The sequence below is a fragment of the Glutamicibacter sp. genome (genome assembly GCF_035257265.1).
Taxonomy (GTDB): domain Bacteria; phylum Actinomycetota; class Actinomycetes; order Actinomycetales; family Micrococcaceae; genus Glutamicibacter.
The window spans coordinates 115344-173014 of record NZ_DATEXC010000012.1; the positions used below are offsets into that span (position 1 = coordinate 115344).

The 57671-nt window shown below is 54.7% G+C and carries 55 protein-coding genes, 2 tRNA genes and 3 riboswitches (2 of these 60 cut by a window edge); of the genes, 23 read left to right on the forward strand and 34 right to left on the reverse strand.

What is annotated here, in order from left to right:
* The 4 genes from VJ369_RS01335 to VJ369_RS01350 form a co-directional block, all read right to left on the reverse strand.
* Window positions 1–614 carry the 5' end (the start) of an ABC transporter permease gene (locus tag VJ369_RS01335; protein WP_324090360.1) on the reverse strand. 1873 nt of this gene lie to the left of the window's left edge, so 614 of the gene's 2487 nt are visible here — the first part of the coding sequence; it begins with the start codon at window positions 612–614; its stop codon lies beyond the left edge, outside the window.
* 4 nt (window positions 615–618) lie between these two features.
* Complete coding sequence (locus VJ369_RS01340) at window positions 619–1368, reverse strand: ABC transporter ATP-binding protein (protein WP_324090361.1); 750 nt, start codon at window positions 1366–1368, stop codon at window positions 619–621.
* Between the two features lie 124 nt (window positions 1369–1492).
* The gene (locus VJ369_RS01345) at window positions 1493–2425 is read right to left on the reverse strand and encodes a cation diffusion facilitator family transporter (RefSeq protein WP_324090362.1); all 933 of its coding nucleotides are present in this window, start codon (window positions 2423–2425) and stop codon (window positions 1493–1495) included.
* Between the two features lie 2 nt (window positions 2426–2427).
* The gene (locus tag VJ369_RS01350; RefSeq protein ID WP_324090418.1) at window positions 2428–2799 is read right to left on the reverse strand and encodes a metalloregulator ArsR/SmtB family transcription factor; all 372 of its coding nucleotides are present in this window, start codon (window positions 2797–2799) and stop codon (window positions 2428–2430) included.
* An 82-nt stretch (window positions 2800–2881) separates the two neighbouring features.
* On the opposite strand from VJ369_RS01350, the gene VJ369_RS01355 reads away from it, so the two are divergent.
* Window positions 2882–3478, forward strand: a complete 597-nt coding sequence (locus VJ369_RS01355) for a DNA-3-methyladenine glycosylase I (protein WP_324090363.1) — start codon at window positions 2882–2884, stop codon at window positions 3476–3478.
* The gene (locus VJ369_RS01360; protein WP_324090364.1) at window positions 3479–4324 is read left to right on the forward strand and encodes a hypothetical protein; all 846 of its coding nucleotides are present in this window, start codon (window positions 3479–3481) and stop codon (window positions 4322–4324) included.
* Between the two features lie 310 nt (window positions 4325–4634).
* On the opposite strand, the gene VJ369_RS01365 is transcribed toward VJ369_RS01360, so the two are convergent.
* The 3 genes from VJ369_RS01365 to VJ369_RS01375 all read right to left on the reverse strand — a co-directional run bounded on the left by VJ369_RS01365 (window position 4635) and on the right by VJ369_RS01375 (window position 7099).
* On the reverse strand, window positions 4635–5486 hold the full coding sequence (locus tag VJ369_RS01365) for a siderophore-interacting protein (protein ID WP_324090365.1): 852 nt from the start codon (window positions 5484–5486) through the stop codon (window positions 4635–4637).
* Between the two features lie 63 nt (window positions 5487–5549).
* On the reverse strand, window positions 5550–6017 hold the full coding sequence (locus VJ369_RS01370) for an acyl-CoA thioesterase (RefSeq protein ID WP_324090366.1): 468 nt from the start codon (window positions 6015–6017) through the stop codon (window positions 5550–5552).
* Complete coding sequence (locus VJ369_RS01375; RefSeq protein ID WP_324090367.1) at window positions 6017–7099, reverse strand: App1 family protein; 1083 nt, start codon at window positions 7097–7099, stop codon at window positions 6017–6019. Before VJ369_RS01375 ends, VJ369_RS01370 begins: the two co-directional genes overlap by 1 nt.
* A gap of 96 nt (window positions 7100–7195) precedes the next feature.
* Between VJ369_RS01375 and VJ369_RS01380 the strand changes: the two genes are divergently transcribed.
* Complete coding sequence (locus tag VJ369_RS01380; protein ID WP_324090368.1) at window positions 7196–7627, forward strand: pyridoxamine 5'-phosphate oxidase family protein; 432 nt, start codon at window positions 7196–7198, stop codon at window positions 7625–7627.
* 74 nt (window positions 7628–7701) lie between these two features.
* On the opposite strand, the gene VJ369_RS01385 is transcribed toward VJ369_RS01380, so the two are convergent.
* From VJ369_RS01385 to VJ369_RS01405, 5 genes are all read right to left on the reverse strand, one after another.
* Window positions 7702–8568: a 3-hydroxyacyl-CoA dehydrogenase family protein gene (locus VJ369_RS01385; protein WP_324090369.1), complete on the reverse strand. Its 867-nt coding sequence runs from the start codon at window positions 8566–8568 to the stop codon at window positions 7702–7704.
* A 12-nt stretch (window positions 8569–8580) separates the two neighbouring features.
* Window positions 8581–10035, reverse strand: a complete 1455-nt coding sequence (locus VJ369_RS01390) for an aldehyde dehydrogenase family protein (RefSeq protein ID WP_324090370.1) — start codon at window positions 10033–10035, stop codon at window positions 8581–8583.
* 30 nt (window positions 10036–10065) lie between these two features.
* Window positions 10066–11250, reverse strand: coding sequence for an acyl-CoA dehydrogenase family protein (locus VJ369_RS01395; RefSeq protein WP_324090371.1), 1185 nt, complete (start codon window positions 11248–11250; stop codon window positions 10066–10068).
* 13 nt (window positions 11251–11263) lie between these two features.
* On the reverse strand, window positions 11264–12409 hold the full coding sequence (locus VJ369_RS01400) for a CoA transferase (RefSeq protein WP_324090372.1): 1146 nt from the start codon (window positions 12407–12409) through the stop codon (window positions 11264–11266).
* 99 nt (window positions 12410–12508) lie between these two features.
* Window positions 12509–13228 (reverse strand): GntR family transcriptional regulator, encoded by a 720-nt coding sequence (locus tag VJ369_RS01405; RefSeq protein WP_324090373.1) that lies wholly within the window; start codon window positions 13226–13228, stop codon window positions 12509–12511.
* Window positions 13229–13304: 76 nt separating this feature from the next.
* Between VJ369_RS01405 and VJ369_RS01410 the strand changes: the two genes are divergently transcribed.
* Complete coding sequence (locus VJ369_RS01410; protein WP_324090374.1) at window positions 13305–14180, forward strand: inositol monophosphatase family protein; 876 nt, start codon at window positions 13305–13307, stop codon at window positions 14178–14180.
* A gap of 61 nt (window positions 14181–14241) precedes the next feature.
* A complete protein-coding gene (locus VJ369_RS01415; protein WP_324090375.1) occupies window positions 14242–14454 on the forward strand; it encodes a hypothetical protein in 213 nt (70 codons plus the stop codon).
* 45 nt (window positions 14455–14499) lie between these two features.
* Here VJ369_RS01415 and VJ369_RS01420 read toward each other — a convergent pair whose 3' ends face one another.
* The 5 genes from VJ369_RS01420 to VJ369_RS01440 all read right to left on the reverse strand — a co-directional run bounded on the left by VJ369_RS01420 (window position 14500) and on the right by VJ369_RS01440 (window position 19623).
* Window positions 14500–16173 carry a thiamine pyrophosphate-binding protein gene (locus VJ369_RS01420; protein ID WP_324090376.1) on the reverse strand — a complete coding sequence of 558 codons (1674 nt, stop codon included), beginning with the start codon at window positions 16171–16173 and terminating at the stop codon, window positions 14500–14502.
* Window positions 16173–17159: an agmatinase gene (speB, locus tag VJ369_RS01425; protein ID WP_324090377.1), complete on the reverse strand. Its 987-nt coding sequence runs from the start codon at window positions 17157–17159 to the stop codon at window positions 16173–16175. The genes VJ369_RS01420 and speB overlap by 1 nt, the downstream gene beginning before the upstream one ends.
* Window positions 17160–17517: 358 nt before the next feature.
* On the reverse strand, window positions 17518–18474 hold the full coding sequence (locus VJ369_RS01430; RefSeq protein ID WP_324090378.1) for an ROK family protein: 957 nt from the start codon (window positions 18472–18474) through the stop codon (window positions 17518–17520).
* Window positions 18475–18508: 34 nt separating this feature from the next.
* A complete protein-coding gene (locus VJ369_RS01435) occupies window positions 18509–18922 on the reverse strand; it encodes a hypothetical protein (RefSeq protein ID WP_324090379.1) in 414 nt (137 codons plus the stop codon).
* Between the two features lie 137 nt (window positions 18923–19059).
* Entirely contained in the window at window positions 19060–19623 is a 564-nt protein-coding gene (locus tag VJ369_RS01440; protein WP_324090380.1) for a helix-turn-helix domain-containing protein, read from the reverse strand.
* 211 nt (window positions 19624–19834) lie between these two features.
* On the opposite strand from VJ369_RS01440, the gene VJ369_RS01445 reads away from it, so the two are divergent.
* From VJ369_RS01445 to VJ369_RS01455, 3 genes are all read left to right on the forward strand, one after another.
* Complete coding sequence (locus tag VJ369_RS01445) at window positions 19835–20434, forward strand: DinB family protein (RefSeq protein WP_324090381.1); 600 nt, start codon at window positions 19835–19837, stop codon at window positions 20432–20434.
* A 101-nt stretch (window positions 20435–20535) separates the two neighbouring features.
* Window positions 20536–20648, forward strand: a riboswitch (SAM riboswitch).
* 17 nt (window positions 20649–20665) lie between these two features.
* Entirely contained in the window at window positions 20666–20932 is a 267-nt protein-coding gene (locus VJ369_RS01450; RefSeq protein ID WP_324090382.1) for a hypothetical protein, read from the forward strand.
* 63 nt (window positions 20933–20995) lie between these two features.
* Window positions 20996–22099 (forward strand): VIT1/CCC1 family protein, encoded by a 1104-nt coding sequence (locus VJ369_RS01455; protein ID WP_324090419.1) that lies wholly within the window; start codon window positions 20996–20998, stop codon window positions 22097–22099.
* Between the two features lie 51 nt (window positions 22100–22150).
* Here the strand turns inward: VJ369_RS01455 and VJ369_RS01460 are convergent, their stop codons facing one another.
* The gene (locus tag VJ369_RS01460; protein WP_324090383.1) at window positions 22151–23329 is read right to left on the reverse strand and encodes an LOG family protein; all 1179 of its coding nucleotides are present in this window, start codon (window positions 23327–23329) and stop codon (window positions 22151–22153) included.
* 87 nt (window positions 23330–23416) lie between these two features.
* On the opposite strand from VJ369_RS01460, the gene VJ369_RS01465 reads away from it, so the two are divergent.
* The 3 genes from VJ369_RS01465 (at window position 23417) to VJ369_RS01475 (ending at window position 29488) form a co-directional block, all read left to right on the forward strand.
* Window positions 23417–26767, forward strand: a complete 3351-nt coding sequence (locus VJ369_RS01465; protein WP_324090384.1) for a DEAD/DEAH box helicase — start codon at window positions 23417–23419, stop codon at window positions 26765–26767.
* Window positions 26768–26928: 161 nt separating this feature from the next.
* Window positions 26929–27213, forward strand: a complete 285-nt coding sequence (locus tag VJ369_RS01470; protein WP_324090385.1) for a hypothetical protein — start codon at window positions 26929–26931, stop codon at window positions 27211–27213.
* A 787-nt stretch (window positions 27214–28000) separates the two neighbouring features.
* On the forward strand, window positions 28001–29488 hold the full coding sequence (locus VJ369_RS01475; RefSeq protein WP_324090386.1) for an MFS transporter: 1488 nt from the start codon (window positions 28001–28003) through the stop codon (window positions 29486–29488).
* Window positions 29489–29677: 189 nt separating this feature from the next.
* Here VJ369_RS01475 and sucD read toward each other — a convergent pair whose 3' ends face one another.
* The 3 genes from sucD to pcrA all read right to left on the reverse strand — a co-directional run bounded on the left by sucD (window position 29678) and on the right by pcrA (window position 34383).
* A complete protein-coding gene (gene sucD / locus VJ369_RS01480) occupies window positions 29678–30580 on the reverse strand; it encodes a succinate--CoA ligase subunit alpha (protein WP_105678083.1) in 903 nt (300 codons plus the stop codon).
* Between the two features lie 16 nt (window positions 30581–30596).
* Window positions 30597–31769 (reverse strand): ADP-forming succinate--CoA ligase subunit beta, encoded by a 1173-nt coding sequence (gene sucC / locus VJ369_RS01485; RefSeq protein ID WP_324090387.1) that lies wholly within the window; start codon window positions 31767–31769, stop codon window positions 30597–30599.
* Between the two features lie 238 nt (window positions 31770–32007).
* On the reverse strand, window positions 32008–34383 hold the full coding sequence (pcrA, locus tag VJ369_RS01490; protein ID WP_324090388.1) for a DNA helicase PcrA: 2376 nt from the start codon (window positions 34381–34383) through the stop codon (window positions 32008–32010).
* 54 nt (window positions 34384–34437) lie between these two features.
* Here pcrA and VJ369_RS01495 point away from each other — a divergent pair, with 54 nt between their 5' ends.
* Window positions 34438–35088: a hypothetical protein gene (locus tag VJ369_RS01495; protein WP_324090389.1), complete on the forward strand. Its 651-nt coding sequence runs from the start codon at window positions 34438–34440 to the stop codon at window positions 35086–35088.
* A 56-nt stretch (window positions 35089–35144) separates the two neighbouring features.
* Window positions 35145–35218: transfer RNA gene (locus VJ369_RS01500), tRNA-Arg, on the forward strand.
* A 244-nt stretch (window positions 35219–35462) separates the two neighbouring features.
* Here the strand turns inward: VJ369_RS01500 and VJ369_RS01505 are convergent.
* A complete protein-coding gene (locus tag VJ369_RS01505) occupies window positions 35463–36692 on the reverse strand; it encodes an ROK family transcriptional regulator (RefSeq protein ID WP_324090390.1) in 1230 nt (409 codons plus the stop codon).
* Window positions 36693–36877: 185 nt separating this feature from the next.
* Between VJ369_RS01505 and VJ369_RS01510 the strand changes: the two genes are divergently transcribed.
* Window positions 36878–37309 carry an NUDIX domain-containing protein gene (locus tag VJ369_RS01510; protein WP_324090391.1) on the forward strand — a complete coding sequence of 144 codons (432 nt, stop codon included), beginning with the start codon at window positions 36878–36880 and terminating at the stop codon, window positions 37307–37309.
* Between the two features lie 65 nt (window positions 37310–37374).
* Here the strand turns inward: VJ369_RS01510 and VJ369_RS01515 are convergent, their stop codons facing one another.
* The 5 genes from VJ369_RS01515 to VJ369_RS01535 form a co-directional block, all read right to left on the reverse strand.
* Window positions 37375–39252, reverse strand: a complete 1878-nt coding sequence (locus tag VJ369_RS01515; protein ID WP_324090392.1) for an ABC transporter ATP-binding protein — start codon at window positions 39250–39252, stop codon at window positions 37375–37377.
* Window positions 39253–39318: 66 nt separating this feature from the next.
* Window positions 39319–39813: an HNH endonuclease gene (locus VJ369_RS01520; protein WP_324090393.1), complete on the reverse strand. Its 495-nt coding sequence runs from the start codon at window positions 39811–39813 to the stop codon at window positions 39319–39321.
* A gap of 225 nt (window positions 39814–40038) precedes the next feature.
* Complete coding sequence (locus VJ369_RS01525; RefSeq protein WP_324090394.1) at window positions 40039–40890, reverse strand: C40 family peptidase; 852 nt, start codon at window positions 40888–40890, stop codon at window positions 40039–40041.
* A 3-nt stretch (window positions 40891–40893) separates the two neighbouring features.
* Window positions 40894–41063, reverse strand: a riboswitch (cyclic di-AMP (ydaO/yuaA leader).
* Window positions 41064–41187: 124 nt separating this feature from the next.
* Window positions 41188–42219, reverse strand: a complete 1032-nt coding sequence (locus VJ369_RS01530; RefSeq protein WP_324090395.1) for a M23 family metallopeptidase — start codon at window positions 42217–42219, stop codon at window positions 41188–41190.
* A gap of 4 nt (window positions 42220–42223) precedes the next feature.
* Window positions 42224–42372, reverse strand: a riboswitch (cyclic di-AMP (ydaO/yuaA leader).
* Window positions 42373–42480: 108 nt separating this feature from the next.
* A complete protein-coding gene (locus VJ369_RS01535; RefSeq protein ID WP_324090396.1) occupies window positions 42481–43179 on the reverse strand; it encodes a metal-dependent transcriptional regulator in 699 nt (232 codons plus the stop codon).
* A gap of 259 nt (window positions 43180–43438) precedes the next feature.
* On the opposite strand from VJ369_RS01535, the gene serC reads away from it, so the two are divergent.
* On the forward strand, window positions 43439–44560 hold the full coding sequence (gene serC / locus VJ369_RS01540; protein WP_324090397.1) for a phosphoserine transaminase: 1122 nt from the start codon (window positions 43439–43441) through the stop codon (window positions 44558–44560).
* A gap of 91 nt (window positions 44561–44651) precedes the next feature.
* On the opposite strand, the gene VJ369_RS01545 is transcribed toward serC, so the two are convergent.
* Together VJ369_RS01545 and VJ369_RS01550 are read right to left on the reverse strand one after the other, a co-directional pair.
* Window positions 44652–45272 (reverse strand): DUF3027 domain-containing protein, encoded by a 621-nt coding sequence (locus VJ369_RS01545; protein WP_324090398.1) that lies wholly within the window; start codon window positions 45270–45272, stop codon window positions 44652–44654.
* Window positions 45273–45275: 3 nt separating this feature from the next.
* Window positions 45276–45659, reverse strand: coding sequence for a cold-shock protein (locus VJ369_RS01550; protein WP_324090399.1), 384 nt, complete (start codon window positions 45657–45659; stop codon window positions 45276–45278).
* Between the two features lie 240 nt (window positions 45660–45899).
* On the opposite strand from VJ369_RS01550, the gene VJ369_RS01555 reads away from it, so the two are divergent.
* The 5 genes from VJ369_RS01555 (at window position 45900) to VJ369_RS01575 (ending at window position 49781) form a co-directional block, all read left to right on the forward strand.
* Entirely contained in the window at window positions 45900–46118 is a 219-nt protein-coding gene (locus VJ369_RS01555; protein WP_324090400.1) for a hypothetical protein, read from the forward strand.
* A gap of 58 nt (window positions 46119–46176) precedes the next feature.
* Window positions 46177–46884 (forward strand): response regulator transcription factor, encoded by a 708-nt coding sequence (locus tag VJ369_RS01560; protein ID WP_096256078.1) that lies wholly within the window; start codon window positions 46177–46179, stop codon window positions 46882–46884.
* 172 nt (window positions 46885–47056) lie between these two features.
* The gene (locus VJ369_RS01565) at window positions 47057–48457 is read left to right on the forward strand and encodes a HAMP domain-containing sensor histidine kinase (RefSeq protein WP_324090401.1); all 1401 of its coding nucleotides are present in this window, start codon (window positions 47057–47059) and stop codon (window positions 48455–48457) included.
* Window positions 48458–48566: 109 nt separating this feature from the next.
* Window positions 48567–48857 carry a WXG100 family type VII secretion target gene (locus VJ369_RS01570; protein ID WP_096256074.1) on the forward strand — a complete coding sequence of 97 codons (291 nt, stop codon included), beginning with the start codon at window positions 48567–48569 and terminating at the stop codon, window positions 48855–48857.
* A 33-nt stretch (window positions 48858–48890) separates the two neighbouring features.
* Window positions 48891–49781 (forward strand): DUF4031 domain-containing protein, encoded by an 891-nt coding sequence (locus VJ369_RS01575; protein WP_324090402.1) that lies wholly within the window; start codon window positions 48891–48893, stop codon window positions 49779–49781.
* A gap of 113 nt (window positions 49782–49894) precedes the next feature.
* Here the strand turns inward: VJ369_RS01575 and groL are convergent, their stop codons facing one another.
* From groL to VJ369_RS01590, 3 genes are all read right to left on the reverse strand, one after another.
* Window positions 49895–51532, reverse strand: a complete 1638-nt coding sequence (gene groL / locus VJ369_RS01580) for a chaperonin GroEL (RefSeq protein ID WP_324090403.1) — start codon at window positions 51530–51532, stop codon at window positions 49895–49897.
* Between the two features lie 289 nt (window positions 51533–51821).
* Window positions 51822–52424 (reverse strand): LytR C-terminal domain-containing protein, encoded by a 603-nt coding sequence (locus VJ369_RS01585; RefSeq protein WP_324090404.1) that lies wholly within the window; start codon window positions 52422–52424, stop codon window positions 51822–51824.
* Window positions 52425–52469: 45 nt separating this feature from the next.
* Complete coding sequence (locus VJ369_RS01590; protein ID WP_096256066.1) at window positions 52470–52760, reverse strand: DUF3263 domain-containing protein; 291 nt, start codon at window positions 52758–52760, stop codon at window positions 52470–52472.
* 154 nt (window positions 52761–52914) lie between these two features.
* Here VJ369_RS01590 and VJ369_RS01595 point away from each other — a divergent pair, with 154 nt between their 5' ends.
* On the forward strand, window positions 52915–53688 hold the full coding sequence (locus tag VJ369_RS01595) for a uracil-DNA glycosylase (RefSeq protein ID WP_324090405.1): 774 nt from the start codon (window positions 52915–52917) through the stop codon (window positions 53686–53688).
* Here VJ369_RS01595 and VJ369_RS01600 read toward each other — a convergent pair.
* Complete coding sequence (locus VJ369_RS01600; RefSeq protein WP_324090406.1) at window positions 53685–55355, reverse strand: threonine/serine exporter family protein; 1671 nt, start codon at window positions 55353–55355, stop codon at window positions 53685–53687. The two genes, VJ369_RS01595 and VJ369_RS01600, sit on opposite strands and share 4 nt — an antisense overlap.
* A gap of 199 nt (window positions 55356–55554) precedes the next feature.
* Between VJ369_RS01600 and VJ369_RS01605 the strand changes: the two genes are divergently transcribed.
* Window positions 55555–56610, forward strand: coding sequence for an Atu2307/SP_0267 family LLM class monooxygenase (locus VJ369_RS01605; RefSeq protein WP_324090407.1), 1056 nt, complete (start codon window positions 55555–55557; stop codon window positions 56608–56610).
* A 73-nt stretch (window positions 56611–56683) separates the two neighbouring features.
* Here VJ369_RS01605 and VJ369_RS01610 read toward each other — a convergent pair.
* Window positions 56684–56760: transfer RNA gene (locus tag VJ369_RS01610), tRNA-Val, on the reverse strand.
* Between the two features lie 405 nt (window positions 56761–57165).
* Here VJ369_RS01610 and VJ369_RS01615 point away from each other — a divergent pair.
* Window positions 57166–57671, forward strand: the 5' portion of a protein-coding gene (locus VJ369_RS01615) for a GNAT family N-acetyltransferase (protein ID WP_324090408.1). 67 nt of this gene lie beyond the right edge of the window; 506 of the gene's 573 nt are visible here — the first part of the coding sequence; it begins with the start codon at window positions 57166–57168; its stop codon lies off the right edge, out of view.

The following is a 57671-nucleotide window of genomic DNA, read 5'->3' on the forward strand; positions in this document are numbered from 1 at the left end:
TCTTTGCCTGCTAGTCGCTCCCAGGCGCTTTCTTCCATGGCGAGTTGCGCATAGGAAGAGAACATTGGGTCGGTGGTGGTCTCAACGATCCCGACCACCTTCAGTTCACGCGTCTTGTTCGACTCGTCCATTGCGTTGACCGCTACGGTATCGGAGATCGAGACACCCATTTGCTCTGCATGTTTCTCGTCGAGAACTACTTCCTCCGCTCCCAGCGGAGCGCGGCCTTCAAGCATAGTCATACCAGAAAGTTTGTGCTCGGCAGAGATTGGCTGCATCATCACGCTGTAGCTGTTTTCTCCGGTATGGAGGTTCGCGCCGAAGAAACCGTTGCCATAGACCCCGGAGGTATCCGGAAGTTTACGCACCTCACGAATCACGTCCATGGTCAGGCTGGTCGTCTCAGCATCCGCAGGCGTCAATTCCCAATCGACGGAGGCGATTAAATCGGCGTTTTTGTAGGCGTCGCCGACGCTGTTTTTAAGTGTTGCGCGAGTGGAGGAATCTACCGCGAGCGTAGCGCCGAGGAAGGCGGTACCAATGGCGACTGCGAGAAGCACAGCGATATATCGCCGAGCATAAGTTTTGATGTTGGCTAAGGCTACCTGAAGCATAGTCCTACTCCGCTAGGGAGGCGAGTGCCTCGGTGACGCTGGCGACGGTGGGATTCTCTAGAGAACCGACGAGGATTCCGTCCTTCATGAGTAACACGGTGTCGGCGTAAGATGCTGCTGCCGGGTCGTGGGTCACCATAATGATGGTTTGTCCCATTTCACGGGTCGAGGTGCGCATCAGGGAGAGCACTTCCGCGCCGGTACGGGAATCCAGATTTCCTGTAGGCTCATCGCCAAAGACTACCTCTGGGCGGGTGAGGAGGGCACGGGCCACCGCTACACGTTGCTGCTGACCGCCGGAAAGCTCATGAGGTTTGTGCGTGAGACGGTCTCGTAAGCCCAGCGCATCGATGACCACATTGAACCATGAGCGGTCGTGCTTTTTGCCGGCTAGAGACAACGGAAGCAGGATGTTGTCTCTGGCATTAAGCGTGGGAACCAGGTTGAAGGACTGAAAAACGAAGCCGATCTGTTCACGGCGCATAGTGGTTAATTGATCATCGTTTAGCTCGGTGAGGTTCTTGCCGCCAATGATGATTTCTCCAGCGTCGGCGTTGTCCAAACCCGCCAGACAATGCATCAAGGTCGACTTACCGGAGCCTGAAGGCCCCATGATGGCAGTAAAACGCGAGCGAGCAAATGCCACGTCGACTCCGCGCAGTGCCTCTACTCGGGTGCTGTCGTGCCCGTAGGTTTTCGTGAGTCCTCGCGCTTGAACTGCGTAGTCGGTTACTTGGTGCGTTTCTGTTGTCATGCCTCAATTATATAAATCCCCTAGCCAATTAGGGATCGGCCGGAAGGTCTGTATCTTCGGTAGGCAAATCATACCCAGGGATGAGAACGCGTGCCCTGAGCTCAATATCTATGGTTTACCGATGCTAACATTGCGAGTGATACGACGAGTCTCGATGGCTTTTCGGTTCAATTTGGAACGTTGAATGCTCAATACTGACCTCAAAATGGTCGGCAACGCATTGCTGTAGATCGCGCAAGAGCTGGCCCGTAGCGCCTGCGGTAAACATCCGGTCTTCGGCAACGATATGCGCGGTCAGTACCGGTAGGTTTGAAGCAATCTGGCTTGCATGGAGATCGTGGACCGCGAGCACTCCGCCAAGTTGTTCCAAGTGCACCCGAACAGCTTCCAGATCCAGCCCCCGTGGAGTCGATTCAAGCAAAATATGTGTGGTCTCGCCCAGTAGTTTGACCGCCCGTGGCACGATCAACGCTGCGATGACTATCGCAGCGACCGAGTCGGCACTTGTCCACCCAGTAAAATGGATAACTAGCGCGGCAACAATGACTGCAACCGAACCCAATGCATCATTGAGTACTTCAAGAAACGCAGCACGCATATTCAGGTTAGCTTCGCGTCCACCTGAGATAATCCACATGGCAATCAGGTTTCCGACCAACCCGATAATGCCGAAGATGAGCAACCCGTCAGCGTGCACTTGTGTTGGGATAAAGAGCCGGCGCACCGCGTCGACCGCTGCGTAGATTCCTACAGCGAGTAACAGTGCGGACTGCACGGTCGCAGAGAGCACCTCGGCTCGACGGAACCCCCAAGTGCGTTTGAGAGTAGGCTTTCGCAAGATAAGATTTGCCGCGGTCAGGGCAAGCAAGAGTCCAAATGAGTCAGTCAGCATATGGGCCGCATCAACTAGCAACGCCAACGAATTTGTCAGCAATGCGCCAACCACTTCGGCGACCAGAATGCTTGCGGTAATGACGAAGGCCCAGGTAAGTCTGGTGCGGTTCACCGTGGAGTGGTCATGGTTATGCCCGTGCCCAGAACCGTGATCGTGTCCCATGGTTAGACCTCCTCAGGCTGGTTCGGGTGCTCTTCATGCCAATGATGTTCACTGCCACAGACGCTTGCCAACTCCGCCGCTTGGGTGAGAATTAAGGAAAGTTGCGTGCTTTCTGTTCGTGAATAAAGGCTGGCCCTGCCTTGAGCACGTACCGAGACTAAATCACTTTCGCGCAGACAGGCTAAATGTGCGCTGACGGTGCTTTGGGCCAGCCCCAGGTGTTCGGTGAGTTCTTTGACTTTGTGCTCACCGGTTAAAAGGTGTTCCAGGATGAGCAGCCGAGTAGGGTCGGCCAGCGCATGAAACAGCGCAGCCATTTTTTTAAGCTGCGTTACCTGATCCACTGCATCGTCAACTGACATTATCATCGCCATCTTACGATGATATCTTGGAAGGCCAGCTTTAGCGATCTTCACGACGCCATCCCCGAGAGCCCGAAAGTGGCATGATGAAAAGATGAGTGAAGATCTAGTCATTGGCACAGATGGTCTCGCACGCCCACTTTGGGCTTCGACCAATGCAATGCTCCGCGATTATTACGACTCCGAGTGGGGCATGCCCGTCACCGAGGAACAGGCACTCTTCGAACGGCTGTGCTTAGAAGGGTTTCAGTCCGGTTTGTCTTGGTCGACAATTCTGGCTAAACGAGAAAATTTTCGTGCCGCTTTTTGCGGCTTCGACCCGCAACTGGTTGCCAGTTTTACCGAACCCGATTATCAGCGGCTCATGAGCGATCCTGGCATCGTGCGCAATAAACTCAAGATCCGTGCAATCATCAACAACGCCCAGGCAACACTCGATTTACGTGCCTCTGGGGGGCTGTCCGCATTCATCTGGTCTTTTAAACCCGAGTTCACCCCCGAGCCGAAAACCTATACCGAAATCCCGACTCAAAGCATTGAGTCAAAAGCACTGGCCAACGCATTAAAGAAGCATGGCTTTAAGTTTGTCGGTCCCACAACCATGTATGCACTGATGGAAGCAGTAGGCATAGTGGACACCCATCTAGTCGGCTCACATCGGCGCGGATCCTCTGGAATATGGACGGAATAGATGATTTTCACGTTGCCCGCGTCAGGGGTACTGGATATCGCGCAGACACTCTCGGTTCTCAAGGTACATTCGCTGGCAAATCAAGAGATCTTAGATTTTCATGAGGCGAGCATCAAACGCGTGCTAAGCCTTGGCGGTGAATACTACGCAACGAAGCTATGGCTCAGCCCCACCGAGGTAACCATTGAGACTCAAACCCCGCAGAGGTTACAAAGTGAGCTTGTAGAAATTATCAACAGTTGGTTGGGATTACCTCAGGACCAGCTGCAAGGCTACGCGAAACTGGAAAGTCTCGACATACTGAAGCCTGCGGTGCAACGATTCCCGAACCTACGACTCATCGGTTATCCAGATCTTTTTGAGGCTTTGATGACCACTATTCTGGGACAGCAAATATCCACTAGCGCAGCCCGCACCCTGGCAACTCGTTATGTCCAAGAGCTCGGTCAACTTCATGAGTGTGGCCTTCACGTATTTCCTGATGCGCTGAGCACCTCCCAAAATACTGCCGAGGAACTGCAACATATAATCCGCTGCCCATTATCTCGCGCACAAACCGTGCAACGTGTTGCTCATTGGTATGTCCACACTGGGCAGCATTTGGTCGAGAGCCAGGAGAATTTTCTCGACTCATTACAGGCTTTGAAAGGCGTAGGCCCTTGGACCCGCAATTACGTAGCGTTGCGCGGTCTGAGGCAGCAATCCATATTTCTCCGGACGGATCTAGTGGTAAAACGGGCGTTGGCCACGCTAGGGGTCAAGCAATCAGACACGCTCGAAATCCCGGATGGCGCCGGATCACTAGCTACCGTTTTACTTTGGGCTCTGGATGCAAAGAAAAGCTGAGGCATGCCGCGAAGAACGTATCGGCATGCCTCAGCATTAGGTTCGCCTGAATGAGCGCTTCAGCCGTTCCGTATTTTTCGCTTTTTCGGTGTACTAGGTACCGCGACGGTGAGCAATCCGCGCTAGTAATTCCAAACAACCGATTCAAGCATTATGTTCGCCTTCTTCGACCACACACGAAGAAGGCGTTGATCTCAGCTTACCTGAAAAACTCCGGATTAGACTATGAATCAGTCGCCTAATTCATTAAAATAATATTTAGGCCAGCCTAACGACACTAGGTCTTGATTCCCTGCGTCGCGTCATGCGTTCATTTAGAGGCCGGCGGCTCGTCAAAAATCTGTCCGACTGGCGATCGCTTTTCTGCTTGGAAAGCATCCTCGGCGCGTCCATAGGCCCAATACGCTGACAACGACATGTCTCGCCTGTCCACGCCGCGTTCATCATAAAAGTAGGAACGCAAGGCTTTCACCACTTCTCGTTCACCATGTGCAAACACCTGCACTCGGCCTGAAGGCCAAGGAAACTGGCGTACTTCAGCTTCTATGATCGATGATTCTGGAGTGAACTCGCTGCCTCGGTGAATCCAACGAATTCCCACGCCGCTTGGTGCTGAAAGTTCAATTTCATCCCCCGCATCCTCAACTTCTATAAGCACCTGTCCAGCCATGTCATCTTCCATGGCCTCAAGAGATGCCGCAATCGCAGGGATTGCAGTTTCGTCGCCAGCAAATAGGTGGAAATCGAAGTCACTTTGCGGCGCGAACATACCGCCCGGCCCGGAGAAGCAGACCGAATCGCCAATCTTGGCATCGCGAGCCCAAGGTCCAGCCAAACCCTCGCTTCCGTGCACTACAAAGTCAACCTCTATGGTGCGTGATTCCGCGTCCGAACGGCGCACCGTGTAGGTTCTCCGCACCGGGAGATCTTCGCCCGGCAAGCGTTCACGTAACGCATCCAAGTCGTAGGGAGGTGTTAAGCCAAGTTCGGGCTTCGCAAAAAGTATCTTTATATAACGGTCAGTTGCCGACTTATCAACAAAATTTTCATATCCAGGACCGCCAAAGGTGAGGCGCACCAGATGATCGGAAATTTGTTGACGCTTAACAACCTGCAAAACTACCTGTGGACGCACTGGGCGCCCACCTTCTGGTCGTGCCACAAAACCACTCCCCCATCGAATAAGGCTAGATGGTTCTATCCTATTTGATTAGTCGCCGAATGTTTACCGCACAAATGTCGAAACGCCTTCCATCGTGGCCAGCGAGCTACGCTCGTCGCTACTGAGTCGCTGCACGCGACCAACCGCTGGATCGAAGTAGGCAAGCGTCGTTAATGCTTTAACGCAGACTTGATCGCTCACCGGATCTCGAAATTCGTAACAGATATCGAAGCTCGCAGGTTTGATATTAGCAACCCACAAATCCACGTTGACCGGAACATTTCGGTATTCTAAGGGTTTGGAATACCGCACGCGATGCTCCACGACAAGAATTTGCACACCTTCGGGAACCGCAGAAAAAATATTTACCTTCGGCATAATACCCGGCGCACCGGTGCCCCCTGGTACCCCAAATCCAGCGATTCTCGCTTCCTCCATAAGCCTGATCAAATTTACGTTGTTGACGTGGCCGTACGCATCCATATCGCCCCAGCGCATGGGAATCTCTACACGTAAAACTGAGCCGGCCATCAGTTCGCCTCCGGCATGCGTTCTTCAGGACTTATCAATTTGTACTCAGATAGCTGTTCAAGAATTTGCGATCCATCTGGTTCATAAGTCCAGCGGATACCAGGTGTGGTGCGCCGCAGATCCGTGGAACGGCCACCCGCAAGCACTGCTTCTGAAGGAGTCAGCTGACGAATGACGATGGTACGCACGTGCTCCGGATAGCGACGCGCAAACTCAGCATAGATTGTCGGGTCATGCTGCCCATCATCACCAATGAGCATCCACTCGATGTTGGGAAACTCCTCGGCGAGCCTGCGCAATTGATCAACCTTATGTTGCATACCGCTACGGAACCACGCGCGATCCGTGGGCCCCCAGTCCGTTAGCAACAACGGTCCTCTCGGGTACAAATTGCGCGATATGAATCTTTCTAAAGTCTGCGCGACATTCCAGGCACCGGTGGACAGATAAATCGTGGGACTTGTAGGATGCTCAGCCAGTACACGCTGCATCATTACCGCCATGCCAGGTGTCGCAACGCGGGCATGTTCGGAAAGCACAAATGAATTCCATGCCGCGAGAAGAGGCCTGGGCAATGCGGTGACCACAACAGTGTCGTCAACGTCGCTAATAATGCCAAAGCGCTGTTTCTCGTCGATCACAAGTACCTGCGCAGTGGCCGATTGCCCATTATGCGCGATCAGTTGAATATCATTCCACCCAACTGGCAAATCGACCGCGAGCTTAACATCGAGTACCCCACCGCGATCTGCATGAACTTCGAAGTGCTTGCCGGCGGCTAAAACTGTGACCTTGCCGAAAGGTAGAACCGCGGAAGTGAAGTTTCGAAATCCACGGATACCATCTTCGACAACTTTGGCTTTATGCTTTCCGCCTTCAAAGGCACCGGGTTTAGCCATTACGACTCGGGCCAGGACACGCACCCACCCACCGTCTTGCGCGGCATAGCCATATCCGTTATAGGGAAGGATTACTGGGTCGAGACCTTTGTCTATGGCACGACGCGCCCGAAATTGCAGAAACTGATCTTCAATTCGCGACGCGACGTGGCGCGCGACCCCATCATTTGCAGCATGGCTCATATTCCTAGTCTTTCACGTTCAACGGCTTCGGTGTGGCTCAAAACAAAAGCCACTACGCCTCTTGCCTTTTTCTACATAACGTAGAAAACTTAGGCTATGAGATTCGAACACGAAAACGGCGCACCCGTATTGGTGCTCAACGATGAACAGTCCTGGGAATTACTCACCCACACAGCACATGGACGAGTAGCCACGACTGTTGGTGGGATGATCGATATCGTCCCGGTAAACTACGCAGTTCACAAGGGAAATATCTACCTACGGACTTCACCTGGCAACAAGCTTGCCTCGATGGTGGTTAATTCTTCTATCGCGTTCGAGGCGGATGGAATCCTATCTAATGAGGCCTGGTCCGTCGTAGTCCACGGAAGCGCGGAAGTGCTAGAACACGAAGCCGACATCACTGAGGCACGCGAAAGTGGTGTCACCCCGTGGGTGCAGACGATTAAAGATTTCTGGATCCGAGTTACCGTCGACTCAATTTCGGGGAGACACTTTATTCTGGGTGAACAGCCAGAAATCGTCTAGCGTTTGGCTCACTGCCGGCAGGTAAGAGTTGTGATGGCCGCTCTAGGCACCGGCCATCACAACCAGTACGCAAGCTATTTCTCTTGGTCGTAGCGGTAAAATCCCTGACCGCTCTTACGTCCGAGCTTTCCCGCAGCGACCTTCTCGGTGATCATCGGGTGCGGTTGATCACTCGGCTCACCAGTTTCCGCGTAGGTCGCCTGCGCGATGAAATCAATAACGTCCAACCCCACCAGGTCCATGAGTTCAAAGGGACCCATCGGGTGCCCCAGTGCCGTACGTGCGGTGGTATCGATATCCTCGATACTCGCTACCCCTTTCGAAGCCAGGTTCAGGGCTTCTTGCTGAATAGCGCCCATCATACGGTTAGCAATGAACCCTGGAACCTCCTTATTCACCAGCACTGGCTGCTTGCCCAATGCTCGGGCCACCTCTGTGACCGAAGCAATCGTCGCGTCGCTAGTCTGCGCATTTCGCACAATCTCCACACACTTCATCACCAAGGCCGGGTTGAAGAAGTGCATGTTGCAAACTTGGGTCGCCCGCCCACTAGCTTCAGCTACGTGTGATGATGCCAAGGTCGACGAGTTTGTTGCAAGAATCGCGTGGACTGGCGCGTGTTGGCCCAACTCGGCGAAGATGGCTCGTTTGATTTCCAGGCGCTCGGTGGCAGCCTCGATCACCAGATCTGATTGCGCAGCACTGGTAGCTAATTCGGTGGATTGAGTCAGTCGAGCCAGGGCCAGCTCAACGTCTTCGGCGCGCAATTTACCCTTGGAGATTCTCCCGGCCGCCCAATTTTCCAATTCCGCGCGAGCCGCTTGCAAGGCCGCGCCTGAGATATCCTGCAGGATGGTCGTGAAGCCGCTCAGCGCGCAGCTCATGGCAATCTGACGCCCCATGGTCCCGGCGCCAATGACGAGAATATTACTGATACGCACCTTTGCTTCTTCCTAACCTCGTAAATAAACAGTCGTGGTGTGAGTATAGAACTCTCTCGCAGCTGCTCCTTGCTCTTTCGGGCCATAGGCCGAAGCTTTGGCGCCGCCAAATGGTACATGCGGATCGGCTCCGGCAGATTCAGAATTCACATGGAGAATGCCGACATCTAGTCGTTGCTGCGCATCGATAGCCGTGGCTAAGTCCCGGGTGAACAAGGCTAGGCTCAGCCCAAATTCTGAGTCCTCAGCAGCGGCAAAAGCCTCTTCATTTCCCGAGACTCGCAACAAGGTGAGTACCGGAGCGAAAAATTCGTCTCGCCACGCCGGATTGGCTCGGCCTGGGGCATCATTGCTGATCCCCAAAATTGTGGGCGCGATATAGGTTGCGCCCTTAGGAGCCTGACCTTCAAAGACGACCTCGGCGCCCTTGGACTTCGCCTTGATAATCCCATTCCGGACGGAGTTAGCTGATTTAATATCAACGACAGGCCCCATATGTACGGCTGGGTCCAGTGGATCACCGGTAACCCATTGGGACAACCGTAGGATGAGTTTTTTCAGAAATTCATCGGCAATAGACTCGTCAAGGATGAGTCTGCTGGTGGCGGTGCATTTTTGCCCGCTAGACCGAAAAGCACCAAACAGTACCTGTTCGCTGGCAAGGTCCAGATCCGCATCAGCAAGTACTACCGAGGCATTTTTACCGCCCATTTCGGCTTGCACCGGTATTCCGCGCGCCGCTCCCAGCGCACAGAGTTTACGTCCAACTCCCGTAGACCCAGTGAATGACAATCCTGAAAGCTGCGGCTGATCCATAATTGAGTCCCCCAGCGAGCCAGGACCGATGATCAGGTTAAGCACTCCCTCCGGCAGGCCCGCATGTTCAAACGCCTGGACCAACCGCGTCGCCAACAACGGGACGAGACTTGCAGGTTTGAACACCACGGTGTTCCCAAAAATCAGTGCCGGCGCAATTTTCCATGCGGGGATGGCTATCGGGAAGTTGAACGGCGTTACGATCCCCACCACACCCAAAGGCTTATGGGACACCAGGATCTGTTCTCCGGCGCGAGGAGAGTGGAAGATACTTCCACTGCTTCGTTCAGACTCCGCGGCGTAATAGGACAGAATTTGTCCGGCCCTACGTACCTCGCCGATTCCTTCGGAGAGAGTCTTACCCTCTTCGGTGGACAGCTCGGTTCCAAATTGCTGCGCATGCTCGTTAAGATAAGCCGAGGCTCTCAGGAGATACCCTGCGCGTTCGGCCATAGGCGTGGCGGACCAGCTAGCCCTGGCACCTTCGGCTGCCGTGAAAGCCTCGCTGACCTGTGCGGTATTTGCGGCTTTTCCAGAGGCCACGAGAATCTCAGAGTCGGCTGCACTCGTCGAGACGATCTCGTCGGCTTTGCCGGGGATCCACTGGCCATTTATATATTGGCGGAGAGTTGCTGCGGTCTGCTGTGTCATATTTTTCGGCTTTTCTAGTACAGAAGATCTTTAACGGAAGGCCGGAATGCCGGTGAGCTTATTGCCAAGTATCAGCGTGTGCACTTCATCGGTTCCTTCGTAGGTACGCACCGACTCGAGGTTGTTGGCATGGCGCAATGGCGAGTAGTCCAGAGTAATGCCGTTACCGCCCAAAATCGTTCGAGCTTCGCGACAGATTGCGATGGCCTCACGGCAGTTATTGAGTTTGCCTACTGAAATCTGGTGCAGATCCAGAGTTCCGGCGTCCTTCTGACGACCAATATGTAGAGCAAGCAGGAAGCCCTTGTTGATCTCCAAGGCCATGTCGACCAGTTTCTGCTGTGTCATTTGGTAGCCGGCCAGCGGCTTATCAAACTGCAGTCGTTCTTGCGAATATTTCAACGCTACTTCAAAGGAGTCGCGTGCAGCGCCCATAGCGCCCCAGATAATTCCGTAGCGAGCTTCATTCAGACAAGAAAATGGGCCCTTGAGACCAACCACGTTGGGAAGCACTGCGGTTGCTGGCAGACGAACGTCGGTCATTTCAATTTCGCATTGAATAGAGGCACGCATTGAGAGTTTAGGTTCAATGGGTGTGGCTTTGAACCCGGCGGTCTTGGTGGGAACCACAAATCCGCGGATACCTTCGTCGGTTTGTGCCCAGATGACCGCTACCTGGGCGACGTTGGCCAAGCCGATCCAACGCTTCAGTCCGTTTAGTACCCAGTCATCACCATCCCGGCGGGCGAAAGTTGTCATGCTAGAGGGGTCCGAACCCGCGGTCGGCTCAGTCAAACCAAAACAACCAATTGCTTGGCCCGCTGCCATCTGTGGCAACCATTCTTGTTTTTGCTCCTCCGAACCGTGCTTGTAAATGGCGCTCATGGCCAGTGATCCTTGAACCGAGACGAAGGTGCGTAATCCGGAATCTCCGGCCTCCAATTCGGCACCGGCTAGACCATATTCAACTGCTGATCGTCCTGCACAGCCGTAGCCTTCAAGGTGCATGCCAAGCAGGCCGAGCTTCGCCATCTCCGGTACGATTTCCAAAGGGAAAATGGCTTTTTCATACCAGTTCGCAATATTCGGTTTGATATTTTCGTTAACAAATGAGCGCACGTTGTTACGTAAGGCGAGTTCTTCGCCGCTGAGTAACGCATCAAAGTTGATCAGATCCGCCGGCTCTAAGGCTGCAGATGACAGTGAATTATTCATGGAATTATCTCCTTTAGAGTTTGGTGGTGCTGAGAAAAGATTGCTGGTGTTCGCCCAGGTCCGGGGGCACAAGACGGTATTCTGCTTTACTTCGTGAAAGGTTAATAGGACTTGCCACCTGTGTTGAATGCCGTCCGGTAGCTGAGTCCTCGATACTCACCAGAGGTTCCAGTCCGAGCGTTGCCGCGAGCTCTAAGGCTTCACCGACAGAGTTGACTTTGCCGGCTGGAACTCCAGCCTGCATTAGACGACTTGTCCATCGGCTTGCGCTGTCCTGAACCGTGATTTCTTCAATGAGCTCCTTGAGCTCCCGTCGATTTTTTACACGCTCCAGGTTGTCAACAAAACGTTTGTCGCTGGCGAACTCAGGCGTTCCTAGTTCTGCGACCAGAGCTGAGAATTGACGATTATTTCCGACAGCGATCACCATCACCCCGTCCGCTGTTGCGAAGGTTTCATAAGGCGCGATACTCGGATGCGCATTGCCCAAGCGCGGCGGTGATTCACCAGTGGCCACGGTACTGCTGGCTTGATTCGTGAGTCCTGCCAGCATTGATGTCATCAGCGAAATATCTACCTTTTGGCCCAGACCACTTTGTTCGCGTTCGCGCAGGGCAAGCAGGATTCCGGTTGTCGCATTCTGGGCCGCAAGTACATCGACCAAAGCCACACCTACCTTGCTTGGTGTCCCCTCAGGTTCTCCGGTGATGCTCATCAATCCGCCGACCGCCTGAACCAGAAGATCAAACCCTGGAAGACTGGCACCGCCCCGGTCACCGAATCCGGAAATTGAGCAATACACCAGGCCGGGATTCGTTTCCTTGACAGATTCGTAGTCGAGTCCAAATTGGGTGAGCACACCAGGACGAAAGTTTTGTACAAGCACATCTGCATCGTCAATAATTTTGCACAATTCGCGCAGTTCGTCGGAGTTTTTGAAATCGACGACAATTGCCTGCTTATTACGGTTCACTGCCGAGTAGTACGTGCTCACACCATCGCTGGTGACAGGTGGCAACCACCCTCGTGTTTCGTCTCCTGCGCGACTTTCGACTTTGAGCACCTCAGCCCCGAAGTCGCCCAGCGTCATGGTACATAACGGACCGGCAAGGATCCGCGACAGGTCGACAACCTTAACGCCTTGCATTGGTTGAGTCATGGGCCACCTACGATCTGATCCTAAAAAATACAGTTACATGTTGCATGCAACTGTATGTCAATTAGTTCTACTGTTCAATAGGACAGGGAATAATCGAGGTTAAAAGATAAGCTCTTCCAAACGAGACAAGTACTGCTCATCATTCAGCCCTGACGTGCGCGCACACACCGCTCGCACGAGCATCTGTGCGGTACGCAAGACGTGATTTTGCATGGCGAGCTGCGCGCCGGACGGATCACGGTTCAAGATTGCATTCATGAGCTCGTCACGGTCACCCGCTAGATCTTGGCTAGTTCGCGCCTGTGGAATCGTGACCTGTCCATGGGCTAAGACTAAATTGCGCAGCTCACCGACAATGCCGTCAAGTTTCGCGTTACGCGCCAACCCGAGCAAGTAAAGATGGAATTTCTTATCCGCCTCTAAGGTGGCGCGCCCATCTCCGGTTTGCCCCACTTGGATCATCTCATGGTGCAGTTCGCGTAAAATCTCGAGATCGGCTTCGCTGGCGTTAAGTACCGCACGGGCTGCGGCTGGCGGCTCCACAACCAAGCGAATTTGGAAAACCTCGACTATATCGTCCAAGGAAATCTGATTCACGCGCACACCACGATTTTTCGCGACCGTCACAATGCCTTCTTTTTCGAGCAACTGCAACGCTTCCCGTACCGGAGTACGCGAAACTCCAAGCTTCTCGGAAATAGCAATCGCCGAGTAGTGATTGCCCGGCGTCATTTCACCGGAAACTATCGCCGCGCGAATCTTGTTGGTGACTTGATCCGTTAATGACTCTTTAGGCACAATCGGTTGCATGCTACTCATACTGGAAGTCTAACTGTCCGGTCTTCAATAACCCCGCAAAACTGACCGACGACCGCGCACCGAGTAGGGTTAAACCGTGACTTCACACAAAATAGCTTCCTTGCCGGAACTGGCTGAGACTCTTCGACTCACGGCGCTGAACGCCGCGCTTCAGGCTGCTCCCGTAATTCAAGGAGCATTTCGAAACAACATCACCGCTGAAGAGAAAACTAACAGTCATGATCTAGTCACCGCCGTGGACAAGCAAAGCCAGGAGATCATCACAAGCTCGCTGCGTACCGCTTTTCCGGACTCTTGGGTTCTCGGTGAAGAAAATATTGATATGGATTCGGGAACTCCGGAGGCCGGCCAAGTGCAATGGATAGTTGATCCGATCGATGGGACCAGCAACTTCGTGCACGGCATTGCGTTTTTTTGCGTCTCTATCGCTGCGGCCATCGACAATCAGTTAGTTGCCGCGGTAATCGTTGACCCGATCTCTGGCGATCAATTTAGTGCTAACGCCGAGGCTGCATTCCTCAACAACCAGCGTCTTAGCCCGGGTCCACGTCCCGAGCAGGCACGCGCGAATCTGATGACCGACTACCCCGGCGCTGAATCCCTAATTAAAGACGGACCTCTGGCTTTGGAACTATTCGGAGCATGGATTCAAGACTTTGCCACGGTACGTCGCAAAGTGTCAGCCGCACTGGGGCTCGCGCATGTGGCGGCCGGATGGTGCGACGCTAGTATCGGTTTTGATACCAAAGCCTGGGACATCGCAGCCGGCGCACACCTAATTCGGATGACTGGAGGGACTTATCGGGGTTTGGCTTTCGGCAAACAAGTCGCTGCCGATCACCTCTGCGAAGGGTTTATCGCCCAAGGCCCCGGAGCTAATTACGAATCACTCAACAATGCAGCGCTGCGAGTACATCAACTGCGCACTCAGACGCGCACCAATCAAATCTGACAATATCGAATTTTTTACCAAGGCAGGGCAATTTTGCCGGCTTCGGTCGTACCATGAGGGCATGGCACCACATATCCAAAGGACTGCACATTCCGCCGTGCAGCATCATGGTGGCGGAGGGGTGATCATCGGAGGAATTGGGGCAATATTGCTCTTCACGACCTTCGCATTGATGTTGGCGATCCAGTTTCTGGACTGGGAACCACTGCTCATCGGTATAAGCATGGGCGTTTCCACATTGCTATTCGGAGTGGTTTACCACTTCACGCATTAGCACAGGCACCTCGGCGCCCCCTTTCGAGGGCGCCGAAACTATGTGCTATTGCCCTAGGTGGGTCGGCGCAAACATGCGTAGTAGCGTCTGCACAACGATCACATTAGGTCCTTCGCCCGTAAATGATTCACGGAGCGCATCACCAATCTGATCTGCTTCCACCAGCCGTGCTGGAACTCCGAACGATTGAGCTAGCGCCACAAAATCGGGCCTGGTTAGCTCGGTAGCTGTGGCCTTGCCAAAGGCCCCTTCCATATATTCACGCAAAATTCCGTAGCCGCCATCATCAACGATTAGCCATGTCACAGGAACGTTGTGTTGCTTCGCGGTGGCCAGTTCAGCGATTGAATACATGGACGAACCATCGCCCGATACCGCTAGAACTCTCGCCTGTGCGGCCGAAGCACCCTTGATTTGCAGGCCGATGGAACCGCCAATGGCCGACGGGAATCCAAAGCCTAATCCACCGGCACCTTGCGCCGAGTGGAATTCACCATCGCGAGAATCCCAGCAGCTCCAGCCCCAGTAAGCCGCAATCGTCATATCCCAGAAGGTCTGCATATCCGCGGGCACCGCTTCACGGATATCGGCCATGAACTTCTGCTCGAGGTCCAGCCCTTGTCCTCGCAGCCGGTCCTGCACCTTGCCCAGAGTTTGAGCAACCAATTGCGCCGGACTTTGTCCGTGCCAGTCTGGGCTACTAGACAATTCAGTGGTGTTGAGTTTCGAGACTAGAAATTCCAAAGCAGTCTTGGCATCCGCGCGGATTCCAAGGGCCGGGGTGTTTGATTCAAGCACCCGTGGCTCGGCATCGATTTGAATCATGTGTCCGCGAGGAGCCAGGGTGAAATAATTACTGGACACTTCGCCCAGCGACGAGCCCACAACTACCAAGACATCTGCGTCCTCTAAGACCTCAGTGACGTATCGGTCCTCTACCCACGACTGCAAAGAAAGCTCGTGTTCCCAAGGGAACGCACCATTGCCGCCAGGGGTGCAAAGCACTGGAGCATTAAGCTTCTCGGCGACCTGCAGCAGTTCGCTTGCTGCTGAGGCCCGTCGCACTCCCCCGCCGGCAACAATGACTGGTCGTTTAGCATCTGAAAGCCAGCGAACTGCCTCATCAATCAGCTCGACCCGAGGTGGATGCTCATAAGCCTCAGCCAGAGCATCGTGCACGGGTGGAACAAAGACCGGTGCCAGTAAGACGTCCTGGGGCACTTCAACCCACACCGGACCCATCGGTACGGTTACCGCCTGTGCCCAAGCATCTTGGATCGCCGAAGGTATGCCGGAGGCGTGATGCACCGTTTGCTGGAACTTGGTGACGTTTGCGGCCGAAGCCTTCTGGTCATCAAGTTGGTGCAACATGCCTTTACGTCGTGCACCCAAGCCATCCAGTGGGATCTGGCTTGCAATAACCACCATTGGTACGCCGGTGGCGTAGGCTTCCTGCAACCCGGCCAGAGACGTCAGCGCTCCGGGGCCGGTGGAAAGGAAGAGTACTCCTACCTCACCGGTGGCGCGGCTATAACCATCCGCGGCGAACGCAGAGTTGTTTTCCACCCGCGAAGAAATGAATTGCAGATTGGAGCGGGACAACGCGTCAAAAAGACCCAACGCATGTTGCCCGGGAATCCCGAAGACTGTTTTAGCACCGAGAGCACTGAGCGTTTCAACAACGAGATCACCACCGTTACGCTGCGTTTCGTTGCTCATTAGTTGTTCTGTCCATTCAGCTGACGGTATTCACTGATCAAGCTGATCAAGTCATAGGTGACGTGCGAGGCTGCAACTCCCGTGAGCTCAGCATGATCATAGGCAGGCGCCACCTCAACAATATCGGCACCCACAATTTTCAATCCACGCAGCCCGCGCAAAATCTCCAACAGTTCACGGCTAGTAATACCGCCGGCTTCTGGCGTGCCAGTGCCAGGCGCATGTGCTGGGTCAAGAACGTCGATATCTACCGAGATGTAGAGCGGACGGTTGCCGATACGATCCCGCAGTTTGGCAACAATTTCTTTAACACCCTGATAGTAGACATCTGAGCTGGTAACGATGCCAAACCCGAAACGCTTGTCATCTTCCAGGTCCTTCTTGCCGTAGAGGGGACCACGGGTTCCCACATGGCAGATCGCTTCCGTATCGAGGATGCCTTCTTCAACAGCACGACGGAATGGTGTGCCGTGGGTATATTCAGCGCCGAAGTAGGTATCCCAAGTGTCCAGGTGCGCATCGAAGTGCAACATAGCTACCGGTGCTCCTGCGCGCTGCGAGGCGGCACGCAGTAAAGGCAGCGCAATGGTGTGGTCACCGCCGATAGTCACCAACGTTGCGCCATCCTCGGTCAGCTCCAGCGCGTTGTGTTCGATGGTCTCAATGGCTTCATTGATATTGAACGGGTTGACTGCCATATCCCCGGCGTCGGAGACCTGGCTCAAGGCGAAAGGTGAAACGTCGACGGCCGGATTATAAGGACGGATCAATCGCGACGATTCACGCACGTGGTTTGCGCCGAAGCGGGCCCCGGGGCGGTAAGAAACACCGCTATCAAACGGAACGCCAACAATTTTGATATCCGACTTTGATACCTGATCTAGGCGTGGCAACCGTGCGTAGGTGCCACCGCCTGCGTAACGGGGAATGACGGCGGCATTGATGGGGCCGATGTTCCCATTTTCTTCGATCCGTACTTCTTTCATGAACGCTTCCTCCCGGCACACCTACTCAGGGGTTGCCTAATATGAAACATGAGTTTCCTCCCATGCTATTTATTGGCGCGCCTACCGTCAAGGTGTATTCGTCCATAATGGGGGCAAGTTTGTATACATTGAGAGCCCCATTCTCCCGCGTTAACGGAAAAGTAAGGCTCTCAAACGATCACTTAGGTAAATTTTTCGCCGTGTTCATGAGGTCCTGCTCTGGCACTTTCAACTCGTCACGTAGTCGATGCCCGGCTTCTCCTTTCAGGAGAATGGCGTAGACCTCTCCGGAGAGACCGAAACATTACCTTGGATATCGACTCTGGGACACAGTCCGCTCTACGCACTTTCAGGTTAGTTAGCGGCCATGCCGTGCTAAATCCGCGGCACCGATCAACCCGGCATCCGCACCGAGCTGCGCACGGACGATGCGCGCATAGGGTCTATATCCACGTCCTGGAAGGAGTTTTCGGTACGTTGCCTCGGCCGTTGCAATCAGGGAGGTAGAAGCAGATCCCAGTCCCCCACCAATCACCACGACGCCAGGATCCAGAACTGCAGCAAGGTTTGAGATTCCCATTCCCAACCAACGCCCCATCTCTTCAATGAGTTCCATACAGGCTAGGTCACCATCAGCTGCCAAAGATGTCACCATCGCGCCGGTGACCAACGCAGGGTCCGAAGAGCAGGCGTCACGAAGATTGTGCGCTCGGGGAGAGTTGAGCCGGACAAGCTCTGCGGCTTCGCGTCCCAGCGCGTTACCTGAGGCATATTGCTCCCAACACCCGCGGTTGCCGCAGGGGCAGCGATGCCCCTCTACTACTAAGGTCTGATGGCCGAACTCGCCCGCAACGCCAAAGCTGCCCCGTAAAATTCGATTATCAAAAATGATTGCGCCGCCAATGCCGGTGCCAAGCGTTAGGCAAACGCTGAGTTTTTCGCCGCGTGCGGCACCAAAATGGTGTTCCGCCCATCCAGCAGCATCCGCATCATTGTTTAAGCTGACCTGGCGGTTCATTTTAGCTTCGAGACGTTCCAACACCGGCTCATCGCGCCAAGCAAGATGAGGCGAAAACAGGACGTGAGAGCCACTTCGATTGATCCACCCGGCAGCACCGATACCTACTGGTAGGTGCTGGTTACTATCGCTCAGCTCATTAACTACGGCGGCGATAGCGTCTTCGGTCAAAGCTGCATTCTGACCCGGAGTGGGACGGAAACTTCGGCGCAGGATCTGGCCATTACCATCTACAACACCCCCGGAAATCTTAGTTCCCCCGATGTCGATTCCGATCGCGAGGTTCTCGGCGGGCATCGCTTCCTCCCTCTGAATGAGCGCACTCTGGCATTTAAGCTTTAAAGGACTTCTTGCTGCTATCGACTATGGCCCGGTCCACTTCATGGAACCCGAGAGCGAAACCTAACGAGAGAACAAACGATTTGATGGCAATCTCATCAAGTTCGTCTGCCACGTATATGAGTTGTACCGGGCCAGCAAGCACCAGCAACAGCACGGCCCAAAGCCCATAAACCCATGAAGTTTTAGCCTGAGCCATCTGTGGGTAGCGTGAGCGCCGGTAAATAGTGCGAAGCCCCAACACTAAGATTACGCCGGCAAGAATCCCTGCACCTAGAATGAAAAAATTACGTTGAGTGCGAATCAACGTCATGGTTACACCAATGAGGACACCGAGAATTGCAGACATCCACCAATTGGCAGAGCGTAGTTCCGACTGTTCAGCCCGTGGCTCACTTTCCGTCACGGAGCTCCCTTCGGTTATTTAGCGGTGTCGATTAAAGTTGTTAACAGTATTTCAAGGATACGCTTTGGAATTTATCTAGCTAAAACGGTCTGTTGAGCGTGATGAAAATTTTCCCCGAACAAACCGTTCAACGTCGCTCAAAGTAACAGAGTCCAGGTGACTACGGCCGTCTGATCAGTCGTATTCTCCCAGCTGTGAGGTTCACGGCCCGGAAAAGTCACGGTATCGCCGGCCTGCAATTCGATACGATCCTCGGGCAGCACCAAGGTGAAACCCCCGGAAATCACGTGAAGCACTTCCACCTTGCAGTCCACCGAATAAAGTTCGGCTTCACCCGCACCCTGTGGCGCGACCTCGGCCCTAATCATTTGCACACGTGTTTCGGTGCGCGGAGTGACAAGCTGTTCGGTGATTCCCTCACCGCCGAGGGCAATGCGTGGTGCTTCTTGAAGCCTAACCAGTTTTGTTTCGGGCACAGAGAATAGTTGACCAATTTCTAGTCCCAACACGTCGCAGAGCTTGAGCAATGTCGACACCGACGGGCTCGTCAGGTCTCGTTCGACCCGAGACAAGAAACCTTTAGTCAGCCCCGACATCTCGGCAACTTGGTCGATTGTTAGCCGGCGCGTTTGTCGTACGCCCCGCAAACGGGCGCCAATATTGATCGCTGCGCCGGTGGGTTCTACGGGCAGTGTTTTCATGCGCTCCCACCATTCTGGTTGCCAAGACTCCACGGATTGGTGGTCCCAGGTCTCAGATGCGGCCAGACCATTCTGATCAGACCCTTACATTGGGTCAGTTTACCAATAGGAAACCCGGACCAGCCTTAAGCAGCCGCTGTCCTACCAGCCGCACCGTCCTAATGTCGTTTCAGCACTGTCCAATGAACGCAACAGAAATTAGACTCAGCGCATGGATACCAAAAATGATCCGTCCGCCCAAAGGCTCCGCGCGTATTTAAATGAGGCGCGTGGCACCGTGCTGTGGAAGTGCGAGGCTCTGAGCGAAGAACTGGCCCGACGTCCGATGACGCCTACTGGCACCCACTTGCTTGGCATCGTGCACCACCTGGCAGTGACCGAATACGGTTATTTCGGTGAATGCCTGGGACTGGTCCCTAACGATGATCACGTACTCCAATTACTGCAAAGTGAGGATTCACAAATTGATTTCTTGCCTCCGGCAGATTATTCGGTTCAAGACGTAGTAGACCTGTACCGAAAATCCATCGCCTTCGCCGAGGCGGCGCTGGATAATTTAGAGTTAGTTTCACCGGCGCTCATCCCCTGGTGGACCGTTCATCGCCACAGCACCGTAGAACATCTCATCGTGCATATGATCGCAGAGACCTCTCGGCACGCGGGACAGCTTGATATCGTTCGTGAGTTGCTCGACGGTCAGGTTGGCCTTCGTGAACAAGCTCTAAATCTCCCGGGCTACAGTTCAGCTCAATGGCAAGAACAATATCGGCATCTGCAACAGCTTTCGCAAGAGGCTGCCCAGCGTAAGTAGGCTTTGAGTGGTTGTGTCCTCGGCGAGCGCCAGTCCGGTAAACCTAGTATTACGTAGCACTACGCGGGCGCAGCTGGCATCGGTGTAGCATCGTAATGTTGCTTCACGAGATGCGGCGCCAAGCTCCGACTGGCCGCACACCAACCCCAGGTTCATGGGTGGTTCGGATGAAGAAGCGGTCCGTACGCCGTCCGGCTGCGGGCAAGAGCTCTCTTGAGGGTACGTGCCGCCATGAGTATCAATGTTCTTCCGATTATCGATCTGCAAACCGGTCAAGTGCAGTTTCCACTGCATGGGGTCTGGGTCAGTTATTTTGTCACTAATCCTCGGCATCTCGCCGAATCACTGACGCGGACCGTACAAACCCCTAGTTTTGATGTGTCCCGCGAAGAACTCTCTGTTTTCATCGCATACGCCGGGCATAATCGCGGTATTGCCCGCGTATTTAGCCTTGCCAAATTCCCAGCTCTCGCTTCGCTCACTAAACTGAACAGTTGAACCTACCTCGGATCGTTAGCCTGCCTACTAGATCCACTCTGTCTCAGGAGACTCATCCCCGTGATGACCCAAAGCTCAACACCCCAACCCACAAAGGTACAAGTACGTCGCTGGCGTAAATATATGGCCGACGAAGTCGCCGAGGGTGCGATCTACCGCGAACTAGCGGTTAAACGCACCGGGCAAGAACGCCAGATTTTGCGCGGACTGGCCGAAGCCGAAGAACGCCATGAAAACTACTGGCGCGCAAAACTAGGCGAACACGCCCGACCGGTCCGCCCCTCACTGCGACGGACCATATTGCGTTTTATGGCCCGGCATTTTGGTTCCGTCTTTGTTTTGGCGTTAGCCCAGCGCGCCGAAGGAAATTCTCCCTACGCCACCGATCAAGATGCCGCCCCGCAAATGGCTGCGGATGAACAGGTGCATGAGGAGGTTGTCCGTGCCTTGGCGACCGCGGGCCGAACCCGTCTATCTGGCAACTTCCGCGCAGCGGTCTTCGGAGCCAACGATGGCCTAGTTTCAAATTTGGCGTTGGTCATGGGTATTGGCGCAACAGGGGTGGCGTCCTCATTAGTGCTCTTCTCCGGTATTGCCGGTTTGCTGGCAGGTGCGCTGTCCATGGCAGCCGGCGAGTTCGTCTCGGTACGTTCCCAACGTGAACTGCTCTCCGCTTCACGTCCCACGCAGGTCACGCTCTCTGCGGCTCAGAACCTAGATTTGGACGCGAACGAATTGGTCCTGATTTATAAGGCCCGAGGGATGAACGATGAGGATGCAGAGCACCGTGCCGCCGAACGGATGGGTCTGTTCACTTGCGATTGCAACCCCTCGTTCTCGCTTCACCCGGAAGTGCGCTCGGCTGAACTTGAACGCGAACATGAGGAACTTGGCTCGGCCCCTGGAGCGGCCATGTCATCCTTTATGTTCTTTGCCTCTGGCGCGGTCATCCCTATTCTTCCCTATATCTTTGGGCTCTCTGGTCTTGCCGCGGTGATTGTAGCCGTGGTCTTAGTCGGCATTGCGTTGCTTCTCACCGGAGGTATTGTCGGCTTGCTCTCCGGGGCTTCCCCAATCAAACGCGGTATGCGTCAGCTCGCCATTGGTTTGGGTGCGGCTGCGGTTACGTACTGTCTGGGGCTGCTCTTCGGAACCTCTGTAGCGTAGCGCTCGCTGCCTTTCTGGCCGCGGCCCTTTGGGGCCGCGGCCAGAAGTTTTTTAAAACCGTGTGCGGCGACGCAACGGAGTCATGGTATCAATGAATGCGACCGCTTCGTCCACGGTGTCTACCAACGCAATTCTGTCTTCCATGGCCCGGCCTACGGCCAGCGCTTGCAACAGGGGCCAGACCGGGAGCTCTTCGCGCCAATGTTTTTCTCCGACCAGGACGATAGGGGTGACGCGCGCACCGGTCGCATAGTAGTTTTCGCAGGCATCTTGGAAAATTTCTTGGACGGTCCCGGCGGCACCTGGCAACACTATGATTCCGCCGTTTGATTGTTCAAGCAAGATCGCTTCACGAATTGAATTCGTGAAGAACTTGGCAATATGCGTGGCAAAGAGATTCGGTGGCTCATGCCCATAAAACCAGGTGGGAACGCCCAACGAATGATTTTTGCTAGGAAATTGCTCACGCACTCGTATCGCCGTGCGCGCCCACAAAGTTCGATGGCGGATGGCGTCAGGCGCCTGCGCCAAAATATCCAAGGCAGCAACGATGTCTTGGGGCTCATAGTCTGCAAGCCAAGCACCAGCATTGGCGGCTTCCATCGCACCAGGTCCGCCGCCGGTCACAATCGAGTAGCCCTTACGGGTGAGGGTGGCCCCCAGCTTAACTGCATCGGCAAATTCTTGGGTTCCGCGTTGGACCGCATGCCCGCCCATGACTCCAATCATCGGCGTGTTGGCGAAAACTCCGTCGTACACCGCGTTTAACATTGCCTGCCCAATATGGTGGTCATGCAAGGTGCTAGCCATCGCGGTGTCGTCGGTAGCAAATTTCTGCGGTGATTTAGTTTGTGAATAGGTATATATCTGCGCATCAGGTACCTGCGCATATGGCACTTCTTTGATCCCTGAATACAGTTCATACGGTGTATACAAATCTCGTTCGAAAGTGTCAAAAGGCAGTTGTGCTCCGCTACTCATGCAAAGTCCGCCGGTAGCTTCCACCAGAGCACGCCCATGGGAGGAAAAGGCACAATCGATAAAAAGACAGTCTGCCAGATCCAGGGCACCCAGAACGGAGTCTCGTGTCTGCAAATCCACCCGGTGTACACGCCAGTTCCTGGCACGTGCCAGCTGGGTTTCGAGAGCTTCGGCGGCTAGCCTGTCGAATTCTCCCAACGTGGTGATATTGACTGCACGGGAGGGGACATACGGCCACACTTGAGACATGTAACTAAGCTACCGCGAATACGGGTGATTATTCACAGTTAGGGTTCTCAACTTCCTCCAGCGCGCGGAACGTGAAACGATGAGAGGATGACTGATTCTGTGCCACCACTCATCGACGCAAGGCACCTACTGGCGTACTTGGGCGACGTTCCATTCTTCTTCGGGCAGCAGCTCGCTAAAAAAGACGAATCGGTAGTTGACGTCGCTTTTGATGAAAGCAGTAGCGTCATCTCCGGCACTATCGTGGATGATGAGCAGCAGTTTGCCTCCACTATCACGGTGGTTCGAAGTGCCACTGGCTGGACCGTGGAAAGCACCGATTGCAGTTGTAACAAAGGATCGGTCTGCCCTCACGTCGCGGCTCTCGCGCTGACTGCGAATAAGATTGCGAACCAACCCCGCCCTTCAATGGCCGAGGCTAAAAGAACCGTTTCTGCTTGGTCAACTCAGGTAAATACCTGGTTTGAGGAACCAGAGCCAGGTCCATCCGAGGGACTTCTAGGTTCCCCCAACGACCCTGTCGTGGCTATGGCCCTGCAGTTCATGGTTTTCGACTCTAAAAATACTTCTCAGCAACAACAGTGGATGCCCTCCGGTTCGGTGCCACACCCCACTCGGAACAAGCGATTCCGCTTAGGCGTTCGCCCCATGGTGCGTAATTCCGAGGGCCGCTGGGTTCGCGGCCAGCTTCGGTGGACCACCATCGCCTTTAAGACTTACGGCTGGAACTTGCTTCGCGGCCAGCACCATTGGTTTACTCGCTTTGCAGCCCTGGCACGGGGCAATACACAGCTGCAGTTCAAGGTCGATGAAGATTGGCTGTTTTTAGACGAGTACGCTTCCAACTTGCTATGGCCAATGCTCGACGAGGCGCAAGAGCTTGGAATCGAGCTCATTGCCACCCGTCACGAGACCACTGTAAATGTTGATCGTCAGTCTCGTTTTGAGCTTCTGGCCAGCCTGACAGAAGACCAGTCTCTCAACGTTGCGGGCCAGCTGCACATTGCTGGACAAAGCTTAAGCCTTAACTCAGAGTCCCCCGCGGGAACCGTCGCTGATCATGGTTTTTACGTCGAACTTGATGCTCCAGACCAAATATGGCTGGCGCCTAGCGACGAAATAATTCCTGCTCAACACCGCCGTTGGTACCAGAATCGTGAACCTCTACAGATCCCTGCGGACCAAATGCAGGACTTCTTTAATGAGTCGTACGCTCGACTAGCGCGCCGTTTTAGCTTGCGCAGCATCAGTGAAGGACTGGTGCTGCCCTCGCTGGCGCCACCTGAGGTTCATGCCACGGTGAATTTCAGCCGTGAAGAACAAGCCGACGGCACGGTCAAAGATTCGGCGGCCATTTACTTCCAGATCCGGTACCCAGGGGTCCCATACGACCACGAAGTATATGATGCGCAAGCAGAGCAAGCGTTATACCGGACCGTTAACGACGTTTTTGAGAAGCACACCGACACCAGCAACCACGATCTGTCCTCAAGGTTCTTCGCCGGAGAACATATGATCACGTTCGTTTCGGATCTGCTTCCTGCGCTGCGCGGCCTGTCCATTATGAAAATCACTGAGGAAGGAATCCGCCCGGTATACCGTCAGCTGCGTGAACTTCCACAGCTGAAAATCAATGCCGTGAGCCACGAACGTAATGACTGGCTGGACTTAGGCTTGCTCATCACCGTTGGTGACCACGAGGTTCCTTTCGCTACCATCATGGAGGCACTGACCAGCGGTTCCATGAAGGTCAAGCTGCCCGACAACACCTGGTTCTCATTGGATCATCCTCTGTTTGCCAAGCTGAAGTCGCTTGTCGACGAAGCACAATCCCTCAATGACAAACCAAAAGACGCGGACTTGAAGCTCTCAGTTTTCCAAGTGTCGCTCTTTGACGAGTTTGATGAGCTGGCCGAAGGTATTGACGGGGCTGACCTCTTTATAGGGCGCATGCGTTCGTTGCTACGTGTGGCAGAAGGCGAAGAAGCTCAGGTACCTGACACCCTTAACGCCACGCTTCGTCCTTACCAGGTTGAGGGCTTCCAGTGGCTCGCACGTCTGTATCAAGGCGGATTCGGCGGAATCCTCGCCGATGATATGGGTCTGGGTAAAACCTTGCAGACCATTGCCTTGATGCTTCATGCCCGCAAACTCTGGGACGACCCAGAGCACATGGCCACGCTTCCCGCAGCACAGCGTATGAGCGCACCCTTCCTTGTCGTCGCTCCAAGCTCGGTGGTATCGAACTGGGAGATGGAAATTAAGCGCTTCGCCCCAAGTTTGAGGGTGATCACGGTGGAGGGAACTTTCGGTTCAGAACATGAGCTGAAAGAACTGGTAGCAAACTACGATGTCATCCTGACGACCTACACCTTGCTTCGCCTGAACGATGAGGTCTATGAGGGGCAACGCTTTGCTGGCCTCATTCTCGATGAGGCACAGTTCGTGAAGAACCGCTCCACGAAGGCTCACCGCAGTGCGGTCAATATCCAGACAAACTTCAAGCTGGCTGTGACTGGTACTCCTATGGAGAACAACCTCTCTGAACTAGGCGCACTGTTGTCTCTGACCTCCCCGTCGCTGTTCATGAACTCCAGTCGTTTTAACCGTCAGTTTGCTCGACCTATCGAGGTGCTCGGCGATCGCGAAACGCTACAGCTTTTGCAGCGCCGGGTGAAGCCATTCATGCTGCGCCGTACCAAGGAATCTGTGGTGCTGGACCTTCCTGCTAAACAGGAGCAACAGGTCCTAGTTCGTTTGAGTGATGAACATCAGCATGTCTATGACACTCACCTGAACCGCGAACGCCAGAAAATTCTGCACTTGGTTGAAGACTTGGATCGCAACCGCTTTACGATCTTCCAGTCACTCACTCACCTGCGGATGCTTGCGTTGGAACCGTCCCTAGTGGATCCTGAGCTTTCAGAGATCCCAGGTTCGAAATTGGAAGCGCTCTTTGAGCAACTTGAGGATGTGCTTAGCGAAAATCACCGTGCTTTGGTCTTCTCGCAGTTCACCTCTTACTTGAAGATTTTTGCCGCGAAGCTAGAAGCGCAGGGTATTCCCTATGTGTATCTGGACGGCAATACTCGAAACCGCGCCAAGGTAATCGAGCAGTTCAAGGACGGCGAAGCTCCATTGTTCCTGATCTCGCTGAAAGCCGGTGGTTTCGGTTTGAACCTGACCGAGGCTGATTACTGCTTCCTTCTTGATCCATGGTGGAACCCTGCCGTGGAAGCTCAAGCCATTGACCGCACACACCGCATCGGACAGACCCGTCAGGTGATGGTGTATCGCATGATTGCTCAAGGAACCATTGAGGAAAAGGTGGTGGCCTTGCAGGACACCAAACGGAAGCTGATCTCTACCGTGATGGATGAGGCCGATGGTTTTTCCAAGGCTTTGACGGCTCAAGATATTCGCGGGCTTCTTGAGTAACAGCTTGATTACATCTGTGCTGTTTGACGGGCTTTTACCAGCGAATCGCGCTATATTCAATATGTCTCGTTGCGTGTTCTCTGCCACACTGAGCGCAAGCAAAGAGGTAGCCTCGGAGGTCTTCTCCGGTGGCATAACGCAAGATGAAGGCGGTTATAACCGTGTCCCTGATTAAATCGGAGACTCTGAGTGCACCGAGCGACGACTGGATGAGCGCGTCGGTGAGCACCGAACAAGACCGTGTGGTGATTGAAACCGAGCAGGAACGTCTATCCCTAGACAACGAACGGCTCCTGGAAAAAGTCCGGCGAGTTATCGCTTCGCCGCTCGAGGAGATTTTCTATAACCCGAAGCACCGCATGCTGTTAATTCCGGGAGCCTTCGCTGTCATCGGTTCCTCCTTTTTGAGGGTCGACACCGATGCAGCGGCTGGCCTACGCGGTTAGCATTCTTCCCACCGTATGCCCCAAGATACCTGCAGGCAGTCTTGGGGCATCTTTATGCCCTGAACCTTCGTGGAGAAAGTGCGTTATCCGGAGGCTACTGAGGGCAGATCTTGGCACTTGCCTCATTCCGGACATAGCTTATCTTCATTTTTGCCGACGTTTTTGCTACTTACCTAACTTGTTATCCCTAGCACTGACGAGGACTGAGCCTATAACTGCCATAGCAGAAATCGATCCGGAGACTTTGAAACTGGTCAGATCTCAGTTTGATCTGTGTTATATATCGCAAATCCTTCACGAATGAACTGTGCTACATCTGCTGCTTCTCGGTTACTACTCCCCTCGGGCACGCTAATAATTCGACGTGGTTGATCCTAGAATTTCGACGTGAAACTAGCCGCGCAAATCGATTGCATTGTGCAACTAATCGCCTAGTCAACCTATATTCTCCCGGGTGCTCCTCTATTGCAATTGGACTCACTGAGCATGGGGCAACATTGGAGCCCCGCTGACTCGGATGCATTAACCTCCAAAACTAATACAAATGCTTTACTCCACGCGCAAGCGCCATTGCGTATTTTGCTAGTCTTGTTGCTTGTCCGATTATGCACTTCATCGTTCGTTGAGCAATCGTCGCCAGTGATCTGGGGAGAATTCGATCAAGCCTGCAGAAAGTCTGTGAGGCTAGGCCACTAGGTGGCACGATTCCCCGTGGCCCTTCAGCACCGGAGAGCTGAGCGCCCTAAAGCATACGAGAAGATTAAGAAAGATATGAGGAGTGAAGCTTATGGAAGCAGCGAATACTCGTGGGCCGAAATTTTTCAAGAAACGCCGGCTGAAGGTAGAGGACGTCAACGTTGTTGACGATTCGATGCTCAAAAAAGCAATCGGCGGTACCGTTGTCGGTAACTTGATGGAATGGTACGACGTCGGTGTCTACGGATACCTAGCGGTAATTATCGGCAGGTTATTCATGCCAGATACCGTTGCTCCGTCCATGCAGACCCTATTTAGCCTCGGAGTTTTTGCCGTAACCTTCGTGGCACGCCCACTAGGCGGTGTCATCCTTGGACAGCTCGGTGACCGTGTCGGCCGCCAGAAGATTCTTGTCTTCACACTCCTTATGATGGCCTTGGCGACGTTTGGCATCGGTATCTTGCCAGACTACTCAGTTTGGGGCGTCGCAGCACCAATTCTTCTCGTCGTTCTGAAGCTCGTTCAGGGTTTCTCCACCGGTGGAGAGTATGCAGGCGCTACAACCTTTATCACCGAGTATGCACCGGATAAGCGTCGCGGTTTCTATGCGTCGCTTCTTGATCTCGGCTCGTACATGGGCTTTGCCGTGGGTGCAGCCTTCGTCTCGATCCTCCAGCTGACTCTCACCGAAGACGTGATGGAAGGCTTCGCTTGGCGTATTCCGTTCTTAGTTGCCTTGCCACTTGGTGTCATCGCGCTGTGGTTCCGCTCCAAGATCGAGGACACTCCAGCATTCAAGGAAGCTCAGGAAGCTGCGAATCAGGTCAGCGAGGATGCCAAGAACTCTGCAGATGCTCCGAAGGGTGTCATCGAACTGGTCAAAGCCTATTGGCGTGAACTACTCACCGGTTTCGTTTTGGTTTCAGCGGCAAATACCGCGGGCTACGCACTAACCAGCTATATGCCAACGTATCTGACTGAGACGTTGAAGTACGATCCGGTGCACGGTAACTTACTGACCTTGCCCATCCTGGTGGGAATGTCTTTGTGCATCCCACTAGCGGGCCACTTATCGGACAAGATCGGTCGCCGTCGCGTACTGTTCATCGGTTCGGTCTCCGCGGTGCTACTAGCCACTCCTGCGTTCTTGTTCATGATGCACGGAGCTATCTGGTCCACTTTGCTTGGTCTCGCCCTGCTGGCGATCCCAGTGACGTTCTACGTCTCTAACCTTGCCTCCTCCCTGCCTGCGCTGTTCCCCACCTCTTCGCGCTATGGCGGAATGGGAATCTCTTATAACTTTGCAGTCGCTATTTTTGGTGGCTTCGCTCCGTTTATCATGCAAGCCCTCGTGACAATGTCCGGTTCTTCACTGGCTCCTGCCTTCTGGGTTATGGGGACGTCGGTAGCCGGCTTCATTGCCGTGTGTTTCCTCAAGGAATCAGCACGCAAACCACTTCCGGGTTCTATGCCGTCGGTAGCTACCGATGCTGAAGCCGTTGAACTGGTGAAAACTCAGGATGAAAATCCAGATCTTGACGTTGATGCTCTATTTGATGAGGCACCAGCGAACCACTAACCCATTGGTTTTTGATTGACCAACGGCCACCGTCCCAGATATCTGGGACGGTGGCCGTTAGTTTCCACTCTGTCTATTCGCGTGGGATCCCGCAACGCTGCGAACCCGATAAAATCTTCACGGGATACAGAAAGAGCCTGGTTGCGGATCCTTACCGATCCGCAACCAGGCCCTCAACTTAGCTTCAGCTTAGAGAGCGGCGAAAACTTCGCGTAGCAAGCGAGCAGCCTCTGAAGGAGTCTTGCCCACCTTCACGCCTGCAGCTTCCAAAGCTTCCTTCTTTGCCTGAGCGGTACCGGCCGAGCCGGAGACGATGGCGCCGGCGTGGCCCATGGTCTTGCCCTCTGGAGCGGTGAAGCCAGCCACGTAGCCAACAACTGGCTTGGTGACGTTGGCCTTGATGTACTCAGCGGCGCGCTCTTCAGCGTCACCACCGATTTCACCGATCATGACAATGGCCTTGGTCTCTGGGTCAGCTTCGAACGCTGCCAGTGCATCGATGTGGGTGGTGCCGATCACTGGGTCACCGCCGATACCGATTGCGGTGGAGAAGCCAAGGTCGCGCAGTTCGTACATCATCTGGTAGGTCAGGGTACCGGACTTGGAAACCAAGCCGATTGGGCCCTTCTGGGTGATGTTGTTCGGGGTGATACCGACCAACGCTTCACCTGGGGTGATGATACCTGGGCAGTTAGGCCCAATGATGCGGGTGATCTGGTTACCGTCGGCGTCAACCTTCGACTGTGCCAGAGCCCAGAACTCAGCGGAGTCCTGTACTGGAACACCTTCGGTGATGACAACAACAAGGCCAACTTCAGCCTCGATAGCCTCAACTACAGCGTCCTTGGTGAACTTAGGCGGCACGAAGACGATCGATACGTCTGCGCCGGTTTCAGCCTTAGCCTCAGCCACGGTGCCGTACACCTTGATGTCCTGGTCACCGTGGGTGACGGTGGTGCCAGCCTTGCGGGCGTTCACGCCGCCGACAATGTTGGTGCCAGCCTTGAGCATCAGGGCGGTGTGCTTGGTGCCTTCGCCGCCGGTGATGCCCTGGACGATGACCTTAGAGTCCTTGTTCAGGTAAATGCTCATTGTTCGCTTATCCCTCTTACTTCGCTGCGTTGGCGAGCTCGGCAGCCTTGTCGGCGCCCTCATCCATGGTTGCTGCCAGAGTTACCAATGGGTGGTTGGCTTCGGCCAAGATGGCGCGTCCCTCTTCAACGTTGTTGCCGTCAAGACGAACAACCAGTGGCTTGTTCGCTGCGTCACCCAAGGTGTTCAGCGCACCGACGATGCCGTTTGCGACAGCGTCACACGCGGTAATGCCACCGAAGACGTTAACGAAGACCGACTTGACCTGTGGGTCGTTCAGGATGACGTCAAGGCCGTTAGCCATGACCTCAGCCGATGCTCCACCACCAATGTCCAAGAAGTTAGCAGGCTTGACCGAACCGTGGTTCTCGCCAGCGTAGGCAACAACGTCAAGGGTTGACATAACTAGGCCAGCACCGTTACCGATGATGCCTACCTGGCCGTCCAGCTTGACGTAGTTTAGGCCTGCTGCTGCAGCCTTGGCTTCCAGTGGATCAGCCGCGTCCTTGTCTTCCAGAGCTTCGTGATCTGGGTGACGAACCTCGGAGGCGTTCTCATCCAGAGACACCTTGCCATCAAGAGCAACGATGTCACCGGCACCGGTCTTCACCAGTGGGTTGACCTCAACGAGGGTGGCGTCTTCTTCCTTGAATACAACCCAGAGCTTCTGGATGGTATCTGCGACCTTGGCGCGCAGTTCTTCAGGGAAGTTAGCTTCAGCGACGATCTCGGCAGCCTTGGCTGCGTCGATGCCGACCAATGGGTCAACGGCGACCTTAGCCAAAGCGTCGGGGCGCTCGACAGCGAGCACCTCGATCTCCATGCCACCTTCTACCGAGCACATGGCCAGGTAGTTTCGGTTTGCACGGTCCAGCAGTACCGAGAAGTAGAACTCCTCAGCAATGTCGGCGCCCTGAGCGATCATGACCTTATTGACGGTGTGGCCCTTGATGTCCATACCGAGAATGTTGGTAGCGTGCTCGAAAGCTTCGTCTGCGGTTTTGGCAACTTTAACGCCGCCAGCCTTACCGCGGCCGCCAACCTTGACCTGTGCCTTAACTACAACTACGCCGCCAATCTTCTCAGCTGCGGCTTTAGCTTCTTCCGGGGTGTAAGCGACGATGCCGGCAAGCACGGGAACGCCGTGTGCCTCGAATAGATCGCGCGCCTGGTACTCATACAGGTCCACGGGTTTGTGTCCTTCGTTCGAAGTTCATGCTGACTCGCGACATGGCCATAGATCGAGATCTATGCCATGCCTTAGAGAGCGCACCGCAACTATCGGCAGTCATACGGCGCCGTAGCCGTGCGCACTTCTCAGACTATCCCTAGTTTTGCAAACTTCCCACTTTTACAGCACGTAGAGAACTTTCCGTGAAGTTTCCGCGGGAGCGCAAACTGCATTGCTTACCCTAAATAATTCGCGGTTATTCGACGATTTCCAATGGCGCATAGCGCAGTAGGAGCCGTTTTTCAGAATCCACAAATTGCACTTTTGCAACCGTTTTGTCTCCGGCTCCTTCTATGGCAATAACAACCCCCAAGCCAAAGCCGGAATGCTTTACGTTTTGCCCAACCTTTGGAACGACAATTTCTTTGTTTTGCTGTACACGCTGTTTTGCGACGGGCGCGGCGTTATGCCCCCGCGAAATTGCATTAGATGCGGTACCTGCTGCCCAATGCGATCCACGGTCATACCGACTGGTGGCGAAATTCACCGTTCCGCTACCCGAGCCCCACCCGGAAGACATTGACCCTTCACGTTTCCATTCCAATAAGTGGGACGGAACTTCGTCGAGGAACTGGCTCGCGGGGTTGTACTGCGATTGCCCCCAGAGGCTACGCTGTTCCGCCCGAGTGAGGTACAAACGTTCTCTGGCACGAGTTAAACCTACATAGGCCAAGCGACGCTCCTCAGCCAGTTCTTTTTCGTCGGTCAGGGACCGTTGATGCGGGAAAATACCGTGTTCCATACCGGTCAAGAAGACCACAGGAAATTCTAGGCCCTTAGCCGTATGCAAGGTCATCAAGGTGACCACGCCTTCGCGAGCAGCCATTGCGGCACCCGCGTCATCTGCGGGAGCTTCAGGGATCTGGTCAGCGTCGGCTACCAAGGCCACACGTTCCAAGAACCCCTCAAGTCCACCTTCTGGTTCATCCTTTACGTAGTCTCGAACCACCGCGATCAGCTCTGCGAGGTTCTCCACTCGTGACTCATCCTGGGGGTCATTGGACGTGCGAAGTATCTCGAGATAACCGGTCTGCTCCAAGACAGCTTCGAGCGCCTCGGCGGGGCTGGAACCATCGGCTACGACCTTGAGGTCATCCATCAGCGACACGAAGGCCGCGGTCATTTTTATACCGCGAGTACCTAGCCCCGGGGCTTCATCCGAGCGTCGCAAGGCGTCCATGAACGAAATCCGATCCCGTTCGGCGAGCGCTGCCACGGCACCTTCAGCGCGGTCACCGATACCGCGCTTGGGCTCATTGAGAATTCGGCGGACGTTTATGTCGTCTTCCGGATTAACTAGGGCGCGGAGGTAGGACAGCGCGTCTTTAATCTCCTTGCGGTCGTAGAACCGGGTTCCGCCTACAACACGGTATTTCAGGTCCACGCGCATCAGCTGTTCTTCCAATGCACGCGATTGAGCGTTGGTCCTGTAGAAGATAGCGACATCGCCAGGGCGTACGCTTTGCTCATCGTTGAGTCGCAGAATTTCTTCCGCAATCCAGCGAGCTTCATCGCCTTCGGACTCACCTACATACCCAATAATCGGCTCGCCGTCTCCGCTGGCGGTCCACAGACGTTTATCGTTGCGTTCAGGGTTGCGCTTGATAACCTCGTTGGCTGCAGAGAGGATGTTCTGCGTCGAACGATAGTTCTGTTCGAGTTTGATCGTGGCGGCGTCCGCGTAGTCTTTTTCGAATTCAACGATATTGCGGATATCTGCCCCGCGGAAAGCATAAATAGACTGGTCAGAGTCGCCAACCACGGTGAGCTCCCCGGGTGTGGTTAACCCATCTGGGCCGGTGAGCTCACGCACCAGCGAGTACTGTGCGTGGTTTGTATCCTGATACTCATCGATTAATACATGGCGAAAACGCCGACGGTAGTTATCCGCCACTGCAGGGAACGCTCGGAACATGTACACAACTTGACCAATCAAGTCGTCGAAGTCCATGGCATTCGCGGCACGCAACCGGCGAGTGTAGCCACGGTAAACCTCGGCCACGGCTAGGGAGAAGGGGTCATGGGCATTAATTGTGGAGGAATAGTCTTCTTCATCAATCAGTTCATTTTTGAGTGAAGAAATCTTATGAGCGATAGCCTTCGGGGCAAATCGTTTCGGGTCGATGTCAAGACCTTTGGCGATTAACGTAATAAGCCTCAGCGAGTCCGCAGAATCGTAGATCGAGAAATTCGACTTCAGACCAATCGTTGCCGCTTCCCGGCGCAAGATGCGTACACAGGAGGAGTGGAAAGTCGAAATCCACATTTTCTTTGCCTGCGTCTCACCAATCAGTTCAGCGGCTCGCTCACGCATTTCTGCGGCTGCTTTATTCGTGAAGGTAATGGCCAGAATTTCGTGCGGCCGTGCCCGGCCGGTAGCAAGCAAGTAGGCAATGCGATGAGTGAGCACGCGAGTCTTTCCAGAACCCGCACCGGCAATGATTAGAAGCGGTCCACCGTGATAACGAACCGCTTGATCTTGCTGTTCGTTCATCCCCACCAACAGTTCTTCTGGAGTTGGTATGGTGCGCTGTGCCGGCTCCGCGGCGAAGTCATCGTTAAGGAAATCCATGGTGTAGTCAGTCTACGTGGGCTCTACGACGGTTTCAGTGAACTACCCGGCATAATGGAAGGTATGGCAAAGAACGTTAAGAAGAGTAAAGAGTATCGAAAGCCCTCACAATTCCAAGATCATCAGGTCAAGGGATTGCAAGCGGCTGCGCAGAAACGCGAATCTTCATCAAACCCAATGCTGCTCATCACGGCGGGTTTAGTCACCTGTGCTTTCCTCTTTGTCTACTATCACTTGCTGGTAATGCACCAGATGACCGACCTCAGCAATGGGCTCGCTATGCCTGACCAGCGCGTCTTTGGCTACACCGTCGCTGACATTGAGATACTACGTGGGGTCATGGATACAGATGCCACCGGTCAGTTGAACTACCTTCACAAGACGGCAGGGTTGCTATTCCCTCTCTTGACCGCTTTGTTCTCCATGCTTGTTTTTATTCGATGGATCCCGAATCGTCAGATGCGCTGGCTCGCCTGGGCCGCACCACTGCTCTTCGCTGTCACCGATCTTTGGGAGAATTTCGCCATTGACTCTCTATTTGGAGCGGATCTCAATGAAGGGACGGTTGCCCTAGCTTCGGTGCTGACCACTGTTCGATGGGTAACTCTATTTATTACGGCGGCGCTGATCATTGGTCTTGGAGCACGCCGGGCTAATAAGGCGCTGATTAATAAAATGGCCGAGGTTCGTAACCAGCAATCATGAAAAATTCATCTTCAACTTCCTTGTAGGATAGTGTTGATGTGGCGCTTAGCGCCTTCGCCTCTGTAGCTCAGTTGGATAGAGCGACCCTCTCCTAAAGGGTAGGCCAGCGGTTCAATTCCGCTCAGGGGCACAACATAGAATACCGAGGCTCCCCTCACCGAAGTGGGCAGTCGTCGGTTTTCTTTTTCTCGGTGATGATTTCCCCGATGAATTTTCGAATACCGCCTCTTCACGTCGTCTGGCGAATATTATAGTTTTCGGCGATTTCGAGGCTGCTTAGCAAGTCACCAACCTGTAGCTTGCATCTATCTAAAAAGACCGTGGTCCCCGTCCTCAGAGGAAGGGGACCACGGTCTTCAGTCTTGCGGGAAAGCTTAGCGCAATAGTAACGCAGTGGCTTTCGGTGAAAGGGACGCATCCATGACTACGCATGCGCCGCCGATTGCGCCGACCTGCGAGCCAAGAGTTGAGCTTCGAGTACCAAGCTCGTGCACGCCGCGTAGGCCAAAGCGACGCTTTACGGCCGCATCAACGTCGTCGGAGACTAGCTCGCGTACCTTGTCCCACTGTGGGCCGCCAAAAACAACTTCGCTTACGTCTAGGGCGTTTGCTAGCTGCCCGGCAACTTCACCAACGCGAACCATCGACTCTACGATAAGTTCCTTGGCAACAGTGTTGCCTTCCAGCGCAAGTTCGGTGAGTCTGTTTAGACCCTCTGAGCGCTGCTCTGGGCCCACGATCTCGTAGGAAGGCAATTCAAGACCACGTTCCTTGGCCTGTGTGGCCATGAAATCGTATGAGGTGCCTGCAGCCAAGCAATCATCCGCACCGCATTCTTCGCAGGTAATCGACTTCTGCCCGGTGGAGAAGTGCCCGATTTCGCCAGCGTTATTGCTTGATCCGTGGTGGACTTCGCCATCAATGACAATGCCTGCACCAAATCCATGTCCGCAGTAGACGAAGACGAAGTCATCAGACTTCTCTTCCTTGGACTGCCATAGCTCTCCGACAGCGGAAGCGATGGTGTCTTTCTCGATGATGACCTGTAGGCGCAACAGCTTACGCAACGGAGTTACCAGCTCAACGTCTGCCCAACCGTCCAGTAGTGGTGGGTTAAGTACCACGCCGTCTTCAACGTTGACCGGCCCTGGTACTGCGATACCCACACCAACGATGTGCTTCTTGGGTATGCGAATCTCGGCGATCATTTCCTTGACCGTGTCAGCCATCAGCTGGATGGTCTCGGTAGCTACCTCAAGGTTTGGCAAATCGATACTGCGCTCGCGCAGAACTTCACCACGCAGGTTCATCGCTACAAAGGTCAGAACGCTAGGGTCAAGGTGAATACCGATAGAAACTAGGCGGTTTCCTTCTAGTTCAAGAACGGTACGTGGCTTACCCGGTCCGGAAACGATGGTGCGGTCTTCGCGGACAATGCCGTCGTCCAGCAGACGACGTACTACGTTTGAGATTGTCTGTGGTGAAAGTCCAGTCGAACCTGCAAGCTCCACACGGCTGATGCCGTCTGGTGCTCGTCGGATGGACTCTAGAATTACCGCCTGATTAAAATCGCCTAGGCGGCCTAAGTTTGTACCCCGTCGCATTAAAGCTCCATAGATCTATAAAGTTGATGGATCGATCTCTCCATTCCAACGTACTGCCAAGACTGCGACACCTGATTCGAAACTGCGAGTTGTCGGACCATAGTGTCTCTCAACTAAAAACGTTGGAGATCCATTAATGCACGTTACCATTGGTCATGCGTTTTCACACGCGATATTGTGTTTTGATGATGAAAACTTTAACTATTTCAGCAGCGTGTTTAATCAACGACCAAGGACAAATACTCCTAGTTCGGAAGCGAGGAACATCAAAATTCATGCAGCCTGGCGGAAAACCAGAGCCCGGTGAAACACCTATTGAGGCCGTAGTGCGTGAGGTCTTCGAAGAATTAGGCGTGGAATTTGAAGTAAAGGACCTCGAACCATATGGGGAATGGAATGGTCCTGCGGCGAATGAAGCGGATACTTCAATCCAAGCTTATTTATTCGCCGCAAGATTTAATGGTTCACCCCAGCCCTCAGCAGAACTCGAGGAGCTCTTGTGGATCGATCCGCAGGATGCACTATTACGCGATGACATTGCACCGCTGTTAAGAGAACACGTTTTGCCTACATTGTTGGCCAATGCGCATGGCAGTGGCGCCTATTTTCATCAATGATTTCCAAGTGGTGAAATGCCTAATGTATTGTGCATCGATGCCGTGGGCACTTTGACCGATAGATTCTACTGAGGCTCCACACCCTGATCGGAGCTGAACTGTGTTTGGTAAAACTTTGCGTAGGCACCGTTTTCGCCTAGCAAACTTAGATGGGTGCCTCGTTCAACAATTCGCCCACCATCAATCACAAGGATCTGGTCGGCTTGGCGGATCGTGGACAAGCGGTGGGCAATCACTAACGCTGTGCGGTTTTCCAAAGCGCGGCTCAATGCCAGTTGCACTGCAAGTTCACTTCGTGAGTCCAAAGCTGCAGTGGCCTCGTCCAGTATGACCAGCCCTGGATTCGCTAGGATCATACGCGCGATAGTCATACGTTGACGCTCCCCGCCCGAAAGGCGGTACCCGCGTTCTCCGACCACCGTTTCCAGCCCGTCCGGTAAGGATTCGATCTGCGTCTTTAACTGCGCGTCTTCCAAAGCTGCCCAGAGCTGCGCTTCCTCGGCTTCAGGGTTGGCTAACAGTAGGTTCGAACGTACTGTCTCGTGAAGCAAATGCCCGTCTTGAGTGACCATTCCCAATTCATGATAAAGAGATGCGAGCTTAAGCTGGCGTAGATCATGCCCGTTGAGCGTAATCGCTCCCCCGCGCACATCGTAAAGTCGAGCGAGTAGCTGGGCAATGGTGGATTTACCTGCACCGGATGAACCGACAAGCGCAACCGTTTGCCCCGGTTTGATCTCGAAGGAAATATCATGCAAAATTTCTTCACCGCCGCGTCCGTCAAGTACCGCGGTCTCCTCCAGCGATGCGAGGGAAACTTCCTCGGCACTCGGATATGCGAACGTCACTCGATCAAACTTCACTGCTACTGGTTCGCTGGGTAAAGCGATCGCCTCTGGCGCATCCTTGATCAACGGTTCAAGATCTAGTACTTCGAAGACTCGATCAAAGCTGACCAAAGCGCTGGTAATCTCCACTCGCGCGTTCGCAAGCCCGGTGAGGGGTGTATAGAGCCGAATTATGAGCATTCCGAGCACCACTACGTCGCCGGCGGCCATGTCTCCACGCAGGGCGTAGAAACCACCCAGACCGTAAACCAGGGCCAATGACAGCGCCGCGACAAAGCCCAGTACCGTCACGAACGCAAATTGTCGCAAGGTCATCTTGATACCGATATCGCGTACACGTGCAGCGCGCAGACCGAACTGCGATGATTCCTCGTGCGGGCGGCCATAAAGTTTGATCAGTGTCGCCCCTGGCGCCGAAAAGCGCTCGGTCATCTGGGTACTCATTGAGGCGTTCAAATCCGCAGACTCCTTGCGCAAGCCCGCTAAGGATTTACCAAAACGTCGGGCGGGGAGCAAGAAAATTGGAAACAGTACCAACGCCAATAACGTAACTTGCCAGGAGGTCGTGAACATAACGATTGCCGTCAAGACCAACGCCACTGCATTGGAGACGATCCCTGACAGCGTTCCCGCGAAGGCAGCCTGAGCGCCGATAACATCTGAATTGAGCCGCGACGTCAGCGCACCAGTTCTAGTCCGTGCGAAGAAAGCGATCGGCATTTTTTGTACGTGGTCGAACACCTTTGTACGAAGGTCATAGATGATCTGTTCGCCGAGGGTTGATGATTGCCAGCGGACGAGCATTGCAAAAATAGAGTCAAAGACTGCAACTAGCACCATAGCGATTGCTAAATTGCGAATTGTCGCCCAGTTCCCCTGACCCACAATTGCGTCCACGACTCGTCCGGCGAGTACCGGAGTGATCACGGCTATCGCTGCAGAAAATACGGAGAAAATCACGAAGACTATCAGTCTGGCTTTGTAACTAAGCGCGAATCTAAAAACACGTCCCGGCGTATCGGGCCGATAAGCCCGTCGCTGCTCACTTTTAGACAGCTGCCACAGCGTGCTCCACGCCGCGCCTTCCATACTCACAAGTTACCTCCGTGATTTGTTCAGTTAGTACTAACGTCTCAACATCTCACGGAGTGCAGATATTTCCTAGCTGGCATGAAGATATTGATTCCATGAAGAATCAATATGTTCTAACCCGGATACTAGGTACCCGCCCACTCGTGGCTGATGTGGTGTGAGTAGCAATTGCCAACCGAGCTGAGCGAGCATTTTGTCAGCCTTGCGACTATTGCATGACAGGCACGCTGCTACTAGGTTTTCCCAGGTGTTCTGTCCTCCCCTACTGCGCGGGATCACGTGGTCGATTGTATTGGCATTTTTCCCACAGTAGGCACAACGAAAGTGGTCTCTACGAAGAACGCCCCTACGGGTCACATGGATCATGTTCCTGTAGGGGCGTCGTACATATCGTTTTAACACGATGACGGTGGGTCGGGGTAAGTCCCTGTCGGTGCCGCGAACCGGTGAATCATCGTCTTGCAAGATGATCGTTGCTTTTTCTGTTAGCACTAGGATAAGCGCTCTACGAAACGTCACCACGGCCAGTGGCTCAAATCCTGCGTTCAAAACCAACGTTCTCATGCGTTTACTTCCTTCAATGAATTCGTACGCATCACTTGAAGTTGATAACGACGAGCTCGTCTCGGTTAGTCCTCTTGCCGTTAGCCTATGCGATATGTGGCATATTCGGGGCTAAAAATAGGAAGATATTCGCTGATTTTCATCGCGAAGTAGCATGGAGTTCACTGTGTTAAACGACCATTGGCCACCGAACTTTACGTTCGATGGCCAATGGGAGCAGACTGTTTAGCCAGCTAGAGTGTAGTACCCGTACAACGGGTTGCGTGTTACCGAGTGGATCATGGTACCGACGCTAGGGTTCTGTGCACCGATCATCTGGCCACCGCCGAGGTAGATTCCTACGTGGCCGCCACCGTTCTGGAACACTAGGTCGCCAGGCTTCGGGCTGCTGGTGCGCTTGAACTGGCCGGAGCCTAGAATCGCGGAGGTGCCACGAGCAATGTTGATGCCGTGCTGTGCGTAAACATACTTTACGAAGCCGGAGCAATCCCAGCCGCTTGGAGTGTTGCCTCCCCAGACGTATGGAACGCCTGAGTACTTGGCTGCAGTTCCGGCAATGCCAGTCAGATTCTTGCTAGGAGCCGAAGTTTCCTTCTTGGTTTCCTGCTTCTGAGTTGGTGCGCTCTGCTGGCTGTTGCCGCCACGGTTCTGGCGGGTCATCGGCGCCATGGAGTCAGCATTTCCCGAAGAGTCGGAGCTACCGGAGTTCTGACGGGTGGTTGGCTCAATGCTGTCAGCAACAGCGATAACGACTGGCTCTGGCTCAGGCTTTGGCTCCGCGGTGAAGCTGGCGCGCTCGATGTCGAGCTTGTCGGCCTTCTTGGTGTCGACCTTGACGGTCTTTACCGAAACGCGTTCAGGGTTGATGGTGTCAACCGGTGCGGCGGATACATCGCGAGGTGCGGTAGCCTGGCCTGGAACGCCTAGGGTGACGATCAAACCGGACGCAGCAGCAACTACGGCTGCCTGTCGGCCGACTGAGCCCGCGTTAGACGCTACGGCCTGAGAAATCGCCTCTAGCGAGTTAGTGCGTGGCACGTCGGCGCGGCGACGTCCATGGGTTTGACGCTTGGTCACAATAATGCCTCTCCTTGATTCCTACGAGGTAAGCTGTCGGGTTCGAAGTGGAGTTACCTCGGTGGATTCGAAGTCTCCTTCTCGTCCACTTAACCCCTAGGGTTGTTAGTCAAAACTAACGACCCGATGTTGGTTCCCCCGTCACTGCCGTACGAGTTGTGTATAACTGCTCATTGCATGCTGGCAGTGCTCGGATCACACGCAATGTTGCTCAGGGCTTCCCCCTGGCACGCAGATAAGCCTATAGGACTATCTTTCAAATGTCACGTTTTGATCACGGTAAGGTGACGTTCAACGTTATAACCAACCTGCTGGGTCTTTGAACTGCCCATCAACGATGACCTCAAAGTGCACGTGCGGGCCCGTCGAGTTACCGGTGCTGCCGGCCAGCGCGATCACATCGCCGCGCTGCACCTTGTCTCCGACCTTGACTAGGACTTTGGAGTTGTGGCTATAGCCAGTTTCCAGCCCATTTCCGTGACCTACGGTAACGCGTTGGCCGGAGTGACCGGCCCATCCTGCGACCTCTACGGTGCCCGAGGCAGCCGCGTAAACCTTTGTGCCGCTCGGCACACCGTAATCTGTACCACTGTGGATCATGAAGCCAGCGCCGGTTGGATTTTTGCGATGCCCGAAAGGCGAAGTGATGCGGTTGCTTTCCACGGGACGCTGCAGCAGACCGCCCGTCGAACCGATTTTCTGGATATTTCCACCGGAAGCGGTGAGGATTTCCGAAAGCTTGTTTTCTTCGGCCACACTTGGATTGATATCCGACTTCAGTGCGGCACGCTGAACCTCTAGGCCCGCATTTTCCGGTGCCTTAACATCGACAACAGCGGAAGTCGCGGTGCGCTGAGCACTAGCCACGGAAGCTTGCTCCTCAGGCTCGGTACCGCTTAGTTGCGGGGAAACCGCTGCAAGGGCCAACCCGGATACCGCGGCAACGGCCGCGATCTTATGCGTGAACCCTAGGCGGGAAGCTTTTTTAGGTGATGCATGGAGGCTCTGAACGAGCTCACCATTACTGGCTACGGCACCCTCGGAAGCCATGACTGGCTTGGCCGTAGGTAGGGCAATGACGTTTCCGTCAACATCCTGAGCAGCAAGAGTTTTCGACGTTGGTGCGATACCGTAACGCTGTCCCGAGGTGAATCGGCGTCCAGCATAGTCAGCACAAACTGGTGCGACAACTTCTAATGCTTCGACAGTGGCTTCGCGCGATGCGCGTCGACCAACGGGTCGTTCGGTAGCGGCCGTTGCGATTTCAGCGATCACGTCGATTTCGACATTTGCTGCGCGACGTCGACCCGTCGTCCTGATTTCTGCCAAAGCATTCCTCTCACATCTACACCTGCGAAGTTAGCTGTCGGGTTCGGTCCTGTGATTGGTCCGGTCTTGCTTATTGGCATGACTTCACCCCAAGACGAATGACTCGTCAGATGAGTGGGTTCCCCGCTATTGCCCTAAAAGTTCTTGTCACATCCGGAAGGCAGGGCAATACTCGGTGTTTGCGCTTTCGGAATCGGCATTAGATAAACCTCTAACGCCCTCGAACAACCTTACCGGCCGATCGGAAAAGTTACAATTTCGTTATCTTTGATTTGTGCGTACAAAGACGTGTGCGCTGACCTCGACGGGCAACTCCAGGGCACCTTCGATGCCCTGCACACGAACCACAACGTAATCATCGGCGCGCTCTAGATTGACTATCGCTCCGGGACGGATTCCACCCTCGTTCAGTTGTCCGAGCAGGATTGGGTCCGTTTGGATCGGCTCCGCTAAGCGGTCGATCGCCAGCGGTCCGACGTTTCCGGAGAGCAAGGCGTTATCCAGGTTCTCAACCTCAGATGAGATATCCGTTACTTTCGGTCCACCTAGGATCTCAAGGCCCGGGATCGGGTTGCCGTATGGGGAAACTGTAGGCTTGCCCAGCAAGTCATAGAGACGACGCTCAACACGCTCACTCATGACGTGCTCCCAGCGACAAGCCTCGTCATGTACGTACTCCCATTCAAGACCAATCATGTCCGAAAGCAGGCGCTCAGCTAGACGATGCTTGCGCATCACGCCCGTAGCCAGTTCGTGACCTTTTTCGGTCAAAGCCAAATGACGGTCGGTGGAGACTACAACGAGCCCGTCGCGTTCCATCCGAGCGACAGTTTGCGACACAGTAGGCCCTGAATGCCCCAGACGCTCCGCGATTCGCGCACGCAAGGCCACGATCTCCTCTTCTTGAAGTTCAAGAATGGTGCGCAGGTACATCTCAGTTGTATCGATAAGGTCAGACACGTTAGCCACTCCTGGAAGTCACAACAGTTAGGTTCGCTAGAAAAACGGAACGTCAGTATGCAACTCTACTTGGTATGGCAGCGTTCCCTGCGACCACAGCATAATTTGCATGTCGTAACCGACGGTCCTGTTTTTCTCTCATCCCCTCGCAATTTGCGAAGATGTTAACTGAAACGTCGAAACTATCCTGAACTATTCCATATTTACGCAACACCCTCGGGATATCAGCACTTTCAACCAAACGCTAAAGAGGAGCGCGATGAGCACCGGCATCAACATTCCAAAGAACCTTCTGCCTGCCGACGGAAGATTCGGCGCAGGACCTTCAAAGGTTCGCCCGGAACAAATTCAGGCAATCGTAGACGCAGGTGCCAACGTACTGGGCACCTCCCACCGTCAGGCGCCAGTCAAAAACCTGGTCGCGTCCGTGCAGGACGGTCTTAAAGAAATGTTCAGCGCCCCTGCAGGCTACGAAGTGCTTCTGGGCGTCGGTGGATCCACAGCGTTCTGGGACGCTGCTGCATTCTCCTTGGTACGCAATAAGGCACAGCACCTGTCCTTTGGCGAGTTCGGCTCGAAGTTTGCCAAGGCCACCGATAAGGCACCGTTCCTTGCCGCCTCATCGATTATCACCGCCGAGCCGGGCTCAGTGCCGACTCCTGTTGCCGAAGCTGACGTAGATCTCTACGCATGGCCTCAAAACGAAACCTCAACGGGAGCCGCAGCCCCAATTAAGCGTGTGGCAGGGGCTAATGAGGATGCACTCGTAGTCATCGATGCCACCAGCGCTGCGGGCGGACTAGATGTCGACCTGTCAGAGACCGATGTCTACTACTTTGCGCCTCAAAAGAACTTCGCCTCCGATGGCGGACTGTGGCTAGCCTTCTTCTCCCCCGCTGCAATGGCTCGCATTGAGGAAATCGCAGCGACCGACCGCTGGATCCCGGACTTCTTGAATCTGAAGACCGCTCTGGATAACTCGCTGAAAAATCAGACCTACAACACTCCCTCACTGACCACGCTGGTCACCTTGGACGCTCAGATCAAGTGGATCAATTCTAATGGCGGTCTCACATGGGCCGTGGAACGTACCGCGGATTCGGCAGGGAAGATTTATGCCTGGGCTGAGGCTTCTGAGTTTGCAACGCCTTACGTCGGCAATCCGGAGCACCGCTCAAATGTCATCTCGACCATTGACTTCGATGACTCGATTGACGCCACCGCCATCTCCAAGGTCTTGCGCGCCCACGGCGTGGTCGATGTAGAGCCTTACCGTAAGCTTGGCCGCAATCAGCTGCGCATTGCCACATTCGTGGCGATCGACCCGAGCGATGTTGCTGCCTTGCTGCAGAGCATCGACTACGTCGTCGAACAGCTCTAAGCACGCAGTTAGCACAGCGGTCCGCGGTTGAATCCTTCAAGGATGCAACCGCGGACCGCTGTGTAATGCCTGAGTTTTGTTCAGTCTTGTGTCAGTCCAAGTTTTCTTTACGTGGACGGCTGCGCTGCGCAGCACGGCGACGAGCAGCAGTGCGCTGGGCCGTGCGACGTCGGCGAACCTGACGTCGCGCAGGAGTCTTGATGCTCTCCACAACATTTGCTTCAGCTGACTCAGCCGACTCGTTCTGAGTAACACCGTCAGCGACTTCCTCGAAACCGCTCTTGACTGATTCCTGGGTAGCTGCCGAATCTTTTTCAGTAGACGCGCCGGATTGCCCTTCGGGGCTCACCTGACCGGATTCATCCGTCGCGTTGTCAGCCTCGGCTGCTTCGATTTCTTCCTTTGCTAAACGATCCGCCCATGGCAGCCACGCTGGGGCGAGAAGAGCATCTTCGCCAGCAACAATGCCTGCTTCACAAACGGTGAGATCTTTTGCTTTCGCCCGTGGCACCCGCGCGAGTGTCGCGAACCACGTCCAGCCTCGGTAACCCTTTTTCTGGGAGACAAATCGATGGGTGACTAATCGCTCACCCTCGGAAGTAGCTCCGAGATACTCACCGATTTCCGTGTCAACCGCGATCTCCGTGAGCGCATTTCGCGCTACATCAACCGCGTCAGCAAGGATGGTGTCCAATTTGGGTTTACGGGCCATTATTTAAACGTCCAGATCATCGGCTACCGCGCGAAGCACGGTAGCAACCTTTTTGCCATGCACTTGTTCAGGGTATCGCCCCTTGCGCAAGGTATTAGATACTTGATCAAGGACCTTGATCAGATCCTCAATCATTGCGGCTTGCTGCTCCGGGTTTTTGCGCTTTGCGCGCGCTACCGAAGGAGCTTCTTCCAAGATGCGCAGACTCAGCGCCTGAGGGCCTCGACGACCCTCCGCCACCCCAAACTCCAAACGCATTCCGGGGCGCAGGTCATGAACACCTTCCGGCAGTGCCGTGGCGTTCACATATATTTCCTTGCCGTCCTCGGTAGTAATGAAACCGAAGCCCTTGGACTTTTCATACCACTTAACCTTGCCGCTAGGCATGATCCTCTACCTCGTTCGTTTCTCGTGCTGTAGCGCGTACTGTGCAATTTACCTCACGCCACGCTTTTTTATGTCTCCGAATCCATGGAGCATTCAGCCGGGTTAACAATTGTTCTTTCACCGGGTGCTCAACGTACGGATTCGAATAAAGTCCGATACCTAAGATTATGACACTTTGGTGCCCGTAACTTCACCTTGAGTCATGGGAGCCGCTTCAGATTCGCTGTATCGTTAAGAGACGTGAGCTCTTCTTCGATTACCTTGTCCGTCATTTCGCGCACAGCTATCGTTCTTGCGGTGCTGTCGGCGCTATCGCTGGCGGCGGTATTAGTATTGTATTTCCAAGAAATTTCCATCCCGCCGCTAATTATGGCGTTCGGCATTTTTGGCCTACCCATCGCTTTCATCTTGGCCGGTGTCGTAGTGGTGGCAAACATCCTTAAGCGGCGCAGCAGCTAATCACGTTACTCAGTTAGTTCTCAGGCGACTCCCAGATTTCACGTGCACACTGGGTTTTATGAGTGCAAAAACCCCAGAGGCCAAACTTCTTGTTGTGGATGATGAGCCAAACATCCGCGAACTTCTTTCCACTTCCCTGCGTTTTGCGGGCTTCGAAGTGGTCGCCGCAGCTAACGGTCGCGAAGCTCTGGCAGCAGTCGAAGCAGAAGAGCCAGACCTTGCCGTATTAGACGTCATGCTTCCGGACATGGATGGTTTTACCATCACCCGCAAGCTGCGCGCCGCGGGGCGTCACTTCCCCGTATTGTTTCTGACCGCTCGTGATGACACCACCGACAAGGTCACTGGCTTGACCGTCGGCGGCGATGACTACGTCACCAAGCCATTTAGCCTCGATGAGGTAGTGGCCCGCATTCGTGCCGTGTTACGCCGCACCGCCTCGGGCGAGGACGAGAACGCAACCATCGTGGTTTCAGACCTAGAGCTTGATGATGATGCTCATGAAGTCCGTCGCGCGGGTGAGGTCATTGACCTTTCACCGACCGAATTCAAACTACTGCGCTACCTCATGATGAACCCGAATCGGGTGCTGTCCAAGTCGCAGATCCTGGACCACGTCTGGGAGTACGACTTCAACGGTGACGCATCGATTGTGGAATCTTATATTTCCTATCTGCGCCGCAAGGTTGACCGTCCTGAATGGCCTGCCCTGATTCAGACTAAGCGCGGTGTTGGTTACCTCATGCGCACTCCCGACCGACGCTAAGCACAATGCCGCCTTGCGGCCCAACGGATTGTAAAGTCATTACATGCAGGCTTTAAGAACACTGTGGCGTCGTACATCCTTGCGCACCAAATTGGTGATGCTCATGTGCGCCTTGATGATTTGTGGCGTCGGCGCCACAGCGTTCGGTTCAGCACACACACTTCGCATTTCGATGACTAATCAAATCGATGATCAGCTCAATGTCTCGGGTCCAACAATGGGCTTCGGCCTGAATAAGGCTTATCAGTATTCCTTGGATAATGACCAGTCCGGCGACAACGGCGGCATTGATCCAACATTGCTCGGACTCAACCGCTCGTACGCTGATATTCGCGATGAAAACGGCAAAATCGTATACATCATGCCGCGCAGCCGGGTTACCCCCGGCAACAACGCTGACACTCCTTTGCTTGCACCGGAACAAACGGCTGAATTAGCCAAGACTCCGTGGTCCCCTGTCACTGTCCCGGGCATGCATGCGGGTTCTGCAGGGTGGCGCGCGATGGTCGTTCCGCTCCCCACCAGCGGGTTAAGTGTTTTCATTTCCTTACCTCTTGAAAACGTCAATGACACGGTCCAAAAAACCGCAATTCTCGTTCTCTCCACCGGCCTGCTTGCCACTTTAATCATGTCAATGATCGCCTATGGCCTGACTTCGCGATCTTTGCTTCCTCTCATCCGCGTCGAGCGGACCGCCGCGATGATTGCCGACGGCGATCTGTCCCAACGTGTACGAAATTACCCGCCCGAAACTGAAGTCGGCAGGCTCTCGCGTTCATTGAATGCCATGCTTGCGCAGATTGAGCGAGCCTTCCGCGACCGTGAAGCCTCGGAAACCAAAATGCGCCGGTTCATCCAAGATGCTTCCCATGAGTTGCGTACCCCCTTGGTCACCATTCAGGGCTATTCGGAGTTCTACCGTCACGGCGGACTGGCAGATCCAGAAGCCTTGGACTCGGCCATGGGCCGCATTGAAGCTGAATCCAAACGCATGGCGCATCTGGTCGAAGATCTGTTGATGCTCGCTCGCCTCGATGAACAGCGCCCACTGGAGAAACAATCTGTAGACCTCTTGGTTCTCGGCCAAGACGCCGTGGAAGACACCAAGGTCCGCGCACCGCTGCGCAAGGTGAGCCTGGTCGGTTTAGACACGAAATATCCAGCACCTGCCAGCACTGTCGGTGACGACGCACGAATCCGCCAGGTAATCGCGAACCTGATCACCAATGCGCTGCGCTACACCCCGGAAGACTCAGCGATTGAGATCGCGGTGGGTGTTCGTTCACTTGTGGCCGGTGCATTAGACGCGGTACTGGAGATTCGTGACCATGGCCCTGGCATCCCGGAGGAGGACGCCCACCGGATCTTCGAACGCTTCTACCGAGCGGACAGCTCGCGGCAACGAGAGACCGGCGGCTCGGGCCTTGGACTAGCTATTGTCGTGGCGATCGTGCAGCAACATGGTGGCTCGGTAGCGCTCAGTGAAACTGCTGGAGGCGGAGCGACTATGGCAATCTGCTTGCCCTACGTTCCACTCCAAGAACCACGAGAAATCGACGACGACGGCCAGTAGGAACCACCGGCTATGAGTTGTCCACAAAGGGCTCAGAAAGCTAGGCTACTGCCCCTGCCGGATTTATGGTGATCTCATCAATCCGATCTCTCCGAAGGCAGGATCTCCCATGAGCACCTTTTCAACCAACACCGGCGAAATGCAGGTCAAGTCCCAGGCTGTTATGAACACCATCGACCGGCTGCGGTCCGAGGTTTCCACGATGCAGATGAACTTGGACCAATTGCAGAGCACCTGGCAGGGTTCCGCCGCCACTTCATTCCAATCCATCGTTGCCGAGTGGCGCAGCACCCATGTGCGCATCGAGGAAGCGCTGAGTAGCATCGCCACGGCCCTGAACCACGCCTCCATGCAGTACGAAGAAGTCGAACAGGTAAATACCTCGCTGTTCCGCTACTGATTGGTGTAGGCGGGCGCTCGGTACGCTTAGTCCATGAGCTTATTGATCGACCCGCCGCGCTGGCCCGCGCACGGCACCGTATTTTCCCATTTGGTCTCGGACTCGTCCCTGGACGAGCTGCATCAATTCGCCCTCGCACTGGGCATTAGCCGTAGAGCCTTCGATAGGGATCATTACGATGTGCCCCGCGAACGCTATGCCGAGATTGTCGCCGCGGGTGCGCGCGAGGTCAGCGGTGGAGAACTTGCTCGGGCGCTCGTGCGTTCGGGACTGCGGATTGCCGCACGTTTGCGCCCCGAACGGCTGGACCCCGCCTTGCGCAAACGCTGGGAACGCACTTTTTCCGGGCAATCCGAACTTGCGACGGTTCTTTTATCCAAATGGAGTCAAGAACACCGCTATTATCACGATCGTGTGCATCTGCTCGCCGTACTTGAAGCACTAGATTTGTTGTGTGGCGCGCAGGTCTCTGAGCAGGATCGGCAAATCCTTGAATTGGCGGCCTGGTTTCACGACGCCGTTTATGAAGGTCAAAGCACCGACGAACAGGAGTCGGCTCAGCTCGCGGGGCATTGCCTGCATGGTCTCCTACCAGAGCACACGGTAACTTCGATCCAGCGGCTTATTATGCTGACCAGCACCCATCAGCCACAGGCTGAGGACCTGCTTGGCGCGTTACTGTGCGACGCTGATTTAGAAGTTCTGGCTCGCCCGGCCGGCGCCTACCAGCGTTATACGCAGGCCGTTCGTGCCGAGTACGCTCAGGTGTCCGAGGCAGACTTCGCCCGTGGTCGGTCCAAGATACTTCGCGAGTTACTCGACAAGGACCAGCTGTTCGGCACTGCGCAGGGCCGGCAACGTTGGGAGAGTGCCGCTCGCAGCAATTTGGCCACTGAACTGGAACAGCTCTTAACACAGTTCTAATGATGCGCCGCCCAACGGGACGGGGTTAACGGCCCGAGGGCCTGCTTCATAATGAAGCAGGCCCTCGGGTTTGCTAGCACCGCTTGAGCGGTCGCTGAGCGAGGTACGGGGGCTTAGAAGCCGCCCATTCCGCCCATGCCACCCATGTCGTCGCCACCTGGCATTGCAGCGCCAGCAGGAGCTGGCTTATCTGCAACGACTGCCTCGGTGGTCAAGAACAGGCCAGCGATCGATGCAGCGTTCTGCAGAGCCGAACGGGTCACCTTCACTGGGTCGTTCACGCCTGCTTCAAGCAAGTCGACGTACTGGCCGGTTGCGGCGTTCAGGCCATGGCCTGCTGGCAAGCCCTTGACCTTGTCGGCGACAACGCCTGGCTCCATGCCAGCGTTCAGTGCGATCTGCTTCAGTGGGGCTTCGATGCCAACGCGAACAATGTTCGCACCGGTAGCTTCGTCGCCGTCCAGCTCAAGCTTTGCAAACGCCAGGGCGCCAGCCTGGATCAGAGCCACGCCGCCGCCGGCGACGATGCCTTCTTCAACTGCTGCCTTGGCGTTACGCACTGCATCTTCGATGCGGTGCTTACGCTCCTTGAGCTCCACCTCGGTTGCGGCGCCGGCCTTGAGCACAGCGACACCACCGGAAAGCTTTGCGTGGCGTTCCTGAAGCTTCTCGCGGTCGTAGTCCGAGTCGGTGTTCTTGATCTCGGCTGCGATCTGAGCCTTGCGGCCTTCGATGGCGTCGGCGTCGCCGCCGCCTTCAACGATGGTGGTCTCGTCCTTGGTGATAACGACCTTGCGGGCGGTACCCAGAACTTCGAGGCCAACGGTATCTAGCGACAGACCGATTTCCTCGGAAACAACCTGACCACCGGTGAGCAGTGCGATGTCGGTCAGCATAGCCTTGCGACGGTCGCCGAAGCCCGGAGCCTTGACGGCAACGGACTTGAACAGACCACGGATCTTGTTCAAGATCAGGGTAGCTAGTGCTTCGCCTTCAACGTCTTCGGCGATGATCAGCAGCGACTTGTTCGACTGCATGACCTTCTCCAGCAAGGAAACCATATCCTTGACCGAGGAGATCTTCGAGTTGACGATCAGGATGTAAGGATCTTCCAGCACGGTCTCCTGACGCTCAGCGTCGGTGACGAAGTATGCGGAGATGTAGCCCTTGTCGAAGCGCATTCCCTCGGCCAGCTCCAGCTCAAGGCCGAAGGTGTTGGACTCTTCAACGGTGATAACGCCCTGCTCGCCAACCTTGTCCAGTGCTTCGGCGATCAATGCGCCGATTTCTGGATCGCCAGCGGAGATCGAAGCGGTAGCAGCGATCTGCTCCTTGGATTCGATCTTCTTAGCAGCTGCAAGCAGCTCAGCGGTGACGGCTTCTACGGCCTTGTCGATACCGCGACGCAATGCGATTGGGTCGGCGCCGGCAGCAACGTTGCGCAGGCCTTCCTTGACCAGAGCCTGAGCGAGCACGGTTGCGGTGGTGGTACCGTCACCGGCGACGTCGTCAGTCTTCTTGGCTACTTCTTTGACGAGCTCGGCGCCGATCTTCTCGTATGGATCTTCGAGCTCGATTTCCTTGGCGATGGACACACCGTCGTTGGTGATAGTAGGTGCGCCCCACTTCTTCTCCAGAACAACGTTGCGACCGCGTGGGCCTAGGGTTACCTTTACGGCGTCCGCCAGAATGTTCAGGCCGCGCTCAAGTCCGCGGCGTGCTTCCTCGTCAAATGCAATCATCTTGGCCATAGTGGCTTTCGGTCCTTTCGGGACGATTTTGCGAAAATGCAACCGACAGACAGCGCCCGCGACGGACGAGCACACCGGTATCGGCATCGGGCCGACAACCGAGATGAGCTCTCGCTATCTGAGGTGTTCTTCACGCTCCGTGCGTTAACAAACCGCGGGGGTCGAAAGGGTTCGATTTTAAAACGAACAGCCGATCGGCATTAGCAGTCGTAACGCATGAGTGCTAATACAAATATTGGCACTCTCGCATGGCGAGTGCAAGCTGATCGGCTGTGAGCGAAGTGAAATATTACTTGGAGTTCAACGTATCGTCGGCGCCAAGGACCACTGTGACACGGTTAGGAATGTTCTGAGTCTGCAAAACCTCGTCGATACCCAGGACCTCGGCGGCTTTTTCTGCGGTGGTCCGGTAGGCCTCGGACATGTAATAGACGGTCGAGGTTTCCGCATCTCGGGTCCAATTATCCGTGACGATGTTCGTAAAATCGGCCTCGGTCAATAATTCTTCACCTGCACCGGCCGTGCCCGCAATATTAGCCCCGTTGTACACGCCAATGAGCTGACCGTACAACACGTCGGCGTCATCAATGGTGCTTGAGGGGGTAGCGCTTTCGGAAGCTTCAGCGCTAGGACTCTGCGAAGTTTCGTTTCCTGTCTCTTCGGTATTCTGTGTCGGTTCGGAACCGCTGAGACGATCGGCGACGCTCGGACCGTAGAAGAAGCCCACACCACCGATGAGCAACACCGCTATTGCGGACAGGACTACCCAACGAAGCTTGCTGTCCTTGCCCTTGGAAGCGGCAGACTGCGCCCAGCCGTGGGCATGATGCGACCCCACACGGGTACTAAACTCCGGAACGCGATCGAATTCGTCACGTGGGTAGTTGGTCATTCTTGTCCTTGCTCGAGGTCTGGCTGGCCGAGGCCGGCTAAGAACTTAACGTTCTCCGCCGACGGTACCGCTCACACGACGCTTGGTAGACCGAAGTCTACGCAACCGCTTTACCAGCATTGGGTCGTAGGCCATCGCCGCGTCCGTGTCGATCAGCTGATTGAGCAACTGATAGTAGTTCGTCGGCGAAATTGAGAACTGCTTAGTGATGGCCTGTTCCTTGGCTCCGGCATATTTCCACCACAGTTTTTCCATGTTCAAGATTTGCTGTGAACGCTCATCAAGCTCTGAATCGGGATTCATTACAAAATCCACCAAAACCTCATTGCCTGCCATGCGTCTCACCTCTTCCTTGAACACCGATTAGCCGGGTCTCTTTATGCTTTCATATCCACACATGGTGGACACACCACCGATATTCTAACCAATCAATGAACTCGATGCCGTGTAACGCGGCACAACCGCGCCGAAAACGGGCAGAATAGTTGTTATGGACAACCAACAGCCAGCGCTCTTTCCGGCTCCCGCCCCACACCCTCTGCCGGCATACTCAGCCACTGACTTCCCGTTCTACTTTGGCGCAAAATCACTAGCCAGCAACGGGTTTATCGCAGAGGACTGGGTGCCGGCAGTAGAGCCACTTGATGGCGTGTTACAGGACATTGCCCGACAATTAGCGCTGCGTTCGCAGGCTGGCGAGCAGATCTTGCCGGCCCCAGAGGTGATGTTGCGCGCACTGTTGCTTCCACTAGCCAAAACCAAAGTTCTGATTATCGGCCAAGACCCATATCCAACCCCGGGACACGCAAATGGGTTGGCCTTCGCCGCAGCGAAAAATGTTCGACCGCTGCCTCGCAGCTTACGAAATATCTACAAGGAGCTCTGCGCAGACCTTGCTGTTCCCGAAGCCCCGCATCCGGACCTCAGCCCCTGGCACGAACAAGGAGTTTTGTTACTCAATCAGGTCTTCTCGGTGACCGCGGGGCAGGCGGGAAGCCATCAAAAGCTGGGCTGGGCACCGCTTGTTGAGGCGATAATTGGTGCCCTCAATTCTCGTAAAAATCCGGTAGTCGCCGTACTGTGGGGTGCCCACGCGCAAAAGCTGAGTCCTTTAATGAGCAATATGGCGCAGGTGCACAGCGTCCACCCTTCTCCGTTGTCGGCCAGCCGGGGCTTCTTTGGCTCAAGACCCTTCTCACAAATTAATAGGCACCTCACCGATTCTGGTCAAGCGCCTATCAATTGGAAGTTACCTACGAACTAGCGGCGGCGGATCCAGCGACGTTCACGTCGCGCATTTGAGGTCAAAGGCCGACAGAGCGTATCGCCGAAGACCACACCGCCGGCGATGGACAGCATGATGGCAAATGCATTGAACATCTCCACCAAGCTGGAGAACATATCTTCCACATCAAAAACGATGCCGTACATTGCACGGAAGATCATCAGCCCGGGGAGCATAAACATGACAGCCGGCGCTGCAATCACTAGCTGCGGTGAGCGTAACTTATCCGCCAAGAAACGCGCTGCGAAACCGATAATTGTCGCTACTACGGCCGGAGTAGCCCGAGAGCCCAATCCGATTTGTTCGGCCAACAATAAGACCAGGTAGCCGCCCACGGCTATCAACGCGGTAGGAATCAGCAGCCGCTTCGCGGTCTGCTCGGTCACTGCACCGGCCAGGATAGCCACTGCTACCAAGCTAACAAGCATCCATGTTGGATAGTTGATTGCAACGATCCGGTGGACGTCCACCTTGTCGCCGCCGAAGACCGAAGAGACGACCAAGGCTGATGAAATCCCCGAGAGAATCGCCGTATAGGTCAGACCGGCGGAAAACAGGCGCCCCACGGCAGTCACGGGGAACCCATTGATCGCATCTTGCAGCGCCGAGACAAATCTGCCCGAAGGCAAGAGCAACAAGATCCCACCGGAAACGACCAATGCGGGGTCCAGCGGGGCGTGTACCCGATGGCTCAACAACGCAATCACGGTCACGGTAAAGGTTGCAGTGGCGACGGAGAAGAACTCCGGCACGCGCCAGCGTGAGCCATAACGCCCGATCTGCGAGATCAGCCATGATGAGGCCATCGCGACCAATGCACCAAGCCACGAACCGCCAATGAAGAGCACAAAGGCTGCCGCGAAGATCGACTGCCCCGAAGCCACAACCCAGCGTGGGAAAGGTTTCGGTTTCCGCGTAATTTCTTTCAGCTGTTTGGCCGAAGAAGTCCGCGACACACCGCCGGCAATAATATCCGAGACCAACTCGTGAACCATTACCAGACCTGCATAGTTGGTGGTGTAGGAACGCACCACGCGCAAAATCGAATAGCTTTCAGCGTCGGGTGGGCTGTAGTTCAGATGCAACGACTGGTTAGTGATATCAACATCAAGATGGCTGAGCCCCAAAGCGGCGGTCACCGCGATAATGCTGGTTTCGACTTCCAGGGCGCCAGCACCATAGCGGATCAGTGTCTCACCGAGGTCCAGGGCAAATTCCATGGTCCGCCGGGCCGACGCATCTTGATCGACGTTCACCTTTGGATTGGCGTACGGGGTTCCGCGTAACCGGTCAACCACTTTTAGAGCTTCGGTTGGTGGCGTGTCTGAAATCCACATTTTTGCCAACAGTCGACGGGCTACCGGGTTGGCGCGCGTTGGCATTAAGGTGATGCCGTCGTCCGAGGTATGAACCTGACCGGTGCGTGACTCGATGTCGGTAGCGTCAGCTGCCGCGACGCTTGCACTTACTGCAGTATTTAACGGCAGTTCTGAAGCCATCGTCGTTTCAACGGACACCGGTTCTGGTAGGTGTCCCATGTTGATTTCGCTCGTCAAAATACGAGGAAGTGACCCGGCCAATGGCGATGGATCTTCTCCCGCATCTTTCGACTCCACGGACTTCTCGCCATGGTCTTGCTGCGCCACGAATCACTCCCCCTGAGGCTCTTTTTTACTCGTCTTCATCACGATACAACGATGGCCTGTCAACCGGCAGAGAGGAACCCCCATCCGCCGAGTATCCCTGAACACATCTGTCATTTTTTGATCTCGGAAATAAAAGTCGACTCCAGCGGGTTACTTAATTAGATGCAATTGCATGAATTTTTTGGAGAAGAGGAAAATCGTGACTTCTGTCGTACCGACGCCGGCAACGCCCGAGATTGGCGTAGAAACCTTCGGCGATATCACCGAGGATTTAAAGGGCAATTCGCTGTCCCCTGCACAGGTAATCCGCAACGTCATAATCGAAGGTCAGCGGGCCGAGCAGGTTGGGCTGGATTTCTTTGGCATCGGCGAACACCACCGCGATGACTATGCAGTGTCGGCTCCGGAAATTGTTCTCGCCGCACTGGCCCAGGCCACCGAAAAAATCCGTTTGGGAACCGCGGTGACCGTCCTGTCGAGTGACGACCCGGTGCGAGTCTACGAACGATTTGCAACCTTGGATGCCATTTCCCAGGGCCGTACCGAAATCATCGCAGGTCGAGGATCTTTCATCGAGTCGTTCCCACTTTTCGGGCTCAACCTCGATGACTACGAATCGCTCTTCGAGGAAAAACTTGAACTCTTAGCAAAGGTCCGCACCGGCCTACCAGTGACATGGGCCGGTGAGCATCGCGCAGCCCTTGACGATCAACAGCTCTACCCCTTGCTAGAAAAAGATCCAATCAGCACCTGGGTTGGTGTTGGCGGTAGCCCACAGTCAGTGATTCGAGCCGCCCGCCATGGGCTGCCCTTGTTCATGGCGATCATTGGCGGGCAGCCGGCTGCCTTTGAACAACTTGTACAGCTCTATCACCGTGCATTGAAGCAGTTCGGACAGCCAACACAGCGGGTAGGCGCGCACTTCCACGGGCTTGTCGCCCCGACCGACAAAGAAGCCTTGGAATTGTTGTGGCCGCACTATCAGCGGACCATGAATCGTTTGGGTGCAGAACGAGGATGGCCACCTGCGAGCAAGATGCGCTTGGAGGCCTCCATGGGACTTGATGGATCCATGATGGCAGGTAGCCCACAGACTGTGGCCACCAAAATGGCCAAGGTCGCCAAGAGCCTGGGACTCAGCCGGGTGGACATCAAATATTCGGCCGGTTCGTTGCCGCACGAGACGATGCTGGAGAGCATCGAACTTCTTGGCAGGGAAGTCAAACCGCTCGTACACGAGATGCTCGCCAAGTAAACCGAACAAAAGGGCCCGCACAAAAAGTAGAACGAGGAAGCCACCGCAGTGATGCGGTGGCTTCCTCGTTTTGTGGTGGATCTTACTGGACTCGAACCAGCGACCTTTCGCGTGTGAGGCGAACGCTCTAACCAACTGAGCTAAAGATCCATCTGCGCGCTGACCTGCCGGTCAAGCACCTAAATGATCTTAGCGGTCTTTGCCCTACGCACAAAATCGATTTCTCCAGTGCAACTGCCGGGGCTACCGTGGTGCCACCAATTTTTCTATCACTGCGACATTAGTCAACGAGAAAAGAGCCAATGACAAGCACAAAAATATGGAGTCATTTCGTTTATCTAGATTTAACTTTTTGGCCCCTTTTTCAGCTTGCCAAACAGGCTCGCTAAACCGCATAATTTTTCTAGCTCATCGAGCTCAAGCTGGGCCCTACAAGGAAGCTACCGGAACCCACCGGTACCGGTCCCCTGAAGGCCAACGAAATCCGCCGACTGGCATACCGCCACAAAGCAAAAGCCAAATCTTTCGTTCGTCTTAGCCTTAGGACCGATCCCAGTGCACTCTTTTCTGCGCTTTGCCCTCTCCACTTCCGTACCGTTTGGTGCTGCTCGTTCCGAACTGGAAAGCCTGTACCCAGTGATTGATGACCGCTGGAATCAGAAAATTGACCGTGCCCGCTATATTGTCTCGGTCTACGATTCTCACCTGCTCATAGCTGCAGGAATCGTGCACGATTCGGTGATTGCTCCGACGAGCGTCATGGGCGCGCTCGAGCTCGGCTGCATGAGCGTACGTCCGGAGTACCGACGCCGAGGAATCCGTCAGCAGATCACCGAGCTACGCCTGGATTTTGTGCTCAAAAGCGGATGCACACCCATCACCGTCATTGACTCAGCCAATCCGGGATCTTGGGCTGCCTACGAACGGTCAGAGGTATGGGAGCGCGAACGTAGCTTTGAACATCAGGGACAGAGCAAATATATTTACCGTGCCGTTCCAGCTTTGGCGGAACGCACCGCTTCTACGCCCGATTTCGAGCTTCCGTTGGCGGCTGCTCAAAG

Coding starts and splice junctions, on each gene's coding strand:
- VJ369_RS01445 (WP_324090381.1), top strand. CDS start 19,835: ATGGATACCAAAAATGATCCGTCCGCCCAAAGGCTCCGCGCGTATTTA.
- VJ369_RS01415 (WP_324090375.1), top strand. CDS start 14,242: ATGGCACCACATATCCAAAGGACTGCACATTCCGCCGTGCAGCATCAT.
- VJ369_RS01355 (WP_324090363.1), top strand. CDS start 2,882: ATGAGTGAAGATCTAGTCATTGGCACAGATGGTCTCGCACGCCCACTT.
- VJ369_RS01465 (WP_324090384.1), top strand. CDS start 23,417: ATGACTGATTCTGTGCCACCACTCATCGACGCAAGGCACCTACTGGCG.
- groL (WP_324090403.1), bottom strand. CDS start 51,532: ATGGCCAAGATGATTGCATTTGACGAGGAAGCACGCCGCGGACTTGAG.
- VJ369_RS01370 (WP_324090366.1), bottom strand. CDS start 6,017: ATGGCCGGCTCAGTTTTACGTGTAGAGATTCCCATGCGCTGGGGCGAT.
- VJ369_RS01570 (WP_096256074.1), top strand. CDS start 48,567: ATGAGCACCTTTTCAACCAACACCGGCGAAATGCAGGTCAAGTCCCAG.
- VJ369_RS01345 (WP_324090362.1), bottom strand. CDS start 2,425: ATGGGACACGATCACGGTTCTGGGCACGGGCATAACCATGACCACTCC.
- VJ369_RS01395 (WP_324090371.1), bottom strand. CDS start 11,250: ATGAATAATTCACTGTCATCTGCAGCCTTAGAGCCGGCGGATCTGATC.
- VJ369_RS01575 (WP_324090402.1), top strand. CDS start 48,891: ATGAGCTTATTGATCGACCCGCCGCGCTGGCCCGCGCACGGCACCGTA.
- VJ369_RS01375 (WP_324090367.1), bottom strand. CDS start 7,099: ATGAGCCATGCTGCAAATGATGGGGTCGCGCGCCACGTCGCGTCGCGA.
- VJ369_RS01585 (WP_324090404.1), bottom strand. CDS start 52,424: ATGACCAACTACCCACGTGACGAATTCGATCGCGTTCCGGAGTTTAGT.
- VJ369_RS01360 (WP_324090364.1), top strand. CDS start 3,479: ATGATTTTCACGTTGCCCGCGTCAGGGGTACTGGATATCGCGCAGACA.
- VJ369_RS01590 (WP_096256066.1), bottom strand. CDS start 52,760: ATGGCAGGCAATGAGGTTTTGGTGGATTTTGTAATGAATCCCGATTCA.
- VJ369_RS01550 (WP_324090399.1), bottom strand. CDS start 45,659: ATGCCTAGCGGCAAGGTTAAGTGGTATGAAAAGTCCAAGGGCTTCGGT.
- VJ369_RS01430 (WP_324090378.1), bottom strand. CDS start 18,474: ATGCCCGCCGAGAACCTCGCGATCGGAATCGACATCGGGGGAACTAAG.
- VJ369_RS01595 (WP_324090405.1), top strand. CDS start 52,915: ATGGACAACCAACAGCCAGCGCTCTTTCCGGCTCCCGCCCCACACCCT.
- serC (WP_324090397.1), top strand. CDS start 43,439: ATGAGCACCGGCATCAACATTCCAAAGAACCTTCTGCCTGCCGACGGA.
- speB (WP_324090377.1), bottom strand. CDS start 17,159: ATGAAAGAAGTACGGATCGAAGAAAATGGGAACATCGGCCCCATCAAT.
- VJ369_RS01340 (WP_324090361.1), bottom strand. CDS start 1,368: ATGACAACAGAAACGCACCAAGTAACCGACTACGCAGTTCAAGCGCGA.
- VJ369_RS01400 (WP_324090372.1), bottom strand. CDS start 12,409: ATGACTCAACCAATGCAAGGCGTTAAGGTTGTCGACCTGTCGCGGATC.
- VJ369_RS01405 (WP_324090373.1), bottom strand. CDS start 13,228: ATGAGTAGCATGCAACCGATTGTGCCTAAAGAGTCATTAACGGATCAA.
- VJ369_RS01440 (WP_324090380.1), bottom strand. CDS start 19,623: ATGAAAACACTGCCCGTAGAACCCACCGGCGCAGCGATCAATATTGGC.
- VJ369_RS01475 (WP_324090386.1), top strand. CDS start 28,001: ATGGAAGCAGCGAATACTCGTGGGCCGAAATTTTTCAAGAAACGCCGG.
- VJ369_RS01420 (WP_324090376.1), bottom strand. CDS start 16,173: ATGAGCAACGAAACGCAGCGTAACGGTGGTGATCTCGTTGTTGAAACG.
- VJ369_RS01450 (WP_324090382.1), top strand. CDS start 20,666: ATGAGTATCAATGTTCTTCCGATTATCGATCTGCAAACCGGTCAAGTG.
- pcrA (WP_324090388.1), bottom strand. CDS start 34,383: ATGGATTTCCTTAACGATGACTTCGCCGCGGAGCCGGCACAGCGCACC.
- VJ369_RS01495 (WP_324090389.1), top strand. CDS start 34,438: ATGGAAGGTATGGCAAAGAACGTTAAGAAGAGTAAAGAGTATCGAAAG.
- VJ369_RS01455 (WP_324090419.1), top strand. CDS start 20,996: ATGACCCAAAGCTCAACACCCCAACCCACAAAGGTACAAGTACGTCGC.
- VJ369_RS01565 (WP_324090401.1), top strand. CDS start 47,057: ATGACTAATCAAATCGATGATCAGCTCAATGTCTCGGGTCCAACAATG.
- VJ369_RS01460 (WP_324090383.1), bottom strand. CDS start 23,329: ATGTCTCAAGTGTGGCCGTATGTCCCCTCCCGTGCAGTCAATATCACC.
- VJ369_RS01390 (WP_324090370.1), bottom strand. CDS start 10,035: ATGACACAGCAGACCGCAGCAACTCTCCGCCAATATATAAATGGCCAG.
- sucD (WP_105678083.1), bottom strand. CDS start 30,580: ATGAGCATTTACCTGAACAAGGACTCTAAGGTCATCGTCCAGGGCATC.
- VJ369_RS01520 (WP_324090393.1), bottom strand. CDS start 39,813: ATGAGAACGTTGGTTTTGAACGCAGGATTTGAGCCACTGGCCGTGGTG.
- VJ369_RS01505 (WP_324090390.1), bottom strand. CDS start 36,692: ATGCGACGGGGTACAAACTTAGGCCGCCTAGGCGATTTTAATCAGGCG.
- VJ369_RS01560 (WP_096256078.1), top strand. CDS start 46,177: ATGAGTGCAAAAACCCCAGAGGCCAAACTTCTTGTTGTGGATGATGAG.
- VJ369_RS01350 (WP_324090418.1), bottom strand. CDS start 2,799: ATGGCGATGATAATGTCAGTTGACGATGCAGTGGATCAGGTAACGCAG.
- VJ369_RS01545 (WP_324090398.1), bottom strand. CDS start 45,272: ATGGCCCGTAAACCCAAATTGGACACCATCCTTGCTGACGCGGTTGAT.
- VJ369_RS01510 (WP_324090391.1), top strand. CDS start 36,878: ATGATGAAAACTTTAACTATTTCAGCAGCGTGTTTAATCAACGACCAA.
- VJ369_RS01380 (WP_324090368.1), top strand. CDS start 7,196: ATGAGATTCGAACACGAAAACGGCGCACCCGTATTGGTGCTCAACGAT.